The organism is Ruegeria sp. AL12, from assembly GCF_056540885.1.
Map to the genome: position 1 here is coordinate 674341 of NZ_JBQFXN010000001.1, position 53614 is coordinate 727954.

Below are 53614 nucleotides of genomic sequence, written 5' to 3' on the forward strand. Positions count from 1 at the left end.
GATGATTGCGTTCAACGATGATCTGGCCAGGTTGCTGCGGATTTCGCCCGGAGACGTCGAGGACATGGCCGAAGCCTTTGCGGGAAACAGTATTCCCGAAGGTGCCGAGCCCATCGCACAGCTTTATTCCGGGCATCAGTTCGGGCAGTACAACCCGCAGCTGGGCGACGGGCGTGCGGTGCTGCTGGGAGAGACGGTCGGAACGGACGGGGTGCGCCGGGACATCCAGCTGAAAGGTTCGGGGCCGACGCCGTTTTCCCGCCGGGGCGATGGCAGGGCCTGGCTGGGGCCGGTGCTGCGGGAATATGTGGTATCCGAGGCGATGCATGCCCTGGGCATTCCGACCACACGTGCCTTGGCAGCGGTGGAAACCGGCGAGACCGTCTTTCGCGAGGGCCCGATGCCCGGAGCGGTTCTGACCCGGGTTGCATCCAGTCATCTGCGGGTGGGGACCTTTCAGGTTTTTGCAGCGCGTGGGCAGATGGGCAGCCTGAAGCGCCTGACGGACTATGCCATTACGCGGCATTACCCCAAGGCAGAAGGGCCGATGGGCCTGTTGCGTTCGGTGCGCGATGCGCAGGCCGGTTTGATTGCACAATGGATGAGCGTGGGATTCATCCATGGCGTGATGAATACCGACAACTGCTCGATCGCTGGTGAGACCATTGACTATGGCCCATGTGCGTTCATGGACACGTATCACCCCAACACCGTCTACAGCTCGATCGACCGGATGGGTCGTTATGCCTATTCGAACCAGCCCGATATCGCGGTGTGGAACCTCGCGCAGTTGGCAACGGCCTTGATCCAGCAGATGGACGACAAAGAGGCTGCCGTGGAAGAGGCGACCGAGATCGTCCACGCGATGCCGGACCTGCTGCAACAGAACTGGTTGTCCCGGTTCCGGGCGAAGATCGGACTGGCAACCGCGGACGAGGGCGATCAGGAACTGATCACCGACCTTCTGAAGCGCATGGCCGGGGGGCAGGCGGATTTCACCAATACCTTCCGGGCGCTGGGCGGTGGCACGGCGCGGGATCTGTTCCTTGACCCGGCAGCGTTTGACACCTGGGAAAAAGACTGGCGCGCACGGTTGGCGCGCGAAGCGGCGCCACAGGAGGTGATGACCGCCGCAAACCCCGCATTCATTCCGCGCAATCACCGGATCGAACAGATGATCCAGGCGGCGGTACATGGCGACTATGCGCCCTTCGACCGGTTGAACGCCGTGTTGGCGCAACCGTACGAGGGTCAAGGGGATGCGGAAGATCTGAGGCGTCCTCCGGCCGAAAATGAGGTGGTTCATGCAACATTCTGCGGGACGTGACGCAAAGCCCGCGTCTATTGCCGCAGGATTTCCAACACCGCAGCGCTGACGATCAGGGTGGCGCCCAGAACCTCCCGCAGGCCGAATGGTTCTCCTGACAGGGCGGCGGCCGACGCGATGCCAACGACAACCTCGCTCATCAGCAGCAGGCCGACCTTTGCGGGGGACAGCTTGGTTGCTGGCCAGATGGTCATGTAGATCATGGGCAGGACATAAAAGGCCGACAGCAACGCGTATCCCGCTATGCGGATCGACTCTTCGCCTGTGATGTTCGGCAGGGTTTGGCCCCCAAGCATCAGCAGGCTGACAAGCGACAGCAACAACGCGCCAATCACAAAGGCAAATACCTGACCCGAGATGGTCATGCTACCAGCCTTGTACAGGCCCAGTGTGCCCAATGCCCAGCATATGCCCGACGCCAGCGCCAGCCAGTCGCCCAAGTTCTGCGGCCATGGCACGAATCCGGCGCCTCCAAGCACGACAAACAGCCCGCCAAGCCCGCAGATCAGGCCCGCTAGGCGCATCAGGCTCAGGCGTTCTTTCAGAAATACGACGCCCAGAATCGTGCCCCAGATCGGAGTGAGATAGAACAACAGGATCGAGCGGACGACGTCGGTGTAAACAAGGCTAATCGAATACAGGCTGAATGCAGCCCCTGTGAACATTCCGCTGAGCATCAAATCGCGCCATTGCCGGGCCAGCATGCGTCTGTCGGGCCAGACAAAGGGGATCAACGCAATCAGGGCCGCGCAGTACATTGCGATCCCTGACCAGGGGCCGGTCAGGCCCTGATCGTAGAAAAACCGCACCGGAATCCAATAAAGGCCCCACAGCGCGCCGCCTGTCACCAAAACCATACTGGCCCGGGTGCTGTTGTCGGGTTGGGTCTGGCTCAGGCTCATGCGGGCCCCGCTTTTGCTGCGATGCGTTGTCGTCACCGCATCGGGATAGAGCGTTGCAGGGCCGGGGATCAAGCGGAACCTTTGCTTTGATACCAGCCAGGTTTCAATCGCCGAAACAACAGGCAGATTGTCAGGGGCGGGTGTCGTATCGGAATTGTCGCAGCAGGAAACCAAGCACAGGGGTTGCGCCTCACGTCAGGCATGGCACTTTAGGATCAATTCATTTGGTCACGCCCTCATGCCAACTTCGTCCACGCTGCGTATCGCAAGCTACAACATTCAGAAATGCGTCGGGTTGGATTTCCGGCGTCAGCCTCAACGTATTCTGCAAGTCATCGAAAACATGAAAGCGGATATCGTGGTGTTGCAGGAGGCCGACAAGCGCCTGCCGCCCCGTCCGGCCGCGCTGCCGCATTTCATGTTGGACGAGGCGGGATGGCAGATCGTCGATCTGGGCGGCGCGGGAAGTCTGGGCTGGCACGGCAACGCGGTGATCTGGCGCGGAGAGGGTATCTCGGTCCGCCGGAAAGGGCATCACGAGTTGCCGGGGCTGGAGCCGCGCGGGGCGGTTCGGGTCGAGTTCGACACCCATATCGGGCCATTGCGCGTGATGGGTATGCATCTGGGGCTTCTGCCAGCGTCGCGGCGGCAACAGATTTTGCACATTCGGCGGAACGATTGGGACATGGACCAGATGCCGACAGTTTGGGCCGGTGACTTCAACGAGTGGTCACGTCAGCCAGTTCTGGATCATCTGGTCCCCGAAATGCGGTTTCTGCCCCCCAGACCAAGTTTTCCCGCCGCGCAGCCCTTGGGCGCGCTGGATCGGATCGCGCTGGGCAGCGGAATACAGGCCGTGGCGCACGGTGTTCACGACACACGTCCCGCGCATATCGCATCTGATCACCTGCCGGTCTGGGCCGATCTGACGCGCGCCAGATCAGAAGGTCGCAAAAGGTGAAATCCCTGTAGCGAAACCTGCGCAGACATATTAAGACAGACACCCGAGCAAGTCTGAGGGGCATCATGTCGGAAACGATTATTGGGCGTTGTGAAGCCAAGGGGCTGCGCATGACCGGTCAAAGAAGGGTCATCGCGCAGGTGCTGGAACAGAGCGACGACCACCCGGATGTCGAGGAACTCTATGCGCGGGCGTCTGCCGTGGATAAAGGCATTTCTATTGCAACGGTCTATCGCACGGTCAAACTGTTCGAAGAGGCTGGTATTCTGGAACGCCTTGAGTTCGGCGACGGACGGGCCCGGTACGAGGACGCCGAGCGCGATCATCACGACCACCTGATCGACATGCAGTCAGGAGAGGTAATTGAATTCGTCGACCCCGAGATCGAAGCCCTGCAGGAAAGAATCGCCGCCAAGCTTGGGTACAAGCTGAAGGGGCACCGGTTGGAGCTGTATGGCGTCCCGCTGGAAAAGGACTGACCCATCACGAAACGCGATTGATGCCCTCACTTTAATTCATCAGGCGTGACGGGAATTGTCTTGCCAGATGCCGTTGGTTGAGGTTGTTGTGCATCTACAGGCACCAGATGTGCCCTTTCCAACGGACGCGCAAATGAACAACGTAAACGGCATCCTGCTGCTCATCGGGTCGATGGCGGCCTTTGCACTTGAGGACATGTTCATCAAGCTCCTGTCCGGCTCTGTGCCGACAGGGCAGATCATGGTGTTTCTGGGCGTGTTTTGCGGGCTCGTGTTCGCCACGATGTCAGTGGTCACCCGAAAGCGGATCTTTGACCCCGTGGCATGGAAAACCCTGCCATTGATCCGCGCTGCGACCGAAGGCTTTGGCGCGGTGGCGTTCGTGACGGCGTTGTCGCTGATCGACCTGTCCACCGTTGCGGCCGTGTTTCAGGCCATGCCGCTGGTCGTCACCATGGGGGCGGCCCTGTTTCTTGGAGAGCAGGTCGGCTGGCGTCGCTGGAGCGCGATTGGCGTCGGCTTTGTCGGTGTTTTGATGATCATCCGCCCGGGGATGGAGGGCTTTCGGCCCGAATCCCTGTTTGTGGTGTTGTCCGTGGTCGCAATTGCGGCGCGCGATCTGATTACCCGCAAGCTGGACCCACGCGTGGCTTCATCCGTTGTTGCGATGCAGGCCTATATTGCGGTGGCTTTGGCCGGCCTGGTTTTGATGGTCATGTCCGGGGCATCCTTCGTGCCGGTTCAAGCCGGTCAAACGGGCCCTTATGCGGGGGCGATCGGATTTGGCGTGCTGGGCTATTACGGCATTGTCACTGCGATGAGGGTGGGCGAAGCCTCGGCCCTGATGCCGTTCCGGTACACGCGCCTTGTGTTCTCGATCCTTGCAGGAATGCTGATGTTCGGTGAACGCCCGGATGCGCTGACACTGGCGGGGGCGACCCTGATCATCGGTTCGGGTCTTTATACCTTTGTCCGCGAACGGCGTCTGGCGCGGGAAATGGCACCCGCCTGACCCTGTTGGCGCAAACAACGTATTGTTAGCCCTAAATGTCCGGGAATATGCGTGTTAGCGTTAACGGAACCGGTTTACTTTTGGCCGGTTGCTGCTATGACGCGTGCAACCGACCGCAGTCACAGGGACAGGCTTCATGAGCACCATCATCGACATCCACGCACGCGAAATTCTGGACAGCCGGGGCAATCCGACAGTCGAAGTTGACGTGATTCTGGAAGACGGCACCATGGGCCGCGCTGCCGTGCCCTCGGGCGCGTCCACCGGTGCCTATGAGGCGGTTGAAAAACGCGATGGCGACAAGGCGCGCTATATGGGCAAGGGCGTTCTGGAAGCCGTCGCCGCTGTGAACGGCGAGATTGCCGAAGAACTGGTGGGCTTTGACGCGACCGAGCAGGTGGCCATTGACCAGGCGATGATCGAGCTGGACGGCACCGAGAACAAGGGCCGTCTGGGTGCAAACGCTATTCTGGGTGTCTCGCTGGCCACGGCGAAGGCAGCGGCGGATTTCACCACCCAGCCTCTCTATCGCTATGTGGGCGGCACCTCGGCGCGGGTTCTGCCGGTTCCGATGATGAACATCATCAACGGTGGCGAACATGCCGACAACCCGATCGACATTCAGGAATTCATGATCATGCCGACCGCCGCCGCGAACATTCGCGAAGCGGTGCGCATGGGGTCCGAGGTGTTCCACACGTTGAAAAAGGAACTGTCAGGCGCAGGTCTGGCGACCGGTGTGGGCGACGAGGGCGGTTTTGCCCCCAACATCGCTTCGACCCGTGAAGCATTGGATTACATTCTGAAATCCATCGAAAAGGCGGGCTACAAGCCGGGTGAGGAAATCCACCTGGCGCTCGATTGCGCGGCGACCGAGTATTACAAAGACGGCAAATATGTTCTGTCGGGTGAGGGCACGACCCTGACATCCGAGGAAAACGCGGCCTATCTGGCGGCGCTGGTCAAAGACTACCCGATCATCTCGATCGAAGATGGTATGTCCGAGGATGACTGGGACGGCTGGAAGGCCCTGACCGACGCCATCGGCGACAAGGTGCAGTTGGTGGGCGACGACCTGTTCGTGACCAACCCGGAACGTCTGGCCGAGGGGATCGAGCGTGGCTGCGCGAACTCGATGCTGGTCAAGGTGAATCAGATCGGCTCGCTGACGGAAACCCTGCGCGCCGTCGATATGGCACACCGCGCGCGCTACACCAACGTGATGTCGCACCGTTCGGGCGAGACCGAGGACGCGACCATTGCCGATCTGGCGGTTGCCACCAATTGTGGTCAGATCAAAACCGGCTCGCTTGCACGATCGGACCGGTTGGCGAAATACAACCAGCTGATCCGCATCGAGGAGTCGCTGGGGGAAGTGGCCGAATACGCCGGCGCGTCGATCCTGAAATAAGCATGGAATTGGGGGCCAACGGCCCCCATTTTTCAAAGGTCCGGTCTCTGATCCGTCAAGCGGTCGTTCCGCTGCCCGTGCCGTAATCCCTGTGATTGATCAATTGGTGCAGTTGGCCCTTCGGACCTCTTGGATCAAAGCGTTTCATGGGCCTTGAACCAACATCTTCCGGACGATCCCGGTGACCGTTGCCGCGGGAAACACTGCTTCAGCTGATATCCACCCTTGATTGAACCTTTCTGGTTCGATCCTTCTTTGGGTTTAAGATTGCCGGGCCTGCTTGCAGTTGAAGTTGAAAGTTTTCAAGAAATCCTCGATCTTTTCGCGAAAGAGGTGTGATCCGGATTACGCAATCATTTCAATGGTTTTTGTTTCGCAGGCGCATTGCAATGGCCCTTTTGTATCCAAAAAGAATGCAAAAATCACATTATGTGTGAACTTGTTACTAAGTAAATCACAGGCACGTGATCTAATCTGAATGCATTGCAGAAAGGAGACCACGATGTCTGTATCCAAATTCCTTCTGGTAATCGCAGCAGCTTCCGTCACAGTTCTTTCCGCCTGCGCGGGTCCGGGAACCTACCCAATTACCGGAGACCCGGTCTCGGCGAATGATCCGGTACAGGACATGAACCCGGCCAATATCTTCCGCGGCGAGTCTCGTTAAAGCAACTTGCTCATCAGCATATATCTGTCGCGTGGTTTGAACCCGGTGCGCAGATAGATTTTCTGAGCGGCCTCGTTGTGTCGGTCGACTTCCAGATGAAGGGCAGTCAGCCCCGCTTCGGATAGTGCTTTGGGAAGTGCCAGCAGAACCTCGGTTGCAATGCCGCGGCCGCGAACAGCGGGTCGGATATAGATTTCGTCCACGAAACCGTCCATGCCGCCGAATTCAACGGACCAGCCGAATGTCAGGATGATGTAGCCCAACGGCGCGCGTCCGGGGCCGATCAGATAGACACAACCATGGGGAATACCCTCGAGCAGGGGTGTCAGAGCATTTCGGGTCTGATCCGGGTCTTGCGTCAGTCCGGCTTCGGTATGGAAGGCGGTGACCAGTGCCATCAGACGATCCAGGTCTTCGGGGCGCGCCAGGCGCAGGGCGGCGCTCATAATCTTGCCAGCCTTTCCGTCAAAAGATTGAAGAAGCCGTCGGCGTCGATTTCCCCCATGAAAAGCGCATTGGGCACGCGGTCGGTCACACCCCACCAATCGGCGACGGTCATGCCCATTGTCAGCTCGGACTGGGTTTCAATCTCGACATTCACATGACGGCCTGAAAACAGTTCGGGCCGGATCAGATAGGCGGTCACGCAAGGGTCGTGCAAAGGCGCACCCGCGCTGCCGTATTTTTCCTTGTCGAACCTCTCAAAAAAATCGGTCATCTCGGCGACAGCGATTCCGACTTTGTTTCCCAGCGCACGGAACGCATCATTGCGGGGTTTGGTGACCAGCGCCTTATGCGTGACATCCAGCGGCATGACCACAATAGGTCTGCCGGATTTGAAAACAATATCAGCGGCTTCTGGATCGACGTGTATGTTGAACTCAGCCGTCGGGGTGATGTTGCCGACCTCGAAATACGCTCCGCCCATCAGAACGATTTCCTGCACCCGGTCCACTATGTCCGGAGCCTTGCTGAACGCGGTCGCGATATTTGTCAGTGGCCCCAGCGGGCAAAGGGTTACCGTGCCCGGTTCTTCGGCGCGCAGGGTGTCGATGATGAAATCCACCGCGTGCCCCTCGGTCAGCTGCATCTGCGGATCGGGCAGGTCCGGGCCATCCAGACCTGTCTTGCCATGGACATGCTCGGCCGTGACCAGCGGGCGGTTCAACGGTCTGTCGCAGCCGGCATAGACAGGTATGTCGGTCCGGCCCGCCAGTTCGCACACGATCCGAGCGTTCTTGGCGGTCAATTCCAGGGGCACGTTGCCTGCGACCGCCGTGATGCCAAGTACCTCGATGTCCTCCGGGCTGGCCAGCGCCAGCAGGATGGCGACGGCATCGTCCTGTCCGGGATCGGTGTCGATGGTGATCTTGCGAGGGGGCATGGGCGTCTCCGGTGGTCTTGAAGGTGGGACACTCGCAAGTGTCGGGTGCCTTGTCTACCCGTTTCTGGGTGCGGCCATGACATCAACCGGCGGGAGTTTGCCGTTGGCGCGATGCTCTTCGTTTTTGACCTCGTCCCAGAGCGCATCCATCTCGGCCAGATCGCTTTGCGAGGGGGTCTTTCCCCGTTTGGCCAGCCGGGCCTCGACCTGTTCAAAGCGACGGGTGAACTTGGCATTGGTGCGGCGCAGGGCGGTTTCCGGTTCGATACCCAGGTGGCGGCCCAGATTGACCATCACGAACAGCAGATCGCCGAATTCATCCTCAAGCGCATCCGCGTCCATCTTGTCACGCGCCTCTTCCAGTTCGGCGGCTTCTTCGGTGATCTTGGCCAGCACGTGGCCGGCGTCGGGCCAGTCGAACCCTACGCGCGCGGCCCGTTTTTGCAGCTTGTGCGCCCGCAGCAGGGCTGGAAGGTTGGCGGCCACCCCGTCCAGCGCGCCTTTCTGTTCCTTGCCCGCACGTTCGGCGGCCTTGATGGCTTCCCAGTCCTTGGTCTGCTGTTCGGCGGATTTGTCGCGGGATTCGTCACCGAAGACATGCGGATGCCGGGCCACCATCTTGTCGGACATGGTGCGAACCACGTCCTGAAAGGTGAAATATCCCGCTTCTTCCGCCATTTGAGCGTGGAAGACGGATTGGAACAGCAGATCGCCCAGCTCGCCCTTCAGCTCGTCCCAGGCCTCACGCTCGATGGCGTCGGCGACCTCATAGGCCTCTTCGATCGTATAGGGTGCGATGGTGGCGAAATCCTGTTCGATATCCCACGGGCAGCCGCTTTGCGGATCACGCAGGCGGCGCATGATTTCCAGCAGACGTTCGATCCCTGCGTCACTGTCATGGATCAGAGGATTATCGGCCATTGCGAACCCTTTCATTCCGGTGTCAGATGCATCCATCCCGCAGTCCCGATCAGGAGTCCACCCCAGATGCCCGTCGTCAACCGAATTGCCGATTTCTCTGCCGATATGACCAGATGGCGCCAATATCTGCATACGATACCCGAGTTGGAATTCGAGTGCTTTGAGACTGCCGCGTTTGTGGCCGAGCGTCTGCGTGAATTCGGGGTTGATGAATTGCATGAAGGGATCGCAAAGACCGGGATGGTCGCGATCATCAACGGGCAGGGCGACGGCCCGACCATTGGCCTGCGTGCGGATATGGATGCATTGCCGATCACCGAAGAAACAGGCGTCGACTATGCATCGAAGAATCCCGGAAAGATGCATGCCTGCGGGCATGACGGGCACACCACAATGCTGCTGGGCGCGGCGCGGTATCTGGCCGAGACGCGAAATTTCAGCGGCCGCGTGGCCCTGATCTTTCAACCGGCCGAAGAAGAGGGCGGCGGCGCGGGCGTCATGGTCGAAGAAGGCATCATGGAGCGGTTCGGGATCTCCGAGGTCTATGGCATCCACAATGATCCGGGAAATCCGGAAGGTACGTTCCACACGACGCCGGGGCCGATCATGGCGGCGGTCGATACGTTCGAGATACATATCCAAGGCGTCGGCGGCCATGGCGCCATGCCGCATCAGACCCGCGACCCGGTCATGGCGGCCTGCGGCATTGCGCAGGCGATCCAAACCATCGTCAGCCGCAACCACTATGCGGTGCAAGACCTGGTTGTTTCGGTCACTCAGATCCATGCCGGAACGGTGAACAACGTGATACCGGACACCGCCTATCTGAACGGCACGGTTCGCACATTCGATCCTTCGGTGCAGAAAATGGTGATGGAGCGGATGGAGCAGATCGTTCAGGGGCAGGCCGCGTCTTACGGTGTCGAGGCACGGCTGGAATATCAGGTGGGATATCCGGCGACGATCAACGATGCTGAAAAGGCTGCCTTTGCCGCGGCCGTCGCGCGCGAAGTGTCAGGGCCTGAGCGGGTGGTCGACACTATGGGGCGCGACATGGGGGCCGAGGATTTTTCATACATGTTGCAGTCGCGGCCGGGGGCCTATCTGTTCCTGGGGCAGGGTGAGGGTGCCGGGCTGCATCATCCGAAATACAACTTCAATGATGATATCGCGCCGGTGGGGGCATCGTTCTTCGCTCGGATCGTGGAAAAGGCGCAGCCGTTGGGCTGATGGGAGAGCGAAATGGCACTGGAAGACGCAAAGAACCAGGTGGATGAGGCATTCACCAATCCGGACCTCAAAGGGCTGTCCTATGAAAACACCTTTGGCGGGGCGACCTCGTTTCTGCGCCGGCTGTACACCAAGGACCTGACCGGCGCCGACATCGCCGTGACCGGCGTGCCGTTTGATCAGGCGGTGACCAACCGCCCGGGCACCCGTCTTGGACCGCGTGCGATCCGCGAGGCCAGCGCGCTGCAATCGCCCGATGCCCCTTATGGCTGGCCCTTCGATGCGCTCAGCGAGCTGGCGATCATCGACTACGGCGACATGGCCTATGACTATGCCAACATTCCCGCCTTTCCAGACACGCTGACCGACCATATCCGCACCATTCTGGCGGCGGATGTGGCCTCGGTCACGCTGGGGGGCGATCACTATATCAGCTTTCCGATCCTCAAGGCCTATGCCGAGAAATACGGGCCGATGTCGCTGTTGCAGTTCGATGCCCATACCGACACCTGGGCCGATGACGACATGAGCCGGGTGGACCACGGCACCATGTTCTACAAGGCGGTGAAGTCGGGGATCGTGGATCCGAAACGCTCGGTCCAGGTGGGAATCCGCACCACCAACGAGGACACGCTGGGCGTCAACATCATCGACGCACGCGAGGTCTACGAATCCGGCCCCGCTGCCGTGGCGCAGAAGATCAAGGGCATTCTGGGCGACAGCCCGGTCTATCTGAGCTTTGACATCGACGGGCTGGACCCGGCCTTTGCACCGGGTACGGGGACACCGGTCTGGGGTGGGCTCAGCTCCATTCAGGCGCAGATCATCCTGCGTGACATCGCCGGGATCAACATCAAGGGCGGCGACGTGGTCGAGGTGTCTCCGCCGTTCGATACGTCCGGCGCCACGGCGATTGCGGGGGCGCATGTGGCGACCCAGATCGTCTGCCTGTTGGGGTGGAACAAGCTGGCAAAAACATAACCGTTTGGATGCGCATTAACCATTGGTTAGCCATACTGCCGGTATGTGCTGGGTAAAGAAAGTTGAAGGGATGGGGATACAACGCGCATGACTGAATTCAATCAACCGGTCAGCGGCAATGATCTGGCGCGGTTTTCGGGGCCGAATACGTTTATGCGCCTGCCCCAGGCTGCCTCGTTGGCGGGGCTGGATGTGGCGGTTCTGGGGATTCCGATGGATATCGGCACCTCGTGGCGATCGGGCACCCGGTTCGGACCCAAACAGATCCGCAGCGAAAGCGCGATGATAAGGCCCTACAACATGGCTACCTCGGCGGCTCCGTTCGACAGCTTGCAAATCGCCGACATCGGGGATCTGGCGATCAACACCTTTTCGCTTGCGGAAAGCCTGAGGATCATCAGGGAAAGCTATGATGCAATCCTGGCAAAGAACGTGACCCCGGTGGCGATGGGGGGCGATCACTCGATCACCCTGCCGATCCTGCGGGCCATTGCGGCAAAGCATGGGCCGGTGGCTCTGGTGCATGTGGATGCCCACGCGGATGTGAATGACGAGATGTTCGGCGAGAAAGAGACCCACGGTACCGTCTTCCGCCGCGCCTATGAAGAGGGGCTGATTGTCCCCGACAAGACCTTTCAGATCGGCATTCGCGGGTCGGGCTACGCGGCTTCGGATTTCACCGAAGCCAGCGATTGGGGTTTCCGCCAGTTCCCGGCCTGGGAATTGTGGCAGCAGAACCTGACGCAGATCGGCTCGCAGATCCGCAAGATCATCGGGGATCATCCGGTCTATGTCACCTATGATATCGACAGCCTGGACCCGGCCTTTGCACCGGGCACGGGTACGCCAGAGATTGCCGGGCTGACCACGCCGCAGGCGCTGCAATTGATCCACGCGTTGCAAGGTGTGAATGTGGTGGGGTGTGATCTGGTCGAGGTTTCACCTCCGTATGACCCGTCCGGCAACACGGCCCTGACGGCAGCCAACCTGATCTACGAGATGCTTTGCATCCTGCCGGGTGTGACGTCACGGTAAACCGGCCCGGAACGGCTTGCCCCGGCGCTTGATCCGCATAGGGTTTCTGCAAGAGGGTAAAGCGGGATGAAAAGAATGGTTCTGTGGGCAGTGATCGCGCTGGTGCTTGGGCTGGGCGCTTACATCCGGCTGGCCCCGTCTGCGCCGACCCAATGGCATATTGCACCGGTTGCAGAGGTTGATCAGGACTTGCCAGGTGGCGTTCTGCGCGTTGTTGCAACCGGCCCGGAAGGGTTGCAAAAGCTCGATCGGATCGCCCGCGCCACGCCGCGCACCTCGGTTTTGGCAGGTTCGGTCGATGAGGGCATGATCACCTATGTCACCCGCACGAAATGGATTGGTTTCCCCGACTATACCACTGTTCGGCAGGACGGCGACACGCTGCGCATCCATGGCCGTTTGCGGTTTGGTCGCAGGGATTTCGGTGTGAACAAGGCACGGGTTGATGGGTGGTTGGAGCAGATGTAACTGTTCTACCGGCGCTCAGGACGCCTCATCCTGTTCAAAGTGATCAACTGGATCGCTCTGCAACCCGGACGATAAACACCCTTCCTGCACCTCGCGCCACATGGGCACGTTCAGGGACATCTGGCATTGTGCCGTGAACATGCGGCCGTCGACTTGCAGGCAGATCATCTCACCCAGTTCGATGCGGGACCCGGACGTGTCGGTGCAATAGCAATCGCGGGTCTTGCCGTCGGGGCCGATGTAATCGGCGAAAACCGGCGTGGACGTCAGCAGCAGGGCAAGCAAAATCCGTTTCATGACAGCAAGCTTAGCACGACGTGGCCCTTGACCAAAGCCCCCGGATGATAGACACCGCCGGGATGATCCCCGAAGAACGTCTTGAACAGATCACCCAGCGTTTCCAATACCTCGAAGCAGCCATGGCGGATGGCGCATCGGGCGGCGATATTGCGGCCTTGGCCAAGGAATATTCCGACCTCAAGCCCGTGGTCGATCAGATCATGGCCTGGCGCCAGCTGGTGGCAGACCTGGCTGAGGTCGAGGCGATGCTGGCCGACCCGGATATGAAGGAGTTGGCCGAAGAGGAAATTCCGGACCTGCAATCGCGCATCCCCGAGGCGGAACACGCGCTGCAACTGGCGCTGCTGCCGAAGGATGCGGCGGATGCGCGGCCGGCGATGCTGGAAATTCGCCCCGGTACCGGCGGGGACGAGGCCGCTTTGTTCGCGGGCGATCTGTTGCGTATGTATCAACGCTATGCCGAGGCCCACGGGTGGCAGTTCGAGATCATCGAAGAACAGGCTTCTGATCTGGGCGGGATCAAAGAGGTGGTGGCCCATATCAAGGGTGACAACGTCTTTGCCCGGCTGAAATACGAATCCGGTGTGCACCGTGTGCAGCGCGTGCCCGAAACCGAAAGCGGTGGGCGCATCCACACCTCGGCGGCGACGGTGGCGGTACTGCCCGAGGCCGAGGATGTCGACATCCAGATAGACGCCAATGACATCCGTATCGACACGATGCGCAGTTCCGGCGCGGGCGGGCAGCACGTGAACACCACCGACTCGGCGGTGCGGATCACCCATATTCCGACGGGCTTGGTGGTCACAAGTTCCGAGAAGTCCCAGCATCGCAACCGCGAGATCGCCATGCAGGTGCTGAAAACGCGGCTTTATGACCTCGAGCGGCAGCGGATCGACAGCGAACGTTCTGCCGACCGGGCCAGCCAGGTGGGATCAGGCGATCGTTCGGAACGCATTCGCACCTACAATTTCCCACAGGGGCGGATGACGGATCACCGGATCAACCTGACGCTCTATAAACTGGATCAGGTGATGCAGGGGGATCTGGACGAAGTGATTGACGCGCTGACGGCGGATGATCAGGCCCGGTTGTTGGCCGAGATGGCGCAATGACGGGGCTGCAAACAGCAGCGCAGGCCATGGTGGCCGCAACCGCGCGTCTGAGGGCCGCAGGCGTGGATGACCCGGCGCGGGATGCGCGCCTGTTGTTGGCCCATGCCGCACGGATAGAAGCCAGCCGGGTGACACTGATTGCCCCGGAAGAATTGCAACCCGAGATCGCCGAACGCTATGACCAGTTGGTTTCTTTGCGTGCCATTCGGGTGCCGGTGTCTCATCTGCTGGGCGAACGCGAGTTCTATGGGCGCAGGTTTCGTGTCAGTTCCGATGTTCTGGACCCACGCCCCGAGACTGAAACCCTGATCGAGGCCGCGCTGAGCGAACCTTTCGACCATGTATTGGACCTTGGCGTCGGGTCGGGCTGCATTCTGGTCACCCTGCTTGCGGAGCGCACCAGCGCTTCGGGCCTTGGGGTCGACCTGAGTGAAGCCGCATGTCTTCAGGCCAGCGCCAATGCCGTGCTCCACAAGGTGCAAGGACGAGCCGAGATTGCGCAGTCAAACTGGTTCGAAGACATTGAAGGCCAGTTTGACCTGATTGTTTCCAACCCACCGTATATCTCCGTAACCGAAATGGAGGATCTTTCGCCCGAAGTGCGGGAGCACGAGCCGCGCATCGCGCTGACCGATGAGGGGGACGGGCTGGGCGCGTATCGGCAGATTGCGGCCTCGGCCCCGGATTACCTGCTGCCAGGCGGGCGAATACTTGTCGAAATTGGCCCGACACAGGCAAATCTGGTGTCTGCCTTGTTTGATGCGGCGGGTTTGGCGGATATTCGCGTAATCTCCGATCTGGACGGGCGTGACCGGGTTGTCGGCGCGAAGATGCCGGGTTGAAACTGGTGTCTGAGGCCAAAAAACGCTGCCCCGAGTAAAAAAGCGTGTGAAAATTCGAGATTCCTCTTGTCTGCACGGTCAGGACATGTTTACTCAGGTTTAGTCGGCGAGGTTGACGCTGTTGCAGCGCACCCCTGACGCCAAGCCCAAAAAAGTCGACTTCCCGTCACGGCAAACGCCTCAGAGCAGTGCAAAACACGGGTTGAGCGACAGCGCATTGATAAGGCTGACGTAAAGTAAAATGAGATCTTCCAAATCCCGCTCGCGGGCCAAGAACAACCGCAATCGTCCTTCCGGCGGTAACGTCGTAAACCGGGTTTTTGACAGCTCGGGTCCTGAAGGCAAGGTGCGTGGCACGCCGCAGCAAATCATTGATAAGTACAATCAGCTGGCGCGTGACGCTCAGCTGTCAAACGACCGCGTTGCGGCGGAAAACTTCCAGCAGCACGCGGAACATTATCTGCGCATGCTGAGTGAGGCGCAGCGCGAGATTGAAGCGCGCCGCGAAGAGCAGGAGCGCCAGAACCGCGAACGCCAGGCCGAGCGTGATCGTGAGCGCGCCGAGCGCCAGGAACGTGAGGCGGCCCGGCAGGCCGATCCCGCCGAAGCGCCGCAGCCGGACGTAATGGATTTCGCCGCACCGGACGCTGCTCCGGAAAGCGGTCTGGTCGAGACACCGGAAAGCAAGGGGGCCGAAGTCCCGGCAGCTGAGAAGAAGGAAAAGCCTGCGCGCAAACCGCGGGCACGCAAACCCAAACCGGCGCCAGCGGCTGAAGATGCGCCCAAAACGGATGGCGACGCACCGGAAGCGGCCGAGTAAAGCTGGCATCAGAATTTGCAAAGCCCCGAGGTCAAGCCTCGGGGCTTTTTTGTGATCAGGGTTTCTGGATTTCGCGCGCCAGGGCACAGAACGCTTCAAGCGGAACCTGCTCGGCCCGTTCAGTGGGTTGGATACCTGCGGCCTGCAAGCGATCCTCGATATCCGGAGCGACGCCTTTAAGCGAGGCACGCAGCATTTTGCGGCGTTGATTGAAGGCAGAGGCCACCACACGCGACAGGGTCGCGGCGTCAGCAGGATAGCGCGGTTCTGGCAGGGCGGTCAGGTGGACCACCGCGCTGGAGACTTTGGGCGGAGGGGTGAAGGCGCCGGGGGGAAGGGACATGGCGATGCGCGCCTCGGCCCGCCATTGGGCAAGAATGGCGAGGCGGCCATACGCCTTGCTGCCCGGCCGGGCCACGATGCGTTCGGCCACTTCGCGTTGGAACATCAGCGTCAGGCTCTGCCAGAAGGGGGGCCATTCGGGGGGCGTCAGCCAGCGTACCAGCAGTTCTGTGCCGACGTTGTATGGAAGGTTGGCCGCGATGCGGATTGGCGGGGTCAGGTGTTCCAGCGGGTTGATCTCGAGCGCGTCACCATTGATGACCTCCAGCCTTCCGGGATAGGCGGCGGCGATATCGTTCAGGGCGGCGATGCAACGGGTGTCTTTTTCGACCGCCACGACCTTGCGTGCGCCTTCGGACAGGAGCCCTCGGGTGAGGCCACCAGGACCGGGGCCGATTTCCAGTACGTCGCAGTCTGCAAGATCGCCAGCCTGACGGGCGATTTTGGCGGTCAGGTTGAGGTCCAGCAGGAAGTTCTGACCCAAGGATTTGCGCGCCGAGAGTTGATGTGTGGCGATGACCTCGCGCAGAGGGGGGAGATTGTCGATAGCACTCATGATCCGATTACCGTGACGCAGGCCGCAGGGGCAGCGCCAGAAATTTATTGCCTCCGGCGGGGATATTTTCAGCCAGATGAAGGATCAAGAGCCTTGTGCCATGCGTTGGGCAAGCTTCAGAGCTTCGATCAGGCTGGTTGGATTGGCGATGCCTTTCCCGGCGATATCCAGTGCTGTGCCGTGATCCGGCGACGTGCGGATGAAGGGCAGGCCAAGGGTGACGTTCACGCCCCGGTCGAAATCCAGTGTCTTGATCGGGATCAGGGCCTGATCATGATACATTGCGATCGCCGCGTCATAGCGCGCGCGGGCAGCGGCGTGGAACAGCGTATCCGCAGGGTGCGGGCCCGTCAGGCTCGCATCTTCCGGGTTCAGACGGGCCAGCATTGGGGCGATCCAGTCAAGCTCCTCGCTGCCCATTTTGCCGCCTTCGCCGGCATGGGGGTTCAGGCCGGCTATGGCGATGCGGGGGTGCTGTATGCCAAACTGGTCGCGCAGGCCGCGCGCGGTGATTTCGATCGTCTCGCGCAGCAGGTCGGGCGTCAGCGCGGCGGGAACCTGCGCCAAGGGAATGTGGATTGTCGCCGGGACAACCCGCAACTGGTCGCTGGCCAGCATCATGACAACCCGGCGGGTGCCCGACAGCGCAGCCAGAAACTCGGTATGGCCGGGATAGGTAAACCCGGCCCCGTCGATCAGGGCCTTCTTGTGAATGGGCGCGGTGCAAAGAGCGGCCGCTGCCCCGGCTTTCACAAGATCGACGCCGGTTTCGATGGCATCGATCACCGATGGGGCATTGGCCGGGTCTGGCTGACCGGGCATGTTTGCAGCAGGGAAGTTCAGTTGCAGCACGGGCAAGGCCTTATCACTGACTGCAACAGCATCCGAAGGGGTTTGGATTTTCGCAATGGGCGTGCCAGCGGGCAGGTGGTTGGCGTCGCCGATAAAGAAAAACGGGCAGGTTTGGCGCAGCTCGGCCCATGCTTTGGCCGCGATTTCAGGGCCGATCCCGGCCGGTTCACCGCAGCTGAGCGCAATCGGGCGTGTCATTCCTGAACAATGGTGGCGTCAGCCCGCAGCTGCTCTACCAGGCTGGACGCAAAGGCCTGTAGCCGCTGCTGCGCCAGTGCATTCGCGACATCCGCCCGCGAGGTGTCTTCGCCCAGGTCGCGGACTCGGTTGCACAGCATCAAGAACACCAGCGTCTGCCCGTTGTTACGGGTCAGGTTTGTTGACACCTCGAAGCGATCCAGCTTGGCCAGCTCTACGGCGAAATCGCGTGGTACTTCTGAAGGACTGGCTTCGATACGGTCCAGGACTTCGACGGGTTGATCCTTGGCGATTCCATACAAGTCATCGCAGGTGTCGATCTCCTCCCGCAGGGCGGCAGCCCGGGCCAGGGTCTCGGCGCTGCGACCACCCGGCAGGTAATAGGCAGCATAATCTAGCTTGGAAATCCGCGGCGCGCCGGTTGCCACCTCGCGCAATCCGCGCAACTGAAACAGGGCGACGGCGTTTGGCAAACTGATGGGATCGGTGATCTCACCGTTCTGGAGCCCAAGAATAACCGGCTGCAAGGCAGGCGGCAGGTTGGAGATATTTAGCCAGTCCAGACGTCCGCCTTCGTTGCGGGTAGCCGCTCCGGAATATTGCGCCGCTGCGGCTGAAAACGCTTCGATAGTTTCAAGTCGCGAGATTTCTTCCGCCAGCAATTCGGTCTGTGCAACGGTTTGAGGGTTCACCGGGATGATGATCTCGGACAGCAAAACCTGAAGGCCGCCGCCACCGGTCTGTCCCAGCGCGCGATCAATCTCGTCTTCGGTCGGACGGGCCTGCGACAGATAGCGCGAGCTGATATAGTCGCGCCAGGCCAGCTGATCTGCAACATAATCACGGACAGTTTCCGGGTCGACGCCTGCCTCACCCAAAAGTTGCAGGAACTGTTCGGTGGACAATTGCCCGCGCGAGGCGAACTCGTCGATACCCAGTTGTACGGCTTCCGGCGCAGCTTCCACGCCTGCTTCACGCATGGCCTGCTTGCGCAACTTTTCTTCGATCAGGGCTTCTCTGACGTCAGCTTCATTGCCGCCGGGCAGGCCCAGAACATTCAGGAATTGCAGGCGTTGTTCCAGTTCGTACCAGGTGACGATATCCTGATTCACGCGGATCGCTGGCGAGAACAGGCTCTGGGCGCTGACCTGCGGCGCTGAAAAAGCGAGGAAAACGGCGGCCAGTGCCGGCGTGACCGGTTTGTGCCAACCGGAACGAAGAAACCTGGAGAAACCTGATATCAACTGCATTTTCTCTTGTATGTGTTACCACCGCCTTCAAGGGCGTATCCTGTCAGCGATAGGGTAAAGCCGAATTCTGTCGAAGGCTCAATAGTGGATGTTGAAGTAAAGCGTCTGCTTACGGACATGTTAACCTGAACACATTCATTCTGGTAGGTTACACCAAGCCCCAGCCGGATTGGCTCTGACTGGTTCAGATCATAGCGTGCCTCGGCATTCGTAAGCCAGTTCTGGTCGACTTGATAGCGGCCCAAAAGCCAGATTTCCGAGATTTCATCCGCAATGTTTTCCGCCGGATCCTCTTCCTGCCAGATATAACTTCCGGACAGGCCGGCAAATTCGGATGCCCAGGCGCCGCGCAATTCAGCTTTGACGAAACTGAAATCGCTGTCGATCAGACCACGCCCGCCGAGTGACCAACCGTTAGCCGTGGTGATTTGCCCCGCCACCAGCAAGTCGGACGTGGTGCCCTGCAACCCGGACGTCAGGGTGAAATTCGGGTCGGCATCCGCCCGAAACACCTGACCCAACGTTACAAGCGCCTGCTGTCCGTCTGCACCATAGCGCGCCCAGTTCAGGCCGATGACCCCAGTGGCACCGTCTTCGCGCTGATCTTCCGCAGGGAATCGGGACAGGGCCAGCAGGTTACCCTGATCGAATTCCTGAAACGTGCTTTCATCATCTGGCACATCAGTGTCCGAGACATGGGTCCATCCCAACTGTGCGATCGGTTCCAGAAGCTGAACCGCGCCGGTCTTTTCACGACGGGTCATCGGATAGCGAAGCGTCAACGCCGCGCGCGGCGTCGAGCGGGTCACATTGCTGGGAAAGTTGCTGTCATGGCGAATATTGAACGTATCCACCGATGCGCCCAGCGTCGCGTCCGCGCGCAGGCCCGATGCAAATGTCCAGCTTCGCAACCATTCGGCATCAACAGTTGCCCTTGCTATGTCACGGCCAACGATATCGGCGTCGCTGGTGCGTTCATGTGCGTGGCCGATAAAAGCCAGCCGAACCTCGCCGCCAAGTGCACCGGGGAAGAATCGCTTTTCATAATTCAGGTCGAATACGCGGGATGGGATTTCGTCCTGATTTTCACTGTCACGCAGTGTTTTGTAATGGATCAGGCTTGTTTTGAATGCGGTGTCGCGTTTGATCCGTTCCAGCGCAATTTCACTGCGCAAACGGTCCAGGTCCGGCAGCCCGTAGTCCGCCAGATAGGCGTCGTCCGAGGTGGTTTTCAGATCGAATGTCAGCCGGAAATCGTTCTTCAGGCTGAACCAACCCCCGGCGAACAGATAACCGCGATCCTGATCGGGCTGGACATCATCACGGGTATAGGCCCCTTCAAGCTGAATGCGCCCGTTCACGAACGCCTGGCGATATCGATACCCCAGCGTCGTGGTCTTGCCCGACAAGTACGGCGTCAAGGTCAGATCCTTGTGGTCCCCCAGCTTGAAGAAATAGGGAACCTGAACCCCCGTTCCCAGTTGTGAGGTGCTGCGGATCGACGGCACAAGAAAGCCGGTTGCGCGATCCAAAGTGGGGTCCGGCAAGCGCAGATAGGGGAAATAGAATACCGGATAATCAAGCACCCGAAGCTGCGCGCCTTCAAAGTACAATTGCCGTTCCAACTGGTCATGGGTGACCTTGCGGGCGCGGATCTGCCAAAGGGGGGGCTTACCGTTGGTGCAGACATGGCAGGAAGTGGCCGAGACCTTGCTGAACTGCGTATAGCGACCCGCTGCCCGTTTCGCCTGAACCGAGGCAATCTGGATCTGCTGATCGAAAACCATCCGAGCACCGATCAGCAGACCGTTTTGGATACCGCTGTCCAGCTGTCCGGAATCGGCCAGAAGGGTCGACTGGCCCCCCTGATCAATGCGAATAGGTCCCTCGAGCGTCAGCTCACCCGTTTCCCGGTCATAGGTGACACGTTGGGCTGACAGCTTGGTATCGCCCTGAAAGGCTTCGACATTGCCTTCGGCCACCAGTTTTCTATCGGGTGTTATAAAGACCTTGTCGGCAACCAAAAGGGCGGGTTCGGCCTGTGACTGCGCAGCTTGCGGGTCAGGCTCGGTCGACGTGGTTTGCGCCGCCAGAACGGTCGGTGCCGACAACGCGATTGCGCTGGTCAGCAGCAGGGAAATCATGCTCCGCATCAGCCGTCCTCCGCGTGTAGAAGCAGGCCAAGGGACAACAAGATGGCGGCGAAGGGCGGCGCCCAGGCCGCGATGTAGACGGGCAATTGTCCGTTTTCTCCGAGGATTTGCGCAAAATTGCGGACGAAATAGATGGCAAAGCCAAGCAGTACGGCCGTCAAAACTGCTATTCCGGTACCGCCGAACCGAACGTGGCGCATGGTGAAAGCAGCCCCGATTAGCACCATCGAGACCAGAAAGAACGGCCGGGCCAGCTGCACCTGCAACCAGACTTCATATTGCTTGGTCGAAAACCCGGCTTCGCGCAGATCCTTGATCAGTTGCGGCAGGTCAAAAACCGACACTGAATCCTGTTGCCCCAGAGTGTCCAGAATGCGCTGCCGGGTCAGCGAGGTCGGCAACTCCAGCCGTTCATGCTCCACCGAACTGGTTTCGGGGTTCTGCCCGTTCTGCAAATTCCAGATCTTGGCCCGCGACAGGACCCAGTTTCCGTCTTCCAGCACGGCCCTGTCGGCGACGATCTGCTGGGTGGGTTTGCCATCGCGCGCAAAGGTGATGATGGTCACGTCGTCCAGGCCCAGCGTATCCCCGTTCGAGGTGCCCCGGGCATGGATGACGGCCTGTCCGTTTTCCGCCGATTGACGCAGCCAAAGGCCTTCGCTGCTGATCGAAAGCGCTGAACTTCCGTTGTTGCGATAGGAATCGGACAGGCGTTGGAATTCCTGGGATGTGGCCGCAGCGATGGGGTTTAGCAATGCCACTGCAAGCGCACCGATGATCAGGGCCAGCGCCGCTGGCGCGACCAGTGCGCGGATACCCGAGCGACCCGTGGCGCGGGTCACCACGAGTTCAGAGGTCCGTGCCAGCCCTACGAACAAAGCGATGGTGGACAGAATGACCAGCAGGGGCAGCATTTCACTGATGGCGGCCGGTGTGTTCAGAAGCGTCAGGTGCAACAATTGGCCGAAGGACAGGTCGACTTCGTCAAATCGGCGGATCTGTTCGATCAGATCGATGAGAATCATCAAGGTCAGAAAAATACCGCCGATGACCAGAAAGCTCTGTAGAAAGCGGCGGGCGAAATAACGGTCGAGGATCACAAGACTGCCCCCGCCAAGCCTTTTGCGCCGGAAAACGGGCCGAAATCGCGCATGCATGTCTTCCTGCGCGACGGCGTATGCCTGCCCTCTCGTGTCACGTCTTTCTCCCCCGAGCCTGCCGGTAATTTTTTCGGGACCTTACTGCAATTGAAACGCGGGGAAAACTGCTATCTGGTCAAGTCGGGCGGCGCGGGCTAGGTCTTGGGGAACAGAATTCGAGGAGTTTGCAATGAGCAGTCTGATACCGGTCCGCTTTCAGGAGTTTGACTTGGATGCGATGGCGCAGGCCGAAGGGCGGGTGGCCATCATCATTCCGTCGGACGGAAAAATGAACCCTGCGGCGCGTCGGGCCAATCGTCTGACGAAAGGCGCTGTGGCGCGGCTTGTCGAAAGTGAGAAATTCGGAAAGACCAAAACCGGCGATGTCATCTCGATGGCTTGGCCGGCTGGGATGGCGGCCGAAGCGCTGGACGTCGTGGTGCTGCCGCGCCGCCCGGAAGCCGACGAGGCCCGCAAGGCTGGTGCCGCTTTGGCCAAATGCGCGGGTGGCAAGGACATGCTGGTGATGGTCGGCAATCAGGCGCAGACCGAAAACCTGGCCCTTGGCATGGTGCTGCGCAGTTATGATTTCAACGCGCACAAAACCAAGGACAGCGAAGGCAGCGGTTCGATTACGATCGGACATTCAAAACCCAAGGAAGCCGAAGCAGAGTTTGCACCGCTATACGCGATTGCCGACGGCGTGCGGATGACCCGTGATCTGACCAACGAACCTGCAAATGTTCTGACGACCACGGAATTTGCCGATCGTCTTGTCGAGATGCAGGAGCTGGGCCTGGAAGTCGAAGTTCTGGAAGAGGACAAGCTGGCTGAACTGGGCATGCGCACTTTGCTGAGCGTCGGGCAGGGCTCTGCCAGCCCGTCCAAAGTCGTTGTGATGCACTGGAATGGCGGCGACAAGGACGATGCGCCCTTGGCTCTGGTGGGCAAGGGGGTGGTTTTCGACACAGGTGGCATTTCGCTGAAACCGGCCGGTGGCATGGAAGACATGACCATGGACATGGGCGGTGCCGGTGTTGTCGCGGGCACGATGCGCGCGTTGGCCAAGCGCAAGGCCAAGGCCAATGTGGTGGGCCTTGTCGGGCTTGTCGAGAACATGCCTTCGGGCAATGCCACCCGTCCTGGCGATGTGGTCAAGTCGATGAAGGGCGACACGGTCGAGATCATCAACACCGATGCCGAAGGCCGTTTGGTTCTGTGCGACGTGATGTGGTACGCGCAGGAGCGGTTCAAACCGGTGGGCATGATCGATCTGGCCACCCTGACCGGGGCGATCATCATCGGGCTGGGTCATGAGAATGCAGGTGTGTTTTCCAACAATGACACATTCTGTGACGCCTTCCTGAAATCGGCCCGGGCCGAGGATGAAGGTGCGTGGCGGATGCCGTTGGGAGATGCCTATGACAAGCTGCTCAAATCGCGCATCGCCGACATGAAGAACGTCGGTGGCCGTCCGGCGGGTTCGATCACGGCGGCGCAGTTTCTGCAACGTTTCGTGAAAGAGGATACGCCCTGGATCCATCTGGATATCGCGGGTGTGGCCTCGGTGTCGTCCGAGACATCCTATGCGCCCAAAGGTGCCACGGGCTGGGGTGTGCGCGCGCTGAGCCGGTTCGTGCAGGACAATTTCGAGTAAGCGAATGGGTGCTGTCTATTTCTACCATCTGACCCGCCAGCCGCTGGAGCACACCTTGCCTGTGCTGCTGGACAAGGCGCGGCAGGCCGGGTGGAAGATTGCCGTGCGGGGCACCGATCCCGCGCGGATGGACTGGCTGGATGAAAAGCTGTGGCTGGGCCCCGAGGACGGGTTCCTGCCACATGGTCGCGAAGGCGGCCCGCATGATGCCGAGCAGCCGATCCTTCTGACCACCAGCGCCGAGGCCCCTAACGGCGCGGTGTGTGTCATGGCGGTGGACGGCGCGCCGGTCGAACCCGAAGAGGTGTCGGCCCTGGAGCGGGTTTGCATTCTGTTCGACGGCAATGACGACATGGCCGTACAGCACGCGCGCGGGCAGTGGAAGACGCTGACCGGCGCCGGATGCGCCGCGCAATACTGGTCGGAGGAATCCGGGCGGTGGGAAAAGAAGGCCGAAGCCTGACGGGCCGTGCCATTTATCAGGAGATTTGAAGATGCAGATGAAGCCTCTGGGCCGCACCGGGATTGTCGTGAGCGATCTTTGCCTCGGGACGATGACGTTCGGGTCGCAGACCTCGGAATCGGATGCGCACCGGCAGATGGACATGGCGCTGGATGCGGGGATCAACTTTGTGGATGCCGCCGAGATGTATCCGGTGAATCCTGTCGCCAAAGAGACAATTGGTCGGACCGAAGAAATTCTTGGAAACTGGAATGCCGCGAATTCGTCGCGCCGGGCGGATTTCGTACTGGCGACCAAGCATTCGGGTGAGGGGCTGTCATATGTTCGCGACGGTGCGCCGATCACCGCCAAGACCATTCCCGAGGCCATCGAAGGGTCTTTGAGGCGGTTGCAGACGGATTACATCGATCTCTACCAGTTCCACTGGCCCAATCGCGGCAGCTATATGTTCCGTCAAAACTGGGATTATGCGCCTTCGGGCCACAATACCGCGGACGTTCTGGAGAATATGCAGGAGTGTCTGGAGGCCTTGCAGGTTCAGGTGGACAAAGGCAACATCTGTGCTTTTGGTCTGTCGAATGAAAGCGCGTGGGGTACGGCGCAGTGGCTGAGACTGGCCGAACAGACGGGCACACCGCGTGCGGCGTCCGTGCAGAATGAGCATTCGTTGCTCTGCCGTCTGTTCGATACCGACATGGCCGAGCTGAGCGTACATGAAGATGTCGGCCTGATGGCGTTTTCACCCCTGGGTACCGGGCTGCTGACCGGGAAATACCAGGGCGGGGCCGTGCCGGACGGCTCACGTATGTCGCTTTCGCCTCAATTGGGCGGGCGCAAGTCTGACCGGGTGTTTGATGCGGTCGCGGCCTATCTGGATGTTGCCGCGCGACATGGCCTGGATCCGACCCATATGGCGCTGGCCTGGTGCCGCTCGCGACCATTTATGATGTCGGCGATTTTTGGCGCGACCACGGTCGCGCAGCTTGAACACGTATTAGCCGGTGCGGATTTGACGTTGTCACAGGAGGTGTTGGCCGAGCTGGACGCTGTCCACAAGGCGCACCCGATGCCGTACTGAGGCGAGGGGGCTCTGCCCCCGGCACGCTGCGCGTGCCTCCCCCGGGATATTTCTGGCCAGATGAAGTTGGATCCGGTCAGTGATGGGTGGGGTGCGCGCGCTCTTGCCTGAGGTCGCGGGCAGATTGGCCATGCGCGGTGCGGAAAGCGCGGGCGAAGCTGGATTGCGAGGCAAAACCGGTGGCCAGCGCGACATCCATCAATGGAAGGTCGGTGTCGGTGACCAGACGGCGGGCCTCGGCCAGGCGCAGTTGCAGATAGTGATCCTGCGGTGTGGTGTTTAGGCGCAGGCGGAACTGTTGTTGCAGGGTGCGCGGGCTGGTGCCCAGCTGGTCTGCGATATGGGCCAGTGGCAGGGGGTCATCCAGGGATGCCTGCATCAGCGAATTCGCCTTTGCCGTCAACGCGGTGTGGCGATGTGGAACGCCGGTGCGGCTTTGCGGTGTGCCGGGGTCCGGCGCGCCATCATACAGAAACAGGCCCGAGACACGGGAGGCGAAACCCGCGCCATGACGGGCGGCGATGATGTGCAGCATCATCTCGACAGCGGGAATCGCGCCGCCCGAGGTCAGGCGACCGTCCGAGACAGTAAAGCGGTCGGGGCGCACATCGACGTCGGGGAAACGAGTGGCGAAGTTTTCCAGGTCTTCCCAGTGGGTCGTCGCAGAGTGACCGTCCAGCAGCCCGGCCTCAGCCAGCAGCCAGGGGCCGCCGTCAATCCCGGCCATCGTCGCCCCGGTACCGGCAATGCGGCGCAGCCCGGCCAGCAGGCTGGGGGTGGCGTGGCGGGCCAGTTGGAAGCCCGCGACGACAATCATGAGGTCGCAGCCTTGCAGGCGAGCAAGCGGGATGCCGGGCACTTGCAAGGCGCTGGTCAGCATCGCGGGTTCGGCTGTGGCGGTCACATAGTCCCAGTCAAATGCGGGCCGGTCCGCTAGGCGGTTGGCAGCGCGCATCGGATCGACCGCCGAGGCGAAGCTGAGCGTGTTGCATTCATCCAGCACCAGAACGGCGGTTTTCAGGGCCCGATGTTCGGGTTGCAGTATGTTTTTTGCGGATTGCATCAAGTTCGATTCGCATTCTGCCAAGTGGTTTTCCCAAGGCTGCGCCAGAGTCGGGCCAGAACGCAAATCGGAATCCGGGGAGAAGCCTGGGGAAAACCCAAGGCAAAACCGGGTATAACTTGGGGAAAACGCCATGCCTCTGGAAATGAACCGCGAAGTCTTCATCACCTGCGCCGTGACCGGCTCGGGCGGGACGCAGGATCGAAGCCCTCATGTGCCGCGTTCACCGAAGCAAATTGCCGACAGTGCGATTGCCGCCGCGAAGGCGGGTGCTGCCGTGGTGCACTGCCATGTGCGCGACCCCGAAACAGGTGCCCCGTCGCGCGATCTGGCGCTGTATCGTGAGGTGACCGATCGGATTCGGGATGCCGAGGTGGACGCAGTGCTGAACCTTACGGCTGGCATGGGCGGAGACATGGTGTTCGGCGGTATCGAAAACCCGTTGCCATTGGCCGAGGCTGGAACCGATCTGGTTGGTGCGACCGAGCGTGTGGCGCATGTGGCCGAATGTCTGCCCGAAATCTGCACGCTGGATTGCGGGACGATGAACTTTGCCGAGGCGGATTACGTCATGACCAATACGCCCGGCGCGTTGCGGGCTATGGGGCAGATGATGACCGATCTGGGCGTGAAACCCGAGATCGAGGCCTTTGACACCGGCCATCTGTGGTTTGCCAAGCAACTGGTGAAAGAGGGAATTCTGGAACCCAACGCCCTGGTTCAACTGTGCATGGGCGTGCCGTGGGGCGCGCCGGATGATCTGAACACCTTCATGGCGATGGTAAACAACGTGCCCGATGACTGGACCTTCAGCGCGTTCTCGCTGGGGCGGCATCAGATGGCCTATGTGGCGGCCTCGGTTCTGGCGGGCGGCAATGTGCGCGTGGGGCTCGAGGACAACTTGTGGCTGGACAAGGGTGTGCTGGCCGAAAACTGGCAACTGGTCGAACGCGCAGGCACCATCATCGAGAACATGGGCGCGCGGGTGATCGGCCCGGCCGAGGTGCGCGAGAAGCTGGGGCTGGTCAAACGGGCGCCCAAAGGTTGACCTGCTTGCGTCCCTTGCCATGACCGGTAAGTGCAGGGGCGCCAGCAAAAGGAAGTGAGCAATGCGATCGGTGCTTGTAATCTGCGCGACGGTTCTGGCCGTATGTCTGCCCCGGGTCGGGGTGGCACAGACCGCGGAAGACCCTTTGGCCCGCAAGGACTGCGAAGCCAAAGGGGGAAGCTATGAGATAGGCGGGCGGATACGGCAGTTTATCTGCTTTGAACCATTGCCCGACGCTGGAAACTCCTGTGAAAAAGCCTCTGACTGCGCAGGGTTCTGCCTGTCGGACACCAAACAATGCAGCGCGGTGACACCGCAATTCGGATGCATTCCGCATCTGGATGAGGCGGGGCGCGCGCAGGTAATCTGTATCGATTAGAGGACAGCATGACAAAGACGGCAGCAATTATCGGTGGCGGTGTCATCGGCGGCGGATGGGCCGCACGGTTCCTGCTCAATGGCTGGGACGTTCGGGTGTTCGACCCGGACCCCGAAGCAGAACGCAAAATAGGCGAAGTACTGGACAATGCGCGGCGATCCCTGCCGGGGCTGAGTGACGTTCCGTTGCCGGCCGAGGGCGCACTGAGCTTTCATGACGACATGGCCGACGCCGTACAGGGCGCGATGTGGATCCAGGAAAGCGTGCCAGAGCGGCTGGACTTGAAGCTGAAGGTTTACAAGGGCTTGCAGGAGGCTTGTGATCCAGATGCGATCATCGGGTCATCGACCAGCGGGTTCAAACCATCCGAGCTTCAGGAAGGTGCTTTGCGGCCCGAACAGATCGTCGTGACGCACCCGTTCAATCCAGTCTATCTGCTGCCGCTGATCGAGCTGGTGCCGACCGACAAAAACCCACAGCAGTTGATTGAACGGGCCAGGGAATTGCTGACCTCGGTTGGATTCTTTCCGCTGCATGTCAAGAAAGAGATCGACGCGCATATCGCCGACCGCTTTCTGGAAGCCGTCTGGCGCGAGGCGCTCTGGCTGGTCAAGGATGGCATTGCAACCACCGAAGAAATCGACGAGGCGATCCGGATGGGCTTTGGCATCCGCTGGGCGCAAATGGGATTGTTCGAAACCTACCGAGTGGCCGGAGGTGAAGCGGGAATGCGGCATTTCATGGCTCAGTTCGGGCCAGCCTTGAAATGGCCCTGGACCAAGCTGATGGACGTGCCGGAATTCACCGATGAACTGGTCGACCTGATCGCCGATCAGTCAGACGCGCAATCCGGAATGCATTCAATCCGGGAACTGGAACGCATTCGCGACAACAATCTTGTCGGCATGATGCGGGCCCTCAAGGCGCAGAATTATGGCGCGGGGGCGGTGCTGAACCAGCATGATGCGCTGTTGAAACCGGGTGCCCTGCCGTCGCTGGATCAGGCGGATCTGAGCCAGCCGATCCTGACCCTGTCCCGCGCCGTTCCGTTGGACTGGACGGATTACAACGGCCATATGAACGAAGCCAAGTATCTGGAAGCCTTTGCGGCCGCCACGGACCGTTTCATGGAGATCATCGGTTGCGATATGGAGTATATCGCGTCGGGTGGCAGCTATTTCACCGCCGAGAACCACATCCGTTACATCGACGAGGTCCATGCAGGGGCGAAGATCGACGTGCGCACGCAGATGCTGTTGGGGCAGGGCAAGAAGCTGCATGTCTTTCACAGCATGTATGAAGGCGACAAGCTGTTGGCCACGGGCGAGAGCTTTCTGCTGCATGTCAGTCTTGAAACCCGCCGTCCCAGCCCGCCGTCGCCCAAGATCGAAGCAGCGATGGCGCGGATTGCCGAGGCACAGGCCGGTTTGCCTTACCCTGAAGGGGCGGGTGCCGCCATTCGGAAGCCATCGTGACCAGGCGCGTATTGGTAACGGCCGGGGCATCGGGTGTCGGTCATGCCATGGCCGCGGCGTTTGACGTTGCTGGCTATGATGTCTGGGTAACGGATATTGACCAGTCACCCCTGGATATCTTGCCCGACCATTGGGTGGCGCACAGGGCTGATGTGACAAGTGAGGCCGACATGAGCGCGGTGTTTCAGGCTGTCGGGGCCGCAGGCGGGCTGGATGTTCTGTGCGCAAATGCCGGAATCGCCGGGCCGACCAACGCGATCGAGGATATCGATCTGAATGCATGGCGCGCCTGCGTCGCGGTCAATCTGGACGGGGCCTTTCTGGCCGCCAAGCACGCGGCCCCGATGATGAAGTCGGCGCGGGCGGGCAGCATCATTCTGACCTCTTCCACCGCCGGTCAGTACGGCTATCCGTTCCGAGCGCCCTATGCTTCGGCCAAATGGGCGGTCATAGGGTTGATGAAAACGCTGGCGATGGAACTTGGACCGCTGGGCATTCGCGCGAACGCCATTTGTCCGGGTGCCGTGGAAGGCCCGCGCATGGAAGGTGTCTTGGCCCGAGAGGCAGCTGCGAAAGGCATGACCCGCGATGAGGTCTATCAGGGCTATGCCTCGGGCACCTCTATGGGGCGCTTTGTGGAAGCGCAGGATATCGCCAATATGGCCGTCTTTCTTGCTTCAGACGCAGCACGGCTGGTGTCTGGGCAGGTGATTGCGGTGGATGGGCACACGGTCAACCCCGACCCAAAACTGTAGGTCAGCCCTGATTTGGTCCCCGGATCTGGCGGATGGTCTGACGGACCGCCTGCCAATCCTGCGCCTCTTTCTGGTTTCCGGCGGCTTCGCATTCACGCATTTTCTGCGCGGCTTCCGCCTCGGCCCGGTCTCCGTGCGCGGCATATAGTGCGCGCGCGTATTGAGCGGTTTGAATTGCGTCCATTCCTGTGGTCCTCCGTCTGTGATCGGAATGCCCGTTGGTTCGCGCCAAGGGACGATAGCACAGGTTTTGCGCCGCTGCATCAATTCTTGCCGGATACAGCCGTTCTGAGTTGTCGCAAGTGGTCCGGGAAATCGCGGGCGGCCACATCGGCCTCGCGCACAAGCGTGTCGAAGTGACGTGAAAACGTCTCGATCCGGTCCCGGTCTCGGAACGCCATATAGTGACTGCCTGCATAAAAAACGCACAGCAGCGGCCCGAAAATCGTTACAGGGGCTGAATAAAGCCGTTTGGCATCGAACAGATAGACACGCATTCGGGGATAAAGCTGTTCACACAGCGCCAGCAGATGATCGATCTGCTCCAGACGAATTTCCGGACAAAGGCCATGGTAATACCCCGTGCCGCTGGCAAAGCTCTCGATCTCGAACAATGGCATGGCAATTTCGTAATCAGACTGCGCACTGCGCATCCACGCCAACCTGTCTTCGGACGCACCGATGGCCTGATCCGCCGTGCGCCCCAGATGGGGGGCATATTCCCACTCCAGCACCGCGCGCGTCTTGAGCATGTCGGGCAGGGTGGCCGGGACATAGCGGATCTTGTACCCGGCGGCTTCTTTGTGCCAGTCGAAAATCCGCTCATCGACCAGGGCGCGGGGCGCTTCGGTAATGGACAGGGTACTGGCCAGAATTTCCGCCGCGCTTTCCGGTCTGTCGGACAGGCCCAGCAACCAGTCAGCCGAAACGCCCAGTGCTGCGGCGCAGCCACCCACAACATGCGCATTGGGAAGACGCGCGCCATGATCGGCCAACAACTGGGATACGGTTGATCGGTCCACGCCGATATGGCGCGCAAGCGCGCTTTGGCTGACGTGACGGTCCTCCATCGCGCGGGCAAGGCGTAGGCGGAATTGAGCGGCGCGGTCGCGTTTGTCGATATTTTCCTGCATAAGATGAAAAATATCACAATTGATGAATTTTGTTAATCATATTCAGAATTTTCAGCGCATGCACTGAACGGTAACCCCTTTGTAAAAACAAAAAGAATGGGGTTCGGAATGGAAACGCGGCGAAGATCTGTCGTGAAAGCAATCGTGTGGAGTGTCATGGGGCTGGCCACCATGACGCTGGTGGGCCTGATCGCCACAGGCTCGGCCGCCGTCGGCGGGGCATTGGCGCTGGCGAATACCGCCATCGGCCTGGCGCTTTACATTGTCTATGAAAGAATTTGGGACGGAGTTTCGTGGGGGCGCAATGGCTGAGCCCTCAACACCCAAGTCGCCCGAATGGGGTACATTTGCCCTGATCGTCGGCTGCTATGCCGCATGGCTGGTCGGGCTGTTCTGGCTGGCGGATATTTCGCTGTGGTTGGCGGTGCTGGCTTTGGGCTTTGTTGCGGCCCTGCATTCGTCTTTGACGCACGAAGTCCTGCACGGCCACCCGTTCCGAGCCAAATGGCTGAATGAGGCGCTGGTGGCGCTGCCGCTGACCCTGGCCATTCCGTATAACCGTTTTCGCGATCTGCATCTGGCGCATCATCAGGATGCCACCTTGACCGACCCGTATGACGACCCCGAATCCAACTATCTGGATCCCAACGTCTGGGCGGACCTGCCGCGCGGCGTGCAGGCTGTGCTGGCCCTGAACAACACGCTTCTGGGGCGGATGGTTCTGGGCCCGGCCATTGGGCAGGTGCTGTTTCTGCGCGACGAATGGCGGGGGCTGCGGCGCGGCGACAGGGCGATCCTGCTGGCCTGGGCATTGCATATCCCCGGCGCGGTTGCGGTGCTGTGGATCGTTGCACAATCGGCCATGCCGATCTGGACCTATCTGATTTCGGCCTATATCGGGCTGGCATTGCTGAAGATCCGCACGTTTCTGGAACACCGCGCGCACGAGAAGTCTCGCGCGCGGACCGTGATTATCGAAGACAGCGGGCCGTTGGCGTTTCTGTTTCTGAACAACAACCTGCATGTTGTTCATCACATGAATCCCGCCGCACCATGGTATCGGCTACCGTCTTTGTATCGGGATGGCAAAGACAGGTATCTGGCCTGCAACGAGGCGTATGTTTACCGCTCCTATGCACAGATTTTCCGGCAGTATCTGCTACGCGCCAAGGACCCGGTGCCGCATCCGCTCTGGCCAAAGTCTTGATTTGACGACACAACGGGGGACATGAGTCTCTGGATCCCTGTCACCATCGCCGCCGCCAGTTTTCAGACCGTGCGGTTCATGCTGCAAAAATCCTTGAGCAGCGTGAAACTGTCCGCCGCCGGCGCGACCTTTGCGCGATTTGCGTATTCCATGCCGCTGGCCGTTGCCGGGCTGTTTGTGGCGATGCTGACGACGGGCGCCAGCTTGCCTCCGATTGGTGGAGTGTTCTGGCTGTACGCCGTCATCGGAGGTACGTCGCAAATCCTGGCGACGATCTGTGTTGTGGCGTTGTTCAAACAACGAAACTTTGCGGTCGGGATCACCTTCAAGAAAACCGAAGTCATTCAGACCGCGATCGTCGGATTTCTGGTTTTGGGCGACAGTGTTTCCAGCGGCGCGCTGGTTGCGATCCTGTTGGGGTTGATGGCGGTGCTTTTGCTGTCGAAAACCCCCGGAGGAGGCGGCGCCTGGTGGCGGCATCTGACCAACCGCGCGTCCCAATTGGGGCTTGGATCAGGGGTTTTGTTTGCGTTCTCCGCCGTCAGCTATCGCGGGGCCTCGTTGCAATTGGGTGATGCCGACGCCTGGTTCCGCGCACTGATCACCCTGGCCGCCGTCGTGACGTTTCAGTTTGTCAGCATGGGCCTGTGGCTGTTGTGGCGCGACCGGGCCGAACTGCGCGCGGTGTGGCAGACCCGATCCACCGGTGTGTTTGTCGGACTGACCAGTCTGGGCGGTTCGTTTTGTTGGTTCTGGGCCTTCACCCTGCAAAACGCAGCCTATGTCAAAGCGTTGGGGCAGGTAGAGCTGATCTTCAGCCTGATGGCCTCGATCCTGTTTTTCCGCGAGACGATCACCCGGCGAGAAATCGCCGGGATGTTGCTGTTGGGTGTCTCGATACTGGCCTTGGTGCTGGCGATTTAGCCGGCACGACGCTCGTCAAAGCTCAGGGCAATGAAGCTGGGCAGGTGATCGCCCATACCCACCACGGCCCGGCCATTGTCTTCCTTGCGCCCGCGGCCACGCCCTTTGGGCTCTCGCTCTTTCCGGGTGTCTTTCTTGGCTTCGGAGTCCCGGGCTTTTTTCTCGGGCTTCGGCTTTTCAGGCTTGGGCTCTTCCTTGACCGGATTGTCGATGCGCGGGATGTCCTTCTGGATCAGCTTTTCGATCGCAGCCAGGGCTTTTTCATCGCGGACCGAGCAGATCGTGATGGCCTTGCCTTCGCGCCCGGCGCGACCGGTGCGGCCGATACGGTGCACGTAATCCTCGGGGTGGCCGGGGACGTCGAAATTGAACACGTGGCTGACGGCTGGAACATCCAGACCGCGCGCAGCGACGTCGGATGCAACCAGCAGACGCAATGATCCGTCGCGGAACCCGTCCAGCGTCTTCATCCGTTGCGATTGGTCCAGATCGCCATGGATCGCGGCAGCGTCATAGCCGTATTTCTTCAGCGATTTCGCGCAGATATCGACATCTGTCTTGCGGTTGCAGAAGATGATTGCGTTGGTGCACTTTTCGCCCTCTGCGTCGATCAAGGCGCGCAGCACGTTGCGTTTCTGGCTTGCTTCACGGTCCCGACGGCCGCCTTTGAACATGACAACGCCCTGTTCGATCGTCTCGGATGCGGTCGCTTGCCGGGCGACTTCAACCCGGGCAGGGGCGGACAGGAAAGTATCCGTGATGCGCTCGATCTCGGAAGCCATTGTCGCCGAGAAGAACAATGTCTGCCGCGTGAACGGCGTCAGCGAGAAGATGCGTTCGATATCAGGAATAAAGCCCATATCCAGCATCCGGTCGGCTTCGTCCACCACCATGATCTGAACACCGGTCAGCAGAAGCTTGCCACGTTCGAAATGGTCCAGCAGGCGGCCCGGAGTGGCGATCAGAACGTCGACGCCGCGATCGATCAGGGCCTCTTGCTCTTTGAAGCTGACGCCACCGATTAACAGCGCCTTGGTCAGTTTCAGGTGTTTGGTATAGGTGTCGAAATTCTCGGCCACCTGGGCGGCCAGTTCCCGCGTCGGACACAGCACCAGCGAGCGCGGCATGCGCGCGCGGGCGCGGCCACGGGCCAGCAGGGTGATCATCGGCAGTGTGAAGCTGGCGGTCTTGCCAGTGCCGGTCTGGGCAATCCCCAAGACATCACGGCCTTCCAGAGCGGGCGGAATCGCGCCTTCCTGGATCGGAGTGGGGGATTCGTATCCGGCCTCTTCAATGGCTTTGAGGACCTTCGGGTTCAGGTTCAGTTCGTTGAATTTTGTCATGTATGTCCGGTTTTTGCGGACACTTGACCTGGCCCGCGCGTCAAAGATTTGCCGGGCCCGGATGGCCATGCGCGTAATGCGACATTTCGGCTTGTACGCGGACATAACAAAAACGTTGATCGGGGTCAAATGAAGAGAATTTCACCTGACCCTGCCTGTTGTCTGCGGTGAATTTCAGCAACAATTCAGCAACTTCCGGGGAAGTGTTTCTGTAGTTTTTCGTCCAGGTTCAATGGGCGGTGGCGCAGCAGGCCGTGGCGTTCCAGGTTGGCGCGCACCTCTGCGTCCGCGCCGCTCATTTCATTGTAGAACGCACGCAGCCCGACCATGCCCTGTTCGGCCTCGATCCAATTGAGCAGTTCGTTCTTGCTCAGCCCCCCCTGTTCGCGCGGAACATTCGGAGCCATGCCGGCCTGATACGAGCCACGATCCATGCGGAACTGGTAGTGCGCTATCCAGTGGTCCCAGTCCGGGGCATGACGATGGCACAGATCGATCTGCGGAAGCTCGTATTTGCAGGGCAGCAGCACCTTGTTCTGAAACAAGTTGTGGATGCGGATGCTCAGGTTCTTCAAGCCGGTGCGCACGAACAGCTTTCCCTGCACGTGACTCAGGAAACCGCCCATGACGAAGGCGCCGTAATTCGGGTAAATGGTCTCGACCAGCGATTCGCGGTTCGGGCCATGCGGGATATGAGCTTTGTACAGGTTATCGCCCTCGGCCAAGGCCTCCAACGGGCGGACGCGCACCGCGGGAACCGTGTCTGGAACATCGCGCAGAACATCGGAAATGGGGGCCGCCGGCCAAAGAAACTCATCCACATCGATATGTGTCAACCAATCCAGCCGAGTGTTTCGATAGGCAAAAGTGGCGTGAACCGACTGGCGCACCTGATGCTTTTCCGGCCGTGCGCGTCCGCGTTTTTCCCAAAAGGCGTCATCACAGTTACGGACCCGGACCTTGGGATGCATTCTCAGAGCCCTGAACGTGCGGCGGTTGGGTTCGTCCATGTAGATATATATGAAATCCGCCCCCAGTTCGAGGTGATGGGCCACGAACCGAAGGACGTCTTTGGTTGGTCCCCGGACCATGGAGACAATGCCCCAGGTGGTCATTTGCGCGGTGCGCGGGTGTCGCGCATGCGTTTCAGGCGTCGAAAAACTCCACCTGGGTCCTTGTTCAATTGGATCATCAGGTGATCCACCAGCGGTGCAATCGTGGGATCGTTCATCGCCCTGGTCCAGATCGGAGCGATGAGATTGACGTCAAGCCCGCCTTTTTCAAAGGAAAAGCCTTTCATCTGATAGGGCAGCGGGACGTGGTTCCTGTCCTTGAACTGAAACGGCGTTTCCGGGGCCAGCCCCGAGAAGAGCCGCTCGAACTCATACAGCTTCATCATGCTGAAGAACACGCGCAAGGCATGTCCGACCTCGCGCTGTGTCGGCGTCTGACCGTGATCCGCAAAGGTCTGAACAGACGATACCAGCCAACGCAGGTCGAGGGCGGAAAGAAGATGGTCGGATTGTTCGTCCCACAACCGGCAGAACAGCGCAGGGGCCTGACGCGGAAAGGAGCGTTTTCTGAGGTTCGAGATCAGCTGGGCGTTCAGGAAGGCAAGCTCTGACTTTCCGACGAATTCCCGCGCGATCTGAACGCGTTTGCGATCCCAGGTGGTGCTGCGCCCGGGCGGCAATTCGGTGGCGGAGTCAGGTACGATGCGTTTGGCCAGGTCATCCAGATCGACGTCAAGCTCGGGCAGGGTCAGGGTGCCGAACTGAAACGGGCTGCGCCGGTTCTCAAAGCTGTCCAGCATGTCGGGCAGGCCGCCGGGATAGGTCAGTTCGTCGTCACTCATGCGCGCAGGATTGCACAGCCAAACCTGCCTGTGCAATCAGACAGTTGCCTCAGGTCATCATCTCTTTTGTCGCGGTCAGGTTCAGCGCGGGATAGTCACGGACCACCCGATCGATATCCCATTGCAGGCGCGTCAGATAGACGATGTCGCCGTCATGATCATGCGCGATGTGCTGCTTGTTGGCGCCCACGAATTTCTCGACTTCGGCCTTGTCACCGCTGACCCAGCGGGCCGAGGTGAACTGCGATGCCTCGAACCGTACCGGCAGGCCGTATTCCATCTCGATCCGGCTGGCGAGCACTTCGAACTGCAATGCACCCACGACCCCCACGATAAAGCCCGAGCCGATCGAAGGCTTGAACACCTTGGCCGCACCTTCTTCGGCGAATTGCATCAGGGCTTTTTCTAGATGCTTGGCTTTCATCGGGTCGCCCGCGCGGACGCCTTGCAGAAGCTCCGGCGCGAACGATGGGATGCCGGTCACCCGCAGCGCTTCGCCTTCGGTCAGGGTGTCACCGATGCGCAGCTGCCCGTGGTTGGGAATGCCAATGATGTCACCGGCCCAGGCCTCTTCCGCCAACTCGCGGTCAGAGGCCAGGAACAACACCGGGTTCGAGATCGCCATCGGCTTTTTCGACCGCACATGGGTCAGCTTCATGCCGCGCTTGAAGTGACCGCTGGCCATACGGACAAAGGCCACCCGGTCGCGGTGTTTGGGATCCATGTTGGCCTGAACCTTGAAAACAAAGCCTGAAACTTTCTTTTCGTCGGGGGAAATCTGGCGGGGTTCTGCGGATTGAACCTGTGGCTGCGGGCCATAGGCGCCGATGCCTTCCATCAGTTCCTTGACGCCGAACGAGTTAATGGCCGAACCGAACCAGATCGGGGTCATGTGGCCTTCCAGTACCGCCTGCGGGTCAAGCGCGGGCAGCAGTTCGCGCGCCATCTCGACCTCTTCCAGCAGTTTGTCCAGCAATTCGGCAGGCACATGCTCGGCCAGTTTGGGGTCGTCCAGCCCGTTGATCTCGATGCTTTCGGCCACCTTGTTGCGGTCGGCGCGGTCCATCAGTTCCAGCCGGTCGCGCAGCATGTCATAGCAGCCGATAAAGTCGCGGCCCACGCCAATCGGCCACGCGGCGGGCGTCACGTCAATCGCCAGCATTTCCTGAATTTCGTCGATGATCTCGAACGTATCGCGGCTTTCGCGGTCCATCTTGTTACAGAAGGTCAGGATCGGCAGATCACGCAGGCGGCAGACCTCGAACAGCTTCTGCGTCTGGCTTTCCACGCCCTTCGCACCGTCGATCACCATCACTGCGGCATCCACGGCTGTCAGCGTGCGATAGGTATCCTCCGAAAAATCGCTGTGGCCGGGTGTATCCACAAGGTTGAACCGGAAGTTGCCATAGTCGAACGACATCGCCGAGGCCGAGACCGAGATGCCGCGATCCTTTTCCATCTGCATGAAGTCCGACCGGGTCCGCCGCGCCTCGCCCTTGGCACGCACCTGACCGGCCATCTGGATCGCGCCCCCGTACAGCAGGAACTTTTCCGTCAGCGTGGTCTTTCCCGCATCCGGGTGCGAGATGATGGCGAACGTCCGGCGTCGGGCGATCTCGGGCGGCAGGGTGGGTTGGTTCGAGGTATCAAGCATGAGCGCGCGTATATGCGGGGAATCCTGCCGAAGCAAGACAAAGGGTCTGGTACGAATCATGGGTCTGTGGCAAAAAGAACATATAGTGAACAAATGATGGAGTGGATCAATGAATTTGAAAGAGATTGCCGATGAACTCGTGGCTGGTTGCCGGGAAGACCGGGCCAAGGAAAACCTGTCCAGGCTGTATGCGCCGGATGCGGTGTCGGTCGAAGGGCAGGATTTTCAGGGAATGGGTCGGGAAACCAAAGGGATCGACGCCATCCGTGGCAAGCATGAGTGGTGGGAAAGCGCTCATGAAGTGTCTGGTGCGTCTGTCAGCGACCCGCTTCCTCATGGCGACGACCGTTTTGCCGTGATTTTCGAAGTGCAGGGCACCGTGAAGGAAACCGGCGAAGCGTTCGATATGCGCGAAGTAGGTGTCTATCACGTCGCCGACGGCAAGATCATACGGGAAGAGTTCTTCTATTGATCGACGATCCGTTTCTGGTCTTCCCTGTCTGGCCGGTGCTAGACAAGCGGCGATGACTGACAGGGAGGATCCGATGGATCTGGGAATTCAAGGAAAACGCGCGCTGGTCTGTGCCAGCAGCAAGGGATTGGGTCTTGGCTGCGCCGAGGCGCTTGCTGCGGCTGGCGTGAATCTGGTGATGAACGCACGCGGCACCGAGGTGTTGGAGGCTGAAGCCGCACGCCTTCGGTCAGAACACGGCGTCGAGGTGCAGACCGTGGCCTGCGACGTGACCACGCCCGACGGTCAGGCGCAGGTGATCGAGGCCGCGCAGGGCGTTGATATTCTTGTGACAAATGCCGGTGGACCGCCGCCCGGATCGTGGTCGGACTGGGAGCGTGATGATTTCATCAAGGCGCTGGATGCCAACATGTTGACGCCGATTGCATTCATGAAGGCCCTGCTTCCCGGAATGATGGAAAAGGGTTGGGGCCGGGTGGTGAATATCACCTCGCAATCCGTGCGAGCGCCGATTGCGGTTCTGGGCCTGTCAAACGCGGCGCGTACAGGTCTGACGGGCTATGTGGCCGGAACCTCGCGTCAGGTGGCGCCACACGGGGTGACCATCAACAACCTGCTTCCGGGCATCCACGCCACGGATCGGGCGGATTCTCTGGACAGCGGTGTGGCGGCGCAACAGGGTATTTCGATTGACGAAGCGCGTGCCAACCGTGCGGCGACGATCCCGGTCAGGCGCTATGGTTCACGGCAGGAGTTTGGTTCGACCTGCGCGTTTCTGTGTTCGCAACATGCGGGCTTCATCGTTGGCCAGAATATCCTGCTGGACGGCGGTGCGACCAACCTGACGATGTGATCATGGCGCAGGGGTTTTCGTTGAAAGATCAGTTGTTCAACGCTGAGAAGGTCAGTTTTCTCAGCGACTTGTTCTTGGATGCTGAACCGGGTTTCGACGCCTCTGCGTTTCAGGCACAGGTCATGTCACGTCTGCCTGAACTGGAACTGAAACAGCGCATGAGCTGGATCGCGACATGTCTGCAACAGGTCGTGCCGGGCGACTTGCCGACAGTCGCCCCGGTGATTTTGCGGTCTTTGCCGCCTCCGCTGGACCCTGCCAAATCGGATGATGATTTCGGCGATTTCATTTTCGCGCCGCTGGGTGAATGGGTTGCGGCCATCGGGCTGGATCACGTTGATCTGTCTCTGGATGTGTTGGAGGAACTGACGCAGCGGTTTTCGATGGAATGGGCCATTCGGCCTTTTCTGAACCATGCCCCGGACAGGGTGCTTGGGCGGATGCAGGACTGGTGCACCCACGGCAGCTATCACGTGCGCCGATTGGTCAGCGAGGGAACGCGGCCCCGTCTGCCATGGGGGCAGGGCATCGGTCTGGGTCTGACGGACCCGTTGCCGCTGTTGGACCGGTTGCACGGCGATCCGACCCGGTATGTGACGCGGTCGGTAGCCAACCATTTGAATGATATCACCAAGAAAGACCCGGGCCTGGTGCTGGGGCGTCTGGACAAGTGGCGCACCGAGGCGCGACAGACCGCGGCAGAGCTGGAGTGGATGACCTCTCATACGCTGCGTGGATTGGTCAAGGCCGGGCACCCAGAGGCGATGAAGATGCTGGGATATGACCCTGCTGCGGATATCGCCGTGACAATTGATCTGGGTTCCGAGGCCCGTATCGGCGAAGCGCTGGAGTTTTCCGTTGATCTGACCGGGGCAGGGAAACAACCGGTTCTGGTGGATTATATTATTTATTTTCAGCGCCCTGCGGGAAAAAAATCATGCAAGGTGTACAAGCTGAAACAAGCGGCTTTGAACAACGGCAGGCTCACTTTGGCCAAGCGCCACAGGCTGAAGGGTGATGCGTCTACCTTCAGGCTGATCCCCGGCGCGCATCGGCTTGAGGTTCAGGTGAACGGCGTTGTCCGTGCCGGCGTGGACTTTGAGTTGTTGGGTTAGTTGGGCGCAGGAACACTCACGCTTTCGTCAGAACGACCGTGGCCGGATTGCGAATGCAAGGCCGCTGCACTAGCTGCGTACAGACACGCATGACGGGGAAGCAGCGATGAAACACGATTCGGTACGGAATTATTATGGTGAAGTCCTGCAAAGCAGTGCGGACTTGCAGACCAACGCCTGTTGCACGCCGGACGACATGCCGGATCATCTCAAGCGGATAGTGTCCAGGATTCATGACGATGTGCTGACCCGATATTACGGGTGCGGTCTGATCGCGCCTCAGGATCTCGAGGGCGTGTCGATTCTGGATCTTGGCTGTGGGGCGGGGCGCGATGTCTATGCGCTGTCTGCCATGGTTGGTGAAAAAGGCCGGGTCGTCGGTGTGGACATGACGCCCGAACAACTGGACGTTGCCCGCGCGCATCAGGACTATCACGCCCAAGCCTTTGGGCACGCCAAAAGCAACGTTGAATTCCATCAAGGCTATATCGAGAAGCTGGAGGAATTGGATCTGGAACCCGGATCGTTCGACATCATCGTCTCGAACTGCGTCATCAACCTGGCGACCGACAAGGATGCCGTGCTGCGCGGCGCGCATCGGTTGCTGAAAGAAGGCGGCGAGATGTATTTCTCGGACGTCTATGCCGACCGCCGTGTCCCGAAGGCGATGGCCGAGGATGAGGTTCTGTATGGCGAATGCCTGTCGGGTGCATTGTACTGGAATGATTTCCTGTCGATGGCGCGCAAGGCAGGTTTCGGTGATCCGCGCCGGGTGACGCACCGCCCGCTGACCATCGAGAATCCTGCGCTGGAAGAACGTGTTGCCCCGCTCAGATTCCTGTCGGCGACCTACCGTCTGTTCAAGCTGCCGGCGCTGGAACCGGCCTGCGAGGATTACGGCCAAGCGGTGATCTACAAAGGCACTGTTCCCAACGCGCCGCATGCGTTTGTACTGGACGATCACCACGTCATCGAAACCGGCAAAGTCTTTCCGGTCTGCGGCAATACCTGGATGATGCTGCGGGACACGCGGTTTGCCCGCCACTTCGACTTTATCGGTGATTTTTCCACCCATTTCGGCATTTTCGAGGGCTGCGGCGGCGAAAGCCCGTTCGAGGCAACAGGTGAAATCGCATCATCCGGCGGTTGCTGCTGATCTCTTGCACCTGAGGGGCGGGGTTGCTATCCCCGCCCAAGCCCGATGGATTTGATCGGGAAAGGCAATGGGGTCCATCGGTGACAGGAAACGCAACTCCTCCGCGTCTGGAAATTCGCAACATTATTCGCCGGTTCGAGGGGCGGGTTGTTGTGGATGACGTTTCATTGACCGTGCAGGCCGGCAAGGTGACGTGTTTGCTGGGGCCGTCAGGTTGCGGGAAATCCACCACCCTGCGCATGATCGCCGGGGTCGAGATGCAAGACTCGGGCGAGATCTACGTCGATGGCAAACTGATCTGCGACACCGTGTTTCGGGTGCCCCCAGAGCGGCGCGAGATCGGGTTGATGTTTCAGGACTTTGCGCTGTTTCCTCATTTGAGCGTGGCCAACAACGTGGCCTTTGGCCTGAAAGGCAGCAAGGACGAAAAACGAGCCCGGGTCGAAGAGCTTTTGCGCAAAGTGGACCTGATGCGGTTCATCGACGGGTTCCCACATCAGCTGTCGGGCGGCGAGCAACAACGTGTGGCCCTAGCCCGCGCTTTGGCGCCACGGCCCCGGATCATGCTGATGGACGAGCCCTTTTCGGGCCTCGACAACCGTCTGCGCGACGGTATTCGGGATGAGACGCTGTCCATTCTCAAGGAAGAGGATGCGGCCGTTCTGCTGGTTACGCATGAACCGGAAGAGGCGATGCGGATGGCGGATGAGATCGCGCTGATGCGGCGCGGCAAGATCGTCCAGCAGGGCGCGCCATACAATGTCTATACCCGGCCGGCGGACAAGGCGGCCGTGGCCTTTTTCAGTGATGTCAACGTGTTGCGGGCGCAGGTGAACGGAGCGCTGGCAGACACGCCGTTCGGCCAGTTTCTGGCGCCGGGTATTCCGGATGGAACGGATGTCGAGATCGTATTTCGCCCCCAGCATGTCAAACTGGATTTCGACCGCAACGGAAAGGGCCCGCTGCCGACCGCGACCGATGGCGTTGCCGCGCGGGGCGTGGTCGAGCGTGCGCGTTTTCTGGGAAACGAAAGCCTGGTCGAGTTTCGCATGGACTACGACGGCTCGATCCTCAGGGCGACGGTCCCCAATGTCTTTGTGCCCAATCCGGGCCGTGTCATGTGGCTGACCATTCGTCGCGACAAATGTTTCGTTTTCCCCGAGGCGCAGAGTTAACCTCGCGATTTCCGTGCAAGTGGTGCGCGAAAGCCTCAGATTGCAGGGTCGCGTCGCTTGCCGCATCGCGGGGCTGGGTCTATCAAGGGCCAAACGCGGGGGTAAATCGGGCACATGCGTATTCTTCTGACCAATGATGACGGGATCAACGCTCCGGGCTTGATCACGCTGGAGGCGATCGCTGCCGAACTGGCAGGTCCGGATGGTGAGGTCTGGGTGGTCGCGCCCGCCTTTGAACAATCGGGTGTCGGGCATTGCATCAGCTATACCCATCCCACGATGATCGCCAAGCTGGGCGAACGGCGTTATGCGGCGGAGGGGTCGCCTGCGGATTGTGTATTGGCGGGGCTGCATGACGTGATGTCAGACAGCCCGCCGGATCTGGTCCTGTCCGGCGTGAACCGGGGCAACAACTCGGCCGAGAACACGCTTTATTCGGGCACTATCGGCGGAGCGATGGAAGCGGCGCTGCAGGGGGTTCCTGCGATTGCTCTGTCACAGTATTTCGGCCCGCGAAATCTGGGGCTGGACGACCCGTTCGAGGCTGCCGCGCGGTTCGGGGCCGATCTGGTCCGGCGTATTTTGGATGCAACCCCGGCCGAGCAGGGCGATTACCGCCTGTTTTACAACGTGAACTTCCCACCTGTCCCGGCAGATGAAGTGCGCGGTACGCGCGTTGCCGCGCAGGGTTTCCGGCGCGACACGCATTTTTCGGTGGAGCCGCACAGCTCGCCCTCGGGGCGGCGGTTCCTGTGGATCAAGGGCGGCTATCAGCATAACCCGACTGCGCCGGGAACGGATGCTGCGGTCAATCTGGAAGGCTATATCTCGGTTACGCCGATGCGCGCCGACTTGACCGCATATGACATGCTGGAGGCATTGAAGGCGGTCGAATGAGCGGACTGGACCCGGAAACCGTGATGCAGTTCCTGTTTGCCCTGCGCAAACGGGGGGTCACGGATGCGCGCGTTCTGGAGGCAATGGAACAGGTTGATCGGGGCCGCTTTGTCACCGGCCTGTTCGCAGATCGCGCTTACGAGGACATGCCATTGCCGATCTCCTGCGGTCAGACGATCAGTCAGCCGTCGGTCGTTGGTCTCATGACGCAGGCGCTGGACGTTCGGCCGCGCGATACCGTGCTCGAGATCGGAACCGGGTCAGGTTACCAGGCCGCAATCCTGTCGAAACTGGCGCGCAGGGTCTATACGGTCGAACGCCATCGGCGGCTGGTCAGCGAGACAGGGAAGCTTTTTGCCGATTTGGGGCTTACGAATATAACGGCCATGTTGTCGGATGGATCCTTTGGCTTGCCGGAACAGGCTCCGTTTGATCGGATCATCGTGACGGCCGCGGCCGAAGACCCTCCGGGACCGCTCTTGGCGCAGCTGAAAATCGGGGGTATTATGGTTTTACCCGTGGGTCAGTCGGACACGGTGCAGCAGTTGATCAAAGTAACGCGCACCGAGGCCGGTCTGGACTATGAAGAATTGACGTCGGTCCGTTTCGTGCCTCTGCTTGAGGGGCTTGGCAAGGACGAGGCGTAACAGGCTTGATAAATTGGTCGTCGAAACCCCGGACAACAGGGGCAGGCGTTGAGGACAGAATTATGAGTGCAGTATCCAAATCAGCTATGCGTCGCTGCGCGACCGGAGTGGCCGCTCTGGCCATTCTGGCTGGGTGTGAAGGGCCACTGGATTATGACCTGCGCGGTCAGGTCGGCGGATTTTCGACCACTGATGCAGTGCAGTCGGCAACAACGTCGCGCCCGTCGCCCGACAGCCGGGGGGTTATAACCTATCCGAACTACCAGGTTGTCGTGGCCCGACGCGGCGACACGGTGCGCGATGTGGCCGCGCGTGTCGGCCTGCCCGAGGGTGAGCTGTCTCGGTTCAACGGCCTTCAGACGACCGATACCCTGCGAGAGGGCGAAGTTCTGGCCTTGCCGCGTTCGGTAGGTGCAGGCAGTGGCGTAGATATCGCATCAGTTGCCGGAGCCGCCATTGATCAGGCCCCTGAAACGGGGGGCGTCCGGACAACGACGCTGGAGCCCGCCAAGCCAGCCCCGGCGCCCGTCGCAAGCGGGCCGGAACCTGTCCGCCACAAGGTCAAGCGCGGCGAAACGGCTTACACGATTTCGCGCCTCTATCAGGTGCCGGTGGAATCGCTGGCGGAATGGAACGGTCTGGGGTCCGACTTCACCGTGCGTGAAGGTCAGTTTCTGTTGATCCCGGTCAAGAACCAGTCCGCGCCACGTCAAAGCGCTGCTGCAGCGGCACCGGTTGCGGCCACCGAGGTAACGGAGCCGGGGCAGGGGTCGCCGACGCCGACGCCTCCAAGTGCCACGCAGCCCTTGCCCGACGAAAAGGTCGCGCCGCGCGCTGAAGCCCCTGATGTGACTGCCGAAGCCCCGACAAACACGCGATCTACGGCCCTGTCCCTGCCGGTCAGCGGCACCATCATCCGCGGCTATAAAAAGGGCAAGAACGAAGGTATCGACATCGCTGCGGCCCCCGGCACAGCCGTCACCGCGGCTGAGGCGGGAACCGTAGCGGCAATCACCGCGGACGCGGATCAGGTTCCGATCATCGTGGTCAAACACAAAAACGATCTGCTGACGGTCTATGCCAATGTTGATGGCATCAGCGTCAAGAAAGGTGATAGTGTACGCCGTGGACAAAAGCTGGCGCAATTGAGGGGCGGAGACGATGCCTATGTGCATTTCGAGGTGCGCAAAGGTTTTGAATCAGTGGATCCGGATCCCTACCTGAAATGATACATCGCTCGTTTCGGGCTGTGCCTCTGCCCGAAACACTTCTGAATACGGCTGCCTGTCAGGCGTTTGGGTCGTAGTCGCTCAGACGTTTGCCGGGCTCGTCTGCGAAGATCTCCGGCAGCGGCGAGACGGACTCGATCAGGTCGATGCGGAAGACGCGGAAGCCGTTGCGCAGTTCGCACCATGCTGTGAGCGTCCAGACGCGGCCCCAGTACTCCATGTGAAGCGGACGGATTGTGCGTTCAGTCAGAACGCCGTCAATGCGGCGGTAGGACAGCCGAAGCTTTTGGCGTGATTTGATGGCCGCGCGGATCGGAGCCATATGTGCAAGCCCGCGGGCTGCATCTGCAAAAGGGTAGACCGCGAATTTCCAGCTATCGGCTTCGGCCACAACCTGTGTGGGCAGAACGGCATCGATCTTGTCTGCCAGAGAGTTCGCGGCGGCTTTCAGGTCTGTATCTGCGGCCTCGGCCACGATCGCCATGCCGAGGTTCAGGGCCTCAAGCTCGGCTGGGGTCAGATTCAGCGGCGGCAGGGTGATCTGCTCGCGCACCATGTAACCCACGCCGCGCTCTCCTTCGACCGGAACACCCGAGGCGACCAGTGTGTCCATGTCGCGATAGATGGTACGGACCGACACTTCCAGCCGGTCCGCGATGTCCTGCGCGCGGTGCAGTTTGCCGTCGCGCAGGATCTGGATGATATCGAACAGGCGGTCAGTTCGGCGCATGACACGCCGTCCGGACCGCGCCTAGGCAGTCATGTTCCATAATACAGCCTCATGGCGCATCTGAACGCTTTCAGGGTTGATGGCTGCCATCATGCCTGCTGCACATTCCTGTTGCGGGAACTGTGCCGCAGCGTCCTGCGCGGCCTTCATGTCCGTCCAGACGACATAGTCCGTCCAGCTGCCGTCTGCGCCCTGGCTGAGCTGTCGGTGGGCAAAGCCGGGCGCGCTGCGAACAAAGGCTTCGGATGCCTTGCTGAGCTTTACGAACTCTTCAGGGGTGGTGCCGTTGGCAAGAGTGAAGGTGACGATTTCAGCAACATGGGTCATGTGAGTCTCCGTTGACCAGGTTTCGATGCCTTGTTCCTAGCCACTTCCAACTGACATAAACCTGTCAGTTGGAAAATGCGAGCCCATAGTTTTTTGCAGATGAGGTCAATTTTCGCCCTCAATCTGTGCCGGATCCCTTTTGGGACGGGGCCCGGGGGCGTAAACACGCACCCAGTTCATATTCCCGGCGCACAAGGGCGCCGATGAAAAAGGAGAAATGAGATGCTGAACAATATTGGCCTTCCCGGTCTTCTGCTGATCGCCGTTGTGGTTCTGGTTCTGTTTGGTCGCGGCAAGATCAGCTCGCTGATGGGCGAAGTCGGCAAAGGCATCACCGCGTTCAAGAAGGGCGTGAAGGACGGTTCGGAAGAACTGGAACAGGACGCGTCGGAACTGGCCAAGGACGTCACGCCTGAAACCGAGAAAGACAAGGCGTAAGCGCAGATGTTTGATCTGGGCTGGACCGAACTTCTGGTCATCGGCATTGTCGCCCTGATCGTCGTCGGGCCGAAGGACCTGCCGGTTTTGTTCCGCAATGTCGGGCGGTTTGTCGGCAAGGCCCGTGGCATGGCACGCGAATTCAGCAGCGCCATGAACGAGGCCGCCGATCAGGCTGGTGTGAACGAGATCAAGAAAGGTCTCAACGCCGCTGCGAATCCGGTTGGCTCGGCCATGGACGGCGTGAAACAAGCCGCGCAGGATATGGCAAAAAGCATGGATCCCACCAAGTTCGATCCTGACAGCGAAACCGGTAAACTGGCAGCCGAGCGAGCCGAACAGGCCAAGAAAATTCAGGCCTCAACGGCCCGCGCTGCCGCCGAGCGCAAGGCCAAGGAAGCTGCCGAGGCCCTGGCCAAGGCCGAAGAAGCCGAAGCGGCGCTGAAGACTGAAGGCGAAACATGACCAAGACCGACGAGATCGAAGATACCTCGGCCCCATTGATCGAGCACCTGGCCGAGCTGCGCACGCGGTTGATCCACTGCGTCGTGGCTTTTCTGGTCGGGATGATCATCTGCTTTACGGTCGCTACACCGATCTTCAATTTTCTGACCAACCCTTTGTGTGAGGTCCTGACCGAGCGCGGACAGGATTGCGGCCTGATCTTCATCTCGCCGCAGGAAGGGTTCTTTGTCGCGATCAAGGTCTCGCTTTTGGGGGGCTTCATTCTGGCGTTTCCCTATATCGGGATGCAGATGTGGCGCTTTGTGGCTCCGGGCCTCTACAAGTCAGAAAAGAATGCATTTCTGCCCTTCATGCTGGCCTCGCCCTTCATGTTCCTTCTGGGCGCCAGCTTTGCCTTCTATGTCGTCACGCCCCTGGCCTATGACTTTTTCCTTGGGTTCCAGCAATTCGGCGCTGAAGGCGAAGCCGTGGCCGATGGCGCGACGGCGGCACCGCTAAGCGTGGTGTTTCAGGGTTCGGCACAGGAATACCTGAACCTGACGATCAAGTTCATCGTGGCCTTTGGGCTGTGCTTCCAATTGCCGGTTCTTCTGACCCTCATGGGCAAGGCAGGGCTGGTCAGCGCCGAGGGTCTGGGGGCCGTGCGCAAATATGCGGTGGTCGGCATTCTGGTGCTGGCGGCGATCGTGACGCCTCCTGACGTGATCACGCAGATTATCCTTTTTGTCGTGGTCTATGGCCTCTACGAGATTTCGATCTTCCTGGTGGCCCGGGTTGAAAAGAAGCGGGAAGAGCAGTTGCGGGCCGACGGCTACTATGACGATGAAGAAGCCGAAGCGGACGAAGATCTGATGCGGGAATTCGAAGACGACAAGTAACCTGCTGAAACAACAGCCGAGGCGCGCCCCGTTCGGGCGCGCCTTTTTCGTTCGCGGGCCTTGTTGCGCCAATCAGAACATGCTTTGAACCGATCCGTATCTGACCGGAGGAGCCGATGGACGACCAAGCCCTGAACCGTATTGCTGCCGCGTTGGAGCGCATGGCGCCGGCGCCTTTGGCCACACCGGATTTCAATGCGGCCCCGGCCTTTGTCTGGCATGTGGAACCGGAACGCCTGGAACCGGTTGAACAGGTCAATCGCGTCGATCTGGATCTGCTGGTCGGCATCAATCGGTCGCGCGACACGTTACTTGACAACACTCGCCGCTTCGCGGCCGGCTACAAGGCAAACAATGCGCTGTTGTGGGGCGCGCGCGGGATGGGCAAATCCAGCCTCGTGAAGGCCGTCCACGGCACGCTGAGCGCAGATCATCCTGACCTGAAGCTTGTGGAGCTACAGCGCGAGGATATGGGCTCGGTCGCGCGTCTGCTGAACCACCTGCGCGCGGCGCCTTATCGGTTCATCCTGTTTTGCGACGACCTCTCGTTCAGTCACGATGACCAGCATTACAAATCGCTCAAGGCCGTTCTGGATGGCGGTATTGAAGGTCGCCCGGAAAACGTGGTGTTCTACGCGACCTCGAACCGTCGCCACCTGATGCCGCGGGACATGATTGAAAACGAACGTTCCAGCGCCATCAACCCGTCAGAGGCGGTCGAGGAAAAGGTATCACTGTCCGACCGCTTCGGTTTGTGGCTGGGATTCCACCCCTGCGATCAGGACGAATATTTTGCCATGATCGACCGCTATTGTGCCGCCTATGGCGTTTCGGTCGATGCCGAAATCCTGCGCGCCGAAGCAATTGAATGGCAGGCCACGCGCGGATCGCGTTCAGGCCGTGTCGCGTGGCAGTTCTTCGTCGATCTGGCCGGGCGCAACGGCGTTCATATCGCCTGATCCCAGCTTCATCTGGCCAAAAATATCCCCGCCGGAGGCATGGCCCGTCAGGGCCATTTCCTAAAGCAGCGCCAGGATCCGCGCAGCTTCATCTGCGGTGCTCGTCAGTGCATCGCGATCTTCGCCCGGGTGGAACCGGGCACGCACGGCGGTCGGCATCGGTGCTGGTTCCACGATCGAAACGCGCGGACCGGTGCGTTCGGTCTCGGCCGCCCAACTGCGGGCCAAGGCCATTTGCGCGGCCTTGGTGGCACCATAGATGCCATAGAACTTCTGACCGGCTTTCGGGTCATCGAAAAACACCGCGTGGCCGTTTTCACCCAGCAGGGGCGAGACATATGGGATCAGAACCGAGGTTGCGTTTGCATTCGTGTTGACTGCCTTGGTCCATTCCTTGGGGTCGACGAAATGTACCGGCGTCAGCGCCGAGGTGTGAACGGCCGTATGCAGCCACAAATCCACCTTGCCCCAACGGTCATGGATCCCGCGGCACAGGGTTGCCATCGCGTTCGGATCGGTGATGTCCATCGGTGCCAGCGTGGCAGAGCCACCCTTGGCCTTGATGCGATCGTCCAGTTCTTCCAGCCCGCCAGTGGTCCGGGCGACGGCGACGATGTGGTATTCGGGCGCCAGCGCTTCGGCCAGGGCAGCGCCCAGCCCGCGCGAGGCCCCGGTTATCAGGGCGATTTTGGTCGTATCGGTCATGCCTGCGGTTTGAACCCCCGCGCGCGGGGCGTCAAGATGTGATCAGCCGCCGGGGATGGCGATACGCCGGGTCTGGCCGCTTTGTCGCAGCATTATGCCATGCTCATCAATCGCGACTACTGTGCCCGAGGCAACGCGGCTTCCGGGTTTTACTTCTTTCACGCGGCCTGATGTCAGTCGCATCAGGGCGCGCATATCCGCTTTCGGCCCGAATACGCCCAGAACCGAGACGGAATTCTTCTTCAGCGCGCCCCGCTGTGTGGCCGCGCTTTGGACTTTGGCGTTTGACATGATCCGCGGACCGGGCCGTGGCCCGAACCCCTTTTTGAGTGAGTGGTCGCGGCCAGATAGCAAAACGCTCAAGCGAACAAAAGCGCTGCACGGACAGGTGTCATCACGATTTGGCGCCCTTGAAAAAAGCCCTTGTGATTGCGTGGAATTCGCCGACTGGTTGTGGCAAATTTCCACTCATCCACATCCCATGACAGCAATCAGGCCGGTCGACAGCTATCGGCTGGCCAGGATGTTCCGCCGTTTTGATTCGCTTTTCAGAACGGAAAACTGACTGTGTCAGTCCCGTTTCGTCCGCTCAGCCCGAGGCCAGTTTCGCCGCGTTCCAGGACCCGCCCGGAACCTGCATGTCGGCGCGCTTCTGGCTGACACGGCTGCTGTTCTCCAGATTGTCCAGATAACCTTCGCTGACGCTGCCCGTGATGTATTTGCCGTCAAAACAGGAACAGTCGAAGGCTTCGATCTCGGGATTGCCCTCCTTGGCGGCCCAGATCAGATCTTCCAGGTGCTGATAGAACAGGGCGTCGGCACCCAGTTCTTCGCGGATCTCTTCGATTTCCTTGCCGTTCGCGATCAGCTCGGCCTTGGTAGGCATGTCTATACCGTAGACATTGGGGTATTTCACCGGCGGCGAGGCGCTGGCGACATAGACCTTCTTGGCCCCGGCATCGCGGCACATCTGAACGATCTTCTTGATGGTGTTGCCCCGTACGATGGAATCGTCGATCAGCAGAACACTGTGGCCGTCGAATTCCAGCGGCACGGCATTCAGCTTGCGGCGGACGGATTTCTGCCGTTCCGCCTGACCCGGCATGATGAACGTACGCCCGACATAACGGTTTTTCACCAGCCCTTCGCGATAGGGGATGCCGGTGATCTTTGCGGCTTCCAGGGCCACGGGGCGGGCGCTGTCGGGCACCGGGATGATCCGATCTATTTCCAGCCCTGAATCCTGAATCTGTTTCGCCAGCGTCTGGCCCATGCGCATCTGCGTCTTGTAAACCGAAACACCGTCCAGCAAAGAATCCGGGCGCGCCAGGTAGACATACTCGAATATGCAGGGTGTCAGCTTGCCTTCGACCGCCTGAAACTCGTGCATGTTGCCGTCCAGATCGATCAGGATCGCCTCACCCGGGCGAAGATCACGCAGCTTTTCAAAGCCGTTGATGCCAAACGCCACGTCTTCCGACGCAAAGGCATAATCATCACCGTCTCCGTCCACTTCGCGTTTGGCGACCGAAAGTGGGCGAATGCCAAACGGATCGCGAAAGGCCAGCATACCGACACCCGCGACCAGACAGATCACGGAATAGGCGCCCTGAACGCGTTCCATCGTCATCTTCACACCGGCAAACAGATTGCGGATGGGTTCGCCGTTGCCATTAACCTTGATCGCGTCCGCCACTTTGTCGGCCAGCACGTTCAAAAGGATTTCAGAGTCTGACGTGGTGCGCAGGTGACGGCTGTATTTGCCGGTAACCTTTTCGCGCTGCTCAGCGGTGTTGGTGATGTTGCCGTTGTGAACCAGATAGATGCCGTAGGGGGCGTTCACGAAAAAGGGCTGCGCCTCGGCCGCGCTGAGGGACCCCGCCGTCGGATAGCGCACATGCCCCATGCCCACGCGCCCCAACAGGGTTTCTGCATCCTGGGCGTTGAACACATCCTTGACCAGACCGTTGGCCTTCTTTTCGCGGAAGAATTCGCCGTTATAGGTCACGATCCCTGAGGCATCCTGACCCCGGTGCTGCAACATCAGCAGCCCGTCATAGATTTCGGCAAACACATCATGTGTCCGGCTTGCGATTCCCAAAATCCCACACATTTACGGGGCTCCAACTTCTATGACGATTTGACCAGAGGGTTGACCGCCGTTCGGCTTCGGATCCTCTGCAAGGCGCGCGCGGTCGGTTTGGTGGCAGGCGACAACGACGCCAACAGGGCGACCATCACAACGACCAGCGCGCATTCGAACAGAAAGAACAAGATCGGTGGCTCCGATTCCGTGGCGGGTTGGCCTCCACATAATGCCTAATGGCGTGGCTGTCATCAAAGGATCACACTCACCTATTGCCGCAGGTCAGGATTTCGCGGATAGGGGCAAGTTCACGAAGGAGATGACATGTGCAATCATATGTGCTGTCATGCCAATTGATATGTGCAAATCAGGATGGGTGAAGCACGCAAAGGGCCGGAATGTGGCAACATAAACCTCAAAAGAAGCAGGAGCGGATCAAACAACGGTGCCACAGGTGCCGGGGAATGGGCCGGGCGCCCTGTCAGATCTGCAACGGGGCGGGCGAAGTTGTCAAAAGCCGGGATATTCTTGGCAAACCGATCTCCAGCCGGTGCGACGGGTGTTTCGGGCTGAAAACGATCCGCTGTACGGTTTGTGGCGGGGAAGGGTACGTTTGAATAGAAAAAGCCCGGACAGTGCCGGGCTTTCATCATGCAATGCACCTTGAGTTTACCCTTCAGCTGGTGCCGTGGTTTCGGGTTGTTCGTTTCCTGCCGTGCAGCTGGCAACCAGTTCCTCATATTGTGCAGTCACCCAACCCAGAGCGGCTTCGGGGTTTTGCTCTTCAATCTGGCTGCTGAACTGCTCGAACACTTTGGCCGAGCGGCTTTCGTCCACGATTGTATAGGACTGGCCAGTCATGACCGTGTCATAGACAAAGAAGGCGATTGCAACCAGCAGAATACCGCGCGCGATGCCGAAGAACAGCCCCAGCGCCTGATCCAGGCCGCCCAAAGCCGAACGCTGCACCAGCGACGAAAACAGCGGTGTGAAGATGCTGACCACAATCAAAGCCAAGGCAAAGACGGCTGCAAAGCCGGTGATCACCGAAAGTTCACAGCTGTCGCGCAGGAAATCTCCGACCACCGGGATTTCTTTGACCA

General features: G+C 60.1%; 59 protein-coding genes (2 of these 59 running past the window's edge). 36 read left to right on the forward strand and 23 right to left on the reverse strand.

Going from position 1 to position 53614, the window contains the following annotated elements; genetic code table 11:
• Positions 1-1327, forward strand: partial view of a protein adenylyltransferase SelO gene (locus ACR0C6_RS03410; protein ID WP_480618814.1) — the 3' portion only. 92 nt of this gene lie to the left of the window's left edge; only the last 1327 of its 1419 coding nucleotides appear in the window; the start codon falls outside the window, past its left edge; it ends in the stop codon at positions 1325-1327.
• 14 nt (positions 1328-1341) lie between these two features.
• Here ACR0C6_RS03410 and ACR0C6_RS03415 read toward each other — a convergent pair whose 3' ends face one another.
• Positions 1342-2301, reverse strand: a complete 960-nt coding sequence (locus ACR0C6_RS03415) for a DMT family transporter (RefSeq protein WP_480618268.1) — start codon at positions 2299-2301, stop codon at positions 1342-1344.
• Positions 2302-2467: 166 nt separating this feature from the next.
• On the opposite strand from ACR0C6_RS03415, the gene ACR0C6_RS03420 reads away from it, so the two are divergent.
• From ACR0C6_RS03420 to ACR0C6_RS03440, 5 genes are all read left to right on the forward strand, one after another.
• A complete protein-coding gene (locus ACR0C6_RS03420; RefSeq protein WP_152458217.1) occupies positions 2468-3190 on the forward strand; it encodes an endonuclease/exonuclease/phosphatase family protein in 723 nt (240 codons plus the stop codon).
• Between the two features lie 65 nt (positions 3191-3255).
• Positions 3256-3669 carry a Fur family transcriptional regulator gene (locus ACR0C6_RS03425; RefSeq protein ID WP_152458216.1) on the forward strand — a complete coding sequence of 138 codons (414 nt, stop codon included), beginning with the start codon at positions 3256-3258 and terminating at the stop codon, positions 3667-3669.
• A 133-nt stretch (positions 3670-3802) separates the two neighbouring features.
• The gene (locus ACR0C6_RS03430; RefSeq protein ID WP_480618270.1) at positions 3803-4681 is read left to right on the forward strand and encodes a DMT family transporter; all 879 of its coding nucleotides are present in this window, start codon (positions 3803-3805) and stop codon (positions 4679-4681) included.
• 136 nt (positions 4682-4817) lie between these two features.
• A complete protein-coding gene (gene eno, locus ACR0C6_RS03435; RefSeq protein ID WP_480618271.1) occupies positions 4818-6092 on the forward strand; it encodes a phosphopyruvate hydratase in 1275 nt (424 codons plus the stop codon).
• Between the two features lie 502 nt (positions 6093-6594).
• Positions 6595-6759, forward strand: coding sequence for a hypothetical protein (locus tag ACR0C6_RS03440; protein WP_171115544.1), 165 nt, complete (start codon positions 6595-6597; stop codon positions 6757-6759).
• Here ACR0C6_RS03440 and ACR0C6_RS03445 read toward each other — a convergent pair.
• The 3 genes from ACR0C6_RS03445 to mazG are packed head-to-tail and all read right to left on the reverse strand — an operon-like array spanning position 6756 to position 9064.
• Positions 6756-7205: a GNAT family N-acetyltransferase gene (locus tag ACR0C6_RS03445; RefSeq protein WP_152458213.1), complete on the reverse strand. Its 450-nt coding sequence runs from the start codon at positions 7203-7205 to the stop codon at positions 6756-6758. The two genes, ACR0C6_RS03440 and ACR0C6_RS03445, sit on opposite strands and share 4 nt — an antisense overlap.
• Positions 7202-8143 carry a nucleoside hydrolase gene (locus ACR0C6_RS03450; RefSeq protein WP_480618272.1) on the reverse strand — a complete coding sequence of 314 codons (942 nt, stop codon included), beginning with the start codon at positions 8141-8143 and terminating at the stop codon, positions 7202-7204. The genes ACR0C6_RS03445 and ACR0C6_RS03450 overlap by 4 nt, the downstream gene beginning before the upstream one ends.
• Positions 8144-8197: 54 nt before the next feature.
• Entirely contained in the window at positions 8198-9064 is an 867-nt protein-coding gene (gene mazG / locus ACR0C6_RS03455; protein ID WP_480618273.1) for a nucleoside triphosphate pyrophosphohydrolase, read from the reverse strand.
• Positions 9065-9130: 66 nt separating this feature from the next.
• Between mazG and ACR0C6_RS03460 the strand changes: the two genes are divergently transcribed.
• From ACR0C6_RS03460 to ACR0C6_RS03475, 4 genes are all read left to right on the forward strand, one after another.
• Positions 9131-10294: a M20 aminoacylase family protein gene (locus ACR0C6_RS03460; RefSeq protein ID WP_480618274.1), complete on the forward strand. Its 1164-nt coding sequence runs from the start codon at positions 9131-9133 to the stop codon at positions 10292-10294.
• 12 nt (positions 10295-10306) lie between these two features.
• The gene (gene speB, locus ACR0C6_RS03465; RefSeq protein WP_152458210.1) at positions 10307-11275 is read left to right on the forward strand and encodes an agmatinase; all 969 of its coding nucleotides are present in this window, start codon (positions 10307-10309) and stop codon (positions 11273-11275) included.
• Between the two features lie 87 nt (positions 11276-11362).
• Entirely contained in the window at positions 11363-12310 is a 948-nt protein-coding gene (gene speB / locus ACR0C6_RS03470; protein WP_480618275.1) for an agmatinase, read from the forward strand.
• A 66-nt stretch (positions 12311-12376) separates the two neighbouring features.
• Positions 12377-12778 carry a DUF1499 domain-containing protein gene (locus ACR0C6_RS03475; RefSeq protein WP_480618276.1) on the forward strand — a complete coding sequence of 134 codons (402 nt, stop codon included), beginning with the start codon at positions 12377-12379 and terminating at the stop codon, positions 12776-12778.
• A gap of 15 nt (positions 12779-12793) precedes the next feature.
• On the opposite strand, the gene ACR0C6_RS03480 is transcribed toward ACR0C6_RS03475, so the two are convergent.
• A complete protein-coding gene (locus ACR0C6_RS03480; RefSeq protein ID WP_152458207.1) occupies positions 12794-13075 on the reverse strand; it encodes a hypothetical protein in 282 nt (93 codons plus the stop codon).
• Positions 13076-13137: 62 nt separating this feature from the next.
• Here ACR0C6_RS03480 and prfA point away from each other — a divergent pair, with 62 nt between their 5' ends.
• From prfA to ACR0C6_RS03495, 3 genes are all read left to right on the forward strand, one after another.
• Positions 13138-14193, forward strand: a complete 1056-nt coding sequence (gene prfA / locus ACR0C6_RS03485) for a peptide chain release factor 1 (RefSeq protein ID WP_480618815.1) — start codon at positions 13138-13140, stop codon at positions 14191-14193.
• The gene (prmC, locus tag ACR0C6_RS03490; protein WP_480618277.1) at positions 14190-15035 is read left to right on the forward strand and encodes a peptide chain release factor N(5)-glutamine methyltransferase; all 846 of its coding nucleotides are present in this window, start codon (positions 14190-14192) and stop codon (positions 15033-15035) included. The genes prfA and prmC overlap by 4 nt, the downstream gene beginning before the upstream one ends.
• A gap of 241 nt (positions 15036-15276) precedes the next feature.
• Positions 15277-15855 (forward strand): DUF4167 domain-containing protein, encoded by a 579-nt coding sequence (locus ACR0C6_RS03495; protein ID WP_480618278.1) that lies wholly within the window; start codon positions 15277-15279, stop codon positions 15853-15855.
• A 55-nt stretch (positions 15856-15910) separates the two neighbouring features.
• On the opposite strand, the gene rsmA is transcribed toward ACR0C6_RS03495, so the two are convergent.
• From rsmA to lptG, 5 genes are all read right to left on the reverse strand, one after another.
• Complete coding sequence (rsmA, locus tag ACR0C6_RS03500; RefSeq protein ID WP_480618279.1) at positions 15911-16753, reverse strand: 16S rRNA (adenine(1518)-N(6)/adenine(1519)-N(6))-dimethyltransferase RsmA; 843 nt, start codon at positions 16751-16753, stop codon at positions 15911-15913.
• Positions 16754-16837: 84 nt separating this feature from the next.
• Positions 16838-17803 carry a 4-hydroxythreonine-4-phosphate dehydrogenase PdxA gene (gene pdxA / locus ACR0C6_RS03505; protein WP_171328150.1) on the reverse strand — a complete coding sequence of 322 codons (966 nt, stop codon included), beginning with the start codon at positions 17801-17803 and terminating at the stop codon, positions 16838-16840.
• The gene (locus tag ACR0C6_RS03510; protein ID WP_171328152.1) at positions 17800-19053 is read right to left on the reverse strand and encodes a peptidylprolyl isomerase; all 1254 of its coding nucleotides are present in this window, start codon (positions 19051-19053) and stop codon (positions 17800-17802) included. The genes pdxA and ACR0C6_RS03510 overlap by 4 nt, the downstream gene beginning before the upstream one ends.
• Positions 19044-21206, reverse strand: coding sequence for an LPS-assembly protein LptD (locus ACR0C6_RS03515; RefSeq protein ID WP_480618280.1), 2163 nt, complete (start codon positions 21204-21206; stop codon positions 19044-19046). The genes ACR0C6_RS03510 and ACR0C6_RS03515 overlap by 10 nt, the downstream gene beginning before the upstream one ends.
• Complete coding sequence (gene lptG / locus ACR0C6_RS03520; protein WP_480445336.1) at positions 21206-22306, reverse strand: LPS export ABC transporter permease LptG; 1101 nt, start codon at positions 22304-22306, stop codon at positions 21206-21208. Before lptG ends, ACR0C6_RS03515 begins: the two co-directional genes overlap by 1 nt.
• 229 nt (positions 22307-22535) lie before the next feature.
• Between lptG and ACR0C6_RS03525 the strand changes: the two genes are divergently transcribed.
• The 3 genes from ACR0C6_RS03525 to ACR0C6_RS03535 are packed head-to-tail and all read left to right on the forward strand — an operon-like array spanning position 22536 to position 25543.
• Positions 22536-24002 carry a leucyl aminopeptidase gene (locus tag ACR0C6_RS03525; RefSeq protein ID WP_480445335.1) on the forward strand — a complete coding sequence of 489 codons (1467 nt, stop codon included), beginning with the start codon at positions 22536-22538 and terminating at the stop codon, positions 24000-24002.
• 4 nt (positions 24003-24006) lie between these two features.
• Entirely contained in the window at positions 24007-24465 is a 459-nt protein-coding gene (locus ACR0C6_RS03530) for a DNA polymerase III subunit chi (RefSeq protein ID WP_171167813.1), read from the forward strand.
• A 31-nt stretch (positions 24466-24496) separates the two neighbouring features.
• A complete protein-coding gene (locus ACR0C6_RS03535; protein ID WP_480618281.1) occupies positions 24497-25543 on the forward strand; it encodes an aldo/keto reductase in 1047 nt (348 codons plus the stop codon).
• 76 nt (positions 25544-25619) lie between these two features.
• Here the strand turns inward: ACR0C6_RS03535 and ACR0C6_RS03540 are convergent, their stop codons facing one another.
• The gene (locus ACR0C6_RS03540) at positions 25620-26606 is read right to left on the reverse strand and encodes a GlxA family transcriptional regulator (protein ID WP_480445332.1); all 987 of its coding nucleotides are present in this window, start codon (positions 26604-26606) and stop codon (positions 25620-25622) included.
• 133 nt (positions 26607-26739) lie between these two features.
• On the opposite strand from ACR0C6_RS03540, the gene bcoG reads away from it, so the two are divergent.
• From bcoG to ACR0C6_RS03560, 4 genes are all read left to right on the forward strand, one after another.
• On the forward strand, positions 26740-27654 hold the full coding sequence (gene bcoG / locus ACR0C6_RS03545) for a 3-dehydrocarnitine:acetyl-CoA trimethylamine transferase BcoG (RefSeq protein ID WP_171115578.1): 915 nt from the start codon (positions 26740-26742) through the stop codon (positions 27652-27654).
• A 61-nt stretch (positions 27655-27715) separates the two neighbouring features.
• Entirely contained in the window at positions 27716-28033 is a 318-nt protein-coding gene (locus ACR0C6_RS03550; RefSeq protein ID WP_171231512.1) for a hypothetical protein, read from the forward strand.
• A gap of 8 nt (positions 28034-28041) precedes the next feature.
• Positions 28042-29508 carry a carnitine 3-dehydrogenase gene (locus tag ACR0C6_RS03555; RefSeq protein ID WP_480618282.1) on the forward strand — a complete coding sequence of 489 codons (1467 nt, stop codon included), beginning with the start codon at positions 28042-28044 and terminating at the stop codon, positions 29506-29508.
• The gene (locus ACR0C6_RS03560; RefSeq protein WP_480618284.1) at positions 29505-30263 is read left to right on the forward strand and encodes an SDR family oxidoreductase; all 759 of its coding nucleotides are present in this window, start codon (positions 29505-29507) and stop codon (positions 30261-30263) included. Before ACR0C6_RS03555 ends, ACR0C6_RS03560 begins: the two co-directional genes overlap by 4 nt.
• 1 nt (position 30264) lies before the next feature.
• On the opposite strand, the gene ACR0C6_RS03565 is transcribed toward ACR0C6_RS03560, so the two are convergent.
• Both ACR0C6_RS03565 and ACR0C6_RS03570 read right to left on the reverse strand, forming a co-directional pair.
• Positions 30265-30447 (reverse strand): hypothetical protein, encoded by a 183-nt coding sequence (locus ACR0C6_RS03565; RefSeq protein ID WP_117868740.1) that lies wholly within the window; start codon positions 30445-30447, stop codon positions 30265-30267.
• A 79-nt stretch (positions 30448-30526) separates the two neighbouring features.
• Entirely contained in the window at positions 30527-31396 is an 870-nt protein-coding gene (locus tag ACR0C6_RS03570) for a helix-turn-helix domain-containing protein (RefSeq protein ID WP_480445327.1), read from the reverse strand.
• A 108-nt stretch (positions 31397-31504) separates the two neighbouring features.
• Between ACR0C6_RS03570 and ACR0C6_RS03575 the strand changes: the two genes are divergently transcribed.
• From ACR0C6_RS03575 to ACR0C6_RS03585, 3 genes are read left to right on the forward strand one after another with little or no spacing between them, the layout of a single operon-like run.
• Positions 31505-31708 carry a DUF2061 domain-containing protein gene (locus ACR0C6_RS03575; protein ID WP_480445325.1) on the forward strand — a complete coding sequence of 68 codons (204 nt, stop codon included), beginning with the start codon at positions 31505-31507 and terminating at the stop codon, positions 31706-31708.
• Complete coding sequence (locus ACR0C6_RS03580) at positions 31701-32603, forward strand: fatty acid desaturase (RefSeq protein ID WP_480618285.1); 903 nt, start codon at positions 31701-31703, stop codon at positions 32601-32603. Before ACR0C6_RS03575 ends, ACR0C6_RS03580 begins: the two co-directional genes overlap by 8 nt.
• 21 nt (positions 32604-32624) lie before the next feature.
• Entirely contained in the window at positions 32625-33527 is a 903-nt protein-coding gene (locus ACR0C6_RS03585; RefSeq protein ID WP_171639373.1) for an EamA family transporter, read from the forward strand.
• On the opposite strand, the gene ACR0C6_RS03590 is transcribed toward ACR0C6_RS03585, so the two are convergent.
• The 4 genes from ACR0C6_RS03590 to ACR0C6_RS03605 all read right to left on the reverse strand — a co-directional run bounded on the left by ACR0C6_RS03590 (position 33524) and on the right by ACR0C6_RS03605 (position 38379).
• Positions 33524-34870 (reverse strand): DEAD/DEAH box helicase, encoded by a 1347-nt coding sequence (locus ACR0C6_RS03590; RefSeq protein ID WP_152458188.1) that lies wholly within the window; start codon positions 34868-34870, stop codon positions 33524-33526. The two genes, ACR0C6_RS03585 and ACR0C6_RS03590, sit on opposite strands and share 4 nt — an antisense overlap.
• A gap of 185 nt (positions 34871-35055) precedes the next feature.
• On the reverse strand, positions 35056-35985 hold the full coding sequence (locus tag ACR0C6_RS03595; RefSeq protein ID WP_480618286.1) for a glycosyltransferase family 2 protein: 930 nt from the start codon (positions 35983-35985) through the stop codon (positions 35056-35058).
• The gene (locus tag ACR0C6_RS03600; protein WP_480618287.1) at positions 35982-36725 is read right to left on the reverse strand and encodes a hypothetical protein; all 744 of its coding nucleotides are present in this window, start codon (positions 36723-36725) and stop codon (positions 35982-35984) included. Before ACR0C6_RS03600 ends, ACR0C6_RS03595 begins: the two co-directional genes overlap by 4 nt.
• A 49-nt stretch (positions 36726-36774) precedes the next feature.
• Positions 36775-38379: a peptide chain release factor 3 gene (locus tag ACR0C6_RS03605; RefSeq protein ID WP_171167837.1), complete on the reverse strand. Its 1605-nt coding sequence runs from the start codon at positions 38377-38379 to the stop codon at positions 36775-36777.
• A gap of 109 nt (positions 38380-38488) precedes the next feature.
• On the opposite strand from ACR0C6_RS03605, the gene ACR0C6_RS03610 reads away from it, so the two are divergent.
• From ACR0C6_RS03610 to ACR0C6_RS03645, 8 genes are all read left to right on the forward strand, one after another.
• Positions 38489-38851 (forward strand): SnoaL-like domain-containing protein, encoded by a 363-nt coding sequence (locus tag ACR0C6_RS03610; protein ID WP_480618288.1) that lies wholly within the window; start codon positions 38489-38491, stop codon positions 38849-38851.
• A gap of 73 nt (positions 38852-38924) precedes the next feature.
• Entirely contained in the window at positions 38925-39704 is a 780-nt protein-coding gene (locus ACR0C6_RS03615) for an SDR family oxidoreductase (protein WP_171639979.1), read from the forward strand.
• 2 nt (positions 39705-39706) lie between these two features.
• Entirely contained in the window at positions 39707-40819 is a 1113-nt protein-coding gene (locus ACR0C6_RS03620) for a hypothetical protein (protein WP_480618289.1), read from the forward strand.
• Between the two features lie 106 nt (positions 40820-40925).
• Entirely contained in the window at positions 40926-41975 is a 1050-nt protein-coding gene (locus ACR0C6_RS03625) for a methyltransferase domain-containing protein (protein ID WP_480618290.1), read from the forward strand.
• 80 nt (positions 41976-42055) lie between these two features.
• On the forward strand, positions 42056-43150 hold the full coding sequence (locus ACR0C6_RS03630; protein WP_171231521.1) for an ABC transporter ATP-binding protein: 1095 nt from the start codon (positions 42056-42058) through the stop codon (positions 43148-43150).
• 114 nt (positions 43151-43264) lie between these two features.
• The gene (surE, locus tag ACR0C6_RS03635; RefSeq protein ID WP_480445317.1) at positions 43265-44047 is read left to right on the forward strand and encodes a 5'/3'-nucleotidase SurE; all 783 of its coding nucleotides are present in this window, start codon (positions 43265-43267) and stop codon (positions 44045-44047) included.
• A complete protein-coding gene (locus ACR0C6_RS03640) occupies positions 44044-44694 on the forward strand; it encodes a protein-L-isoaspartate(D-aspartate) O-methyltransferase (protein WP_152458180.1) in 651 nt (216 codons plus the stop codon). Before surE ends, ACR0C6_RS03640 begins: the two co-directional genes overlap by 4 nt.
• Positions 44695-44756: 62 nt before the next feature.
• Positions 44757-45923 carry a LysM peptidoglycan-binding domain-containing protein gene (locus tag ACR0C6_RS03645; RefSeq protein WP_480618291.1) on the forward strand — a complete coding sequence of 389 codons (1167 nt, stop codon included), beginning with the start codon at positions 44757-44759 and terminating at the stop codon, positions 45921-45923.
• 58 nt (positions 45924-45981) lie between these two features.
• Here ACR0C6_RS03645 and ACR0C6_RS03650 read toward each other — a convergent pair whose 3' ends face one another.
• Both ACR0C6_RS03650 and ACR0C6_RS03655 read right to left on the reverse strand, forming a co-directional pair.
• Complete coding sequence (locus ACR0C6_RS03650; protein WP_480618292.1) at positions 45982-46653, reverse strand: helix-turn-helix transcriptional regulator; 672 nt, start codon at positions 46651-46653, stop codon at positions 45982-45984.
• A gap of 21 nt (positions 46654-46674) precedes the next feature.
• A complete protein-coding gene (locus ACR0C6_RS03655; RefSeq protein ID WP_480445315.1) occupies positions 46675-46980 on the reverse strand; it encodes a hypothetical protein in 306 nt (101 codons plus the stop codon).
• A gap of 222 nt (positions 46981-47202) precedes the next feature.
• Here ACR0C6_RS03655 and ACR0C6_RS03660 point away from each other — a divergent pair, with 222 nt between their 5' ends.
• The 4 genes from ACR0C6_RS03660 to ACR0C6_RS03675 all read left to right on the forward strand — a co-directional run bounded on the left by ACR0C6_RS03660 (position 47203) and on the right by ACR0C6_RS03675 (position 49720).
• The gene (locus ACR0C6_RS03660) at positions 47203-47418 is read left to right on the forward strand and encodes a twin-arginine translocase TatA/TatE family subunit (RefSeq protein ID WP_152458176.1); all 216 of its coding nucleotides are present in this window, start codon (positions 47203-47205) and stop codon (positions 47416-47418) included.
• Positions 47419-47424: 6 nt separating this feature from the next.
• The gene (gene tatB / locus ACR0C6_RS03665; protein WP_152458175.1) at positions 47425-47883 is read left to right on the forward strand and encodes a Sec-independent protein translocase protein TatB; all 459 of its coding nucleotides are present in this window, start codon (positions 47425-47427) and stop codon (positions 47881-47883) included.
• Positions 47880-48761 carry a twin-arginine translocase subunit TatC gene (gene tatC, locus ACR0C6_RS03670; protein ID WP_171228196.1) on the forward strand — a complete coding sequence of 294 codons (882 nt, stop codon included), beginning with the start codon at positions 47880-47882 and terminating at the stop codon, positions 48759-48761. The genes tatB and tatC overlap by 4 nt, the downstream gene beginning before the upstream one ends.
• Before the next feature lie 116 nt (positions 48762-48877).
• A complete protein-coding gene (locus tag ACR0C6_RS03675) occupies positions 48878-49720 on the forward strand; it encodes an ATP-binding protein (RefSeq protein ID WP_152458173.1) in 843 nt (280 codons plus the stop codon).
• Positions 49721-49780: 60 nt separating this feature from the next.
• Here ACR0C6_RS03675 and ACR0C6_RS03680 read toward each other — a convergent pair whose 3' ends face one another.
• Both ACR0C6_RS03680 and ACR0C6_RS03685 read right to left on the reverse strand, forming a co-directional pair.
• A complete protein-coding gene (locus ACR0C6_RS03680) occupies positions 49781-50425 on the reverse strand; it encodes an SDR family NAD(P)-dependent oxidoreductase (RefSeq protein WP_152458172.1) in 645 nt (214 codons plus the stop codon).
• Positions 50426-50467: 42 nt separating this feature from the next.
• Complete coding sequence (locus ACR0C6_RS03685; protein ID WP_480445311.1) at positions 50468-50716, reverse strand: hypothetical protein; 249 nt, start codon at positions 50714-50716, stop codon at positions 50468-50470.
• Here ACR0C6_RS03685 and ACR0C6_RS03690 point away from each other — a divergent pair.
• A complete protein-coding gene (locus ACR0C6_RS03690; protein WP_480445309.1) occupies positions 50715-50990 on the forward strand; it encodes a hypothetical protein in 276 nt (91 codons plus the stop codon). The two genes, ACR0C6_RS03685 and ACR0C6_RS03690, sit on opposite strands and share 2 nt — an antisense overlap.
• Positions 50991-51014: 24 nt before the next feature.
• Here ACR0C6_RS03690 and purF read toward each other — a convergent pair whose 3' ends face one another.
• On the reverse strand, positions 51015-52538 hold the full coding sequence (gene purF, locus ACR0C6_RS03695; protein ID WP_171639384.1) for an amidophosphoribosyltransferase: 1524 nt from the start codon (positions 52536-52538) through the stop codon (positions 51015-51017).
• 642 nt (positions 52539-53180) lie between these two features.
• Positions 53181-53614, reverse strand: the 3' portion of a protein-coding gene (locus tag ACR0C6_RS03700) for a CvpA family protein (protein ID WP_480618294.1). It continues 160 nt past the right edge of the window; the window shows 434 of its 594 coding nt (coding positions 161-594); its start codon lies off the right edge, out of view; the stop codon is at positions 53181-53183.

What these genes read in the sequence shown, in the direction of transcription:
- ACR0C6_RS03420 (WP_152458217.1), top strand. Translation starts at nt 2,468, where the DNA reads ATGCCAACTTCGTCCACGCTGCGTATCGCAAGCTACAACATTCAGAAA.
- ACR0C6_RS03425 (WP_152458216.1), top strand. Translation starts at nt 3,256, where the DNA reads ATGTCGGAAACGATTATTGGGCGTTGTGAAGCCAAGGGGCTGCGCATG.
- ACR0C6_RS03430 (WP_480618270.1), top strand. Translation starts at nt 3,803, where the DNA reads ATGAACAACGTAAACGGCATCCTGCTGCTCATCGGGTCGATGGCGGCC.
- eno (WP_480618271.1), top strand. Translation starts at nt 4,818, where the DNA reads ATGAGCACCATCATCGACATCCACGCACGCGAAATTCTGGACAGCCGG.
- ACR0C6_RS03440 (WP_171115544.1), top strand. Translation starts at nt 6,595, where the DNA reads ATGTCTGTATCCAAATTCCTTCTGGTAATCGCAGCAGCTTCCGTCACA.
- ACR0C6_RS03445 (WP_152458213.1), bottom strand. Translation starts at nt 7,205, where the DNA reads ATGAGCGCCGCCCTGCGCCTGGCGCGCCCCGAAGACCTGGATCGTCTG.
- ACR0C6_RS03450 (WP_480618272.1), bottom strand. Translation starts at nt 8,143, where the DNA reads ATGCCCCCTCGCAAGATCACCATCGACACCGATCCCGGACAGGACGAT.
- mazG (WP_480618273.1), bottom strand. Translation starts at nt 9,064, where the DNA reads ATGGCCGATAATCCTCTGATCCATGACAGTGACGCAGGGATCGAACGT.
- ACR0C6_RS03460 (WP_480618274.1), top strand. Translation starts at nt 9,131, where the DNA reads ATGCCCGTCGTCAACCGAATTGCCGATTTCTCTGCCGATATGACCAGA.
- speB (WP_152458210.1), top strand. Translation starts at nt 10,307, where the DNA reads ATGGCACTGGAAGACGCAAAGAACCAGGTGGATGAGGCATTCACCAAT.
- speB (WP_480618275.1), top strand. Translation starts at nt 11,363, where the DNA reads ATGACTGAATTCAATCAACCGGTCAGCGGCAATGATCTGGCGCGGTTT.
- ACR0C6_RS03475 (WP_480618276.1), top strand. Translation starts at nt 12,377, where the DNA reads ATGAAAAGAATGGTTCTGTGGGCAGTGATCGCGCTGGTGCTTGGGCTG.
- ACR0C6_RS03480 (WP_152458207.1), bottom strand. Translation starts at nt 13,075, where the DNA reads ATGAAACGGATTTTGCTTGCCCTGCTGCTGACGTCCACGCCGGTTTTC.
- prfA (WP_480618815.1), top strand. Translation starts at nt 13,138, where the DNA reads ATGATCCCCGAAGAACGTCTTGAACAGATCACCCAGCGTTTCCAATAC.
- prmC (WP_480618277.1), top strand. Translation starts at nt 14,190, where the DNA reads ATGACGGGGCTGCAAACAGCAGCGCAGGCCATGGTGGCCGCAACCGCG.
- ACR0C6_RS03495 (WP_480618278.1), top strand. Translation starts at nt 15,277, where the DNA reads ATGAGATCTTCCAAATCCCGCTCGCGGGCCAAGAACAACCGCAATCGT.
- rsmA (WP_480618279.1), bottom strand. Translation starts at nt 16,753, where the DNA reads ATGAGTGCTATCGACAATCTCCCCCCTCTGCGCGAGGTCATCGCCACA.
- pdxA (WP_171328150.1), bottom strand. Translation starts at nt 17,803, where the DNA reads ATGACACGCCCGATTGCGCTCAGCTGCGGTGAACCGGCCGGGATCGGC.
- ACR0C6_RS03510 (WP_171328152.1), bottom strand. Translation starts at nt 19,053, where the DNA reads ATGCAGTTGATATCAGGTTTCTCCAGGTTTCTTCGTTCCGGTTGGCAC.
- ACR0C6_RS03515 (WP_480618280.1), bottom strand. Translation starts at nt 21,206, where the DNA reads ATGCGGAGCATGATTTCCCTGCTGCTGACCAGCGCAATCGCGTTGTCG.
- ACR0C6_RS03525 (WP_480445335.1), top strand. Translation starts at nt 22,536, where the DNA reads ATGAGCAGTCTGATACCGGTCCGCTTTCAGGAGTTTGACTTGGATGCG.
- ACR0C6_RS03530 (WP_171167813.1), top strand. Translation starts at nt 24,007, where the DNA reads ATGGGTGCTGTCTATTTCTACCATCTGACCCGCCAGCCGCTGGAGCAC.
- ACR0C6_RS03535 (WP_480618281.1), top strand. Translation starts at nt 24,497, where the DNA reads ATGCAGATGAAGCCTCTGGGCCGCACCGGGATTGTCGTGAGCGATCTT.
- ACR0C6_RS03540 (WP_480445332.1), bottom strand. Translation starts at nt 26,606, where the DNA reads ATGCAATCCGCAAAAAACATACTGCAACCCGAACATCGGGCCCTGAAA.
- bcoG (WP_171115578.1), top strand. Translation starts at nt 26,740, where the DNA reads ATGCCTCTGGAAATGAACCGCGAAGTCTTCATCACCTGCGCCGTGACC.
- ACR0C6_RS03550 (WP_171231512.1), top strand. Translation starts at nt 27,716, where the DNA reads ATGCGATCGGTGCTTGTAATCTGCGCGACGGTTCTGGCCGTATGTCTG.
- ACR0C6_RS03555 (WP_480618282.1), top strand. Translation starts at nt 28,042, where the DNA reads ATGACAAAGACGGCAGCAATTATCGGTGGCGGTGTCATCGGCGGCGGA.
- ACR0C6_RS03565 (WP_117868740.1), bottom strand. Translation starts at nt 30,447, where the DNA reads ATGGACGCAATTCAAACCGCTCAATACGCGCGCGCACTATATGCCGCG.
- ACR0C6_RS03570 (WP_480445327.1), bottom strand. Translation starts at nt 31,396, where the DNA reads ATGCAGGAAAATATCGACAAACGCGACCGCGCCGCTCAATTCCGCCTA.
- ACR0C6_RS03575 (WP_480445325.1), top strand. Translation starts at nt 31,505, where the DNA reads ATGGAAACGCGGCGAAGATCTGTCGTGAAAGCAATCGTGTGGAGTGTC.
- ACR0C6_RS03580 (WP_480618285.1), top strand. Translation starts at nt 31,701, where the DNA reads ATGGCTGAGCCCTCAACACCCAAGTCGCCCGAATGGGGTACATTTGCC.
- ACR0C6_RS03585 (WP_171639373.1), top strand. Translation starts at nt 32,625, where the DNA reads ATGAGTCTCTGGATCCCTGTCACCATCGCCGCCGCCAGTTTTCAGACC.
- ACR0C6_RS03590 (WP_152458188.1), bottom strand. Translation starts at nt 34,870, where the DNA reads ATGACAAAATTCAACGAACTGAACCTGAACCCGAAGGTCCTCAAAGCC.
- ACR0C6_RS03595 (WP_480618286.1), bottom strand. Translation starts at nt 35,985, where the DNA reads ATGACCACCTGGGGCATTGTCTCCATGGTCCGGGGACCAACCAAAGAC.
- ACR0C6_RS03600 (WP_480618287.1), bottom strand. Translation starts at nt 36,725, where the DNA reads ATGAGTGACGACGAACTGACCTATCCCGGCGGCCTGCCCGACATGCTG.
- ACR0C6_RS03605 (WP_171167837.1), bottom strand. Translation starts at nt 38,379, where the DNA reads ATGCTTGATACCTCGAACCAACCCACCCTGCCGCCCGAGATCGCCCGA.
- ACR0C6_RS03610 (WP_480618288.1), top strand. Translation starts at nt 38,489, where the DNA reads ATGAATTTGAAAGAGATTGCCGATGAACTCGTGGCTGGTTGCCGGGAA.
- ACR0C6_RS03615 (WP_171639979.1), top strand. Translation starts at nt 38,925, where the DNA reads ATGGATCTGGGAATTCAAGGAAAACGCGCGCTGGTCTGTGCCAGCAGC.
- ACR0C6_RS03620 (WP_480618289.1), top strand. Translation starts at nt 39,707, where the DNA reads ATGGCGCAGGGGTTTTCGTTGAAAGATCAGTTGTTCAACGCTGAGAAG.
- ACR0C6_RS03625 (WP_480618290.1), top strand. Translation starts at nt 40,926, where the DNA reads ATGAAACACGATTCGGTACGGAATTATTATGGTGAAGTCCTGCAAAGC.
- surE (WP_480445317.1), top strand. Translation starts at nt 43,265, where the DNA reads ATGCGTATTCTTCTGACCAATGATGACGGGATCAACGCTCCGGGCTTG.
- ACR0C6_RS03640 (WP_152458180.1), top strand. Translation starts at nt 44,044, where the DNA reads ATGAGCGGACTGGACCCGGAAACCGTGATGCAGTTCCTGTTTGCCCTG.
- ACR0C6_RS03645 (WP_480618291.1), top strand. Translation starts at nt 44,757, where the DNA reads ATGAGTGCAGTATCCAAATCAGCTATGCGTCGCTGCGCGACCGGAGTG.
- ACR0C6_RS03650 (WP_480618292.1), bottom strand. Translation starts at nt 46,653, where the DNA reads ATGCGCCGAACTGACCGCCTGTTCGATATCATCCAGATCCTGCGCGAC.
- ACR0C6_RS03655 (WP_480445315.1), bottom strand. Translation starts at nt 46,980, where the DNA reads ATGACCCATGTTGCTGAAATCGTCACCTTCACTCTTGCCAACGGCACC.
- ACR0C6_RS03660 (WP_152458176.1), top strand. Translation starts at nt 47,203, where the DNA reads ATGCTGAACAATATTGGCCTTCCCGGTCTTCTGCTGATCGCCGTTGTG.
- tatB (WP_152458175.1), top strand. Translation starts at nt 47,425, where the DNA reads ATGTTTGATCTGGGCTGGACCGAACTTCTGGTCATCGGCATTGTCGCC.
- tatC (WP_171228196.1), top strand. Translation starts at nt 47,880, where the DNA reads ATGACCAAGACCGACGAGATCGAAGATACCTCGGCCCCATTGATCGAG.
- ACR0C6_RS03675 (WP_152458173.1), top strand. Translation starts at nt 48,878, where the DNA reads ATGGACGACCAAGCCCTGAACCGTATTGCTGCCGCGTTGGAGCGCATG.
- ACR0C6_RS03680 (WP_152458172.1), bottom strand. Translation starts at nt 50,425, where the DNA reads ATGACCGATACGACCAAAATCGCCCTGATAACCGGGGCCTCGCGCGGG.
- ACR0C6_RS03690 (WP_480445309.1), top strand. Translation starts at nt 50,715, where the DNA reads ATGATCCGCGGACCGGGCCGTGGCCCGAACCCCTTTTTGAGTGAGTGG.
- ACR0C6_RS03685 (WP_480445311.1), bottom strand. Translation starts at nt 50,716, where the DNA reads ATGTCAAACGCCAAAGTCCAAAGCGCGGCCACACAGCGGGGCGCGCTG.
- purF (WP_171639384.1), bottom strand. Translation starts at nt 52,538, where the DNA reads ATGTGTGGGATTTTGGGAATCGCAAGCCGGACACATGATGTGTTTGCC.